Source organism: Isoptericola sp. b515 (assembly GCF_030588125.1).
GTDB lineage: Bacteria > Actinomycetota > Actinomycetes > Actinomycetales > Cellulomonadaceae > Isoptericola > Isoptericola sediminis.
Genome location: NZ_JAUQYR010000004.1, coordinates 57672 through 113118, shown reverse-complemented (window position 1 = coordinate 113118; position 55447 = coordinate 57672). Strand labels below are relative to the sequence as shown.

The 55447-nt window shown below is 73.6% G+C and carries 57 protein-coding genes and 1 tRNA gene (2 of these 58 only partly in view); 16 read left to right on the top strand and 42 right to left on the bottom strand.

Annotated elements, in window-relative coordinates; translation table 11 throughout:
• From Q6350_RS12530 to Q6350_RS12485, 10 genes are all read right to left on the bottom strand, one after another.
• A protein-coding gene (locus Q6350_RS12530; protein WP_305066341.1) for a glycosyl hydrolase family 18 protein crosses the window boundary here: on the bottom strand, positions 1-2348 show its 5' portion. Its footprint begins 247 nt before the window's first position; only the first 2348 of its 2595 coding nucleotides appear in the window; it begins with the start codon at positions 2346-2348; its stop codon lies beyond the left edge, outside the window.
• Positions 2349-2531: 183 nt separating this feature from the next.
• Entirely contained in the window at positions 2532-4175 is a 1644-nt protein-coding gene (locus tag Q6350_RS12525; RefSeq protein WP_305066340.1) for a helix-turn-helix transcriptional regulator, read from the bottom strand.
• 94 nt (positions 4176-4269) lie between these two features.
• Entirely contained in the window at positions 4270-4695 is a 426-nt protein-coding gene (dtd, locus tag Q6350_RS12520) for a D-aminoacyl-tRNA deacylase (RefSeq protein ID WP_305066338.1), read from the bottom strand.
• Positions 4692-5693, bottom strand: a complete 1002-nt coding sequence (locus Q6350_RS12515) for an asparaginase (RefSeq protein WP_305066337.1) — start codon at positions 5691-5693, stop codon at positions 4692-4694. Before Q6350_RS12515 ends, dtd begins: the two co-directional genes overlap by 4 nt.
• Positions 5687-6025 carry a DUF2516 family protein gene (locus Q6350_RS12510; RefSeq protein WP_304604495.1) on the bottom strand — a complete coding sequence of 113 codons (339 nt, stop codon included), beginning with the start codon at positions 6023-6025 and terminating at the stop codon, positions 5687-5689. The genes Q6350_RS12515 and Q6350_RS12510 overlap by 7 nt, the downstream gene beginning before the upstream one ends.
• Before the next feature lie 9 nt (positions 6026-6034).
• On the bottom strand, positions 6035-6457 hold the full coding sequence (locus Q6350_RS12505; RefSeq protein ID WP_304604496.1) for a type II toxin-antitoxin system VapC family toxin: 423 nt from the start codon (positions 6455-6457) through the stop codon (positions 6035-6037).
• A gap of 16 nt (positions 6458-6473) precedes the next feature.
• Positions 6474-6770 carry a type II toxin-antitoxin system Phd/YefM family antitoxin gene (locus Q6350_RS12500; RefSeq protein ID WP_305066335.1) on the bottom strand — a complete coding sequence of 99 codons (297 nt, stop codon included), beginning with the start codon at positions 6768-6770 and terminating at the stop codon, positions 6474-6476.
• 72 nt (positions 6771-6842) lie between these two features.
• On the bottom strand, positions 6843-7979 hold the full coding sequence (locus Q6350_RS12495; RefSeq protein ID WP_304604498.1) for an aromatic acid exporter family protein: 1137 nt from the start codon (positions 7977-7979) through the stop codon (positions 6843-6845).
• Positions 7980-7986: 7 nt separating this feature from the next.
• The gene (locus Q6350_RS12490; RefSeq protein ID WP_305066334.1) at positions 7987-9156 is read right to left on the bottom strand and encodes a folate-binding protein YgfZ; all 1170 of its coding nucleotides are present in this window, start codon (positions 9154-9156) and stop codon (positions 7987-7989) included.
• Complete coding sequence (locus Q6350_RS12485) at positions 9153-9725, bottom strand: FABP family protein (protein WP_304604500.1); 573 nt, start codon at positions 9723-9725, stop codon at positions 9153-9155. The genes Q6350_RS12490 and Q6350_RS12485 overlap by 4 nt, the downstream gene beginning before the upstream one ends.
• Positions 9726-9878: 153 nt before the next feature.
• Here Q6350_RS12485 and Q6350_RS12480 point away from each other — a divergent pair, with 153 nt between their 5' ends.
• Positions 9879-10256 (top strand): DsrE family protein, encoded by a 378-nt coding sequence (locus Q6350_RS12480; protein WP_171245619.1) that lies wholly within the window; start codon positions 9879-9881, stop codon positions 10254-10256.
• A gap of 18 nt (positions 10257-10274) precedes the next feature.
• Here Q6350_RS12480 and Q6350_RS12475 read toward each other — a convergent pair whose 3' ends face one another.
• The 3 genes from Q6350_RS12475 to Q6350_RS12465 all read right to left on the bottom strand — a co-directional run bounded on the left by Q6350_RS12475 (position 10275) and on the right by Q6350_RS12465 (position 12054).
• Positions 10275-10727: a DUF4395 domain-containing protein gene (locus tag Q6350_RS12475; protein WP_304604501.1), complete on the bottom strand. Its 453-nt coding sequence runs from the start codon at positions 10725-10727 to the stop codon at positions 10275-10277.
• Complete coding sequence (locus Q6350_RS12470) at positions 10724-11185, bottom strand: thioredoxin family protein (RefSeq protein ID WP_305066333.1); 462 nt, start codon at positions 11183-11185, stop codon at positions 10724-10726. Before Q6350_RS12470 ends, Q6350_RS12475 begins: the two co-directional genes overlap by 4 nt.
• Positions 11186-11319: 134 nt before the next feature.
• Positions 11320-12054 (bottom strand): hypothetical protein, encoded by a 735-nt coding sequence (locus tag Q6350_RS12465; RefSeq protein WP_171245622.1) that lies wholly within the window; start codon positions 12052-12054, stop codon positions 11320-11322.
• A gap of 86 nt (positions 12055-12140) precedes the next feature.
• On the opposite strand from Q6350_RS12465, the gene Q6350_RS12460 reads away from it, so the two are divergent.
• Together Q6350_RS12460 and Q6350_RS12455 are read left to right on the top strand one after the other, a co-directional pair.
• Positions 12141-12902: a response regulator transcription factor gene (locus Q6350_RS12460; protein ID WP_304604503.1), complete on the top strand. Its 762-nt coding sequence runs from the start codon at positions 12141-12143 to the stop codon at positions 12900-12902.
• A gap of 27 nt (positions 12903-12929) precedes the next feature.
• Positions 12930-13862, top strand: a complete 933-nt coding sequence (locus tag Q6350_RS12455) for an alpha/beta fold hydrolase (RefSeq protein ID WP_304604623.1) — start codon at positions 12930-12932, stop codon at positions 13860-13862.
• A gap of 19 nt (positions 13863-13881) precedes the next feature.
• Here Q6350_RS12455 and nth read toward each other — a convergent pair whose 3' ends face one another.
• Positions 13882-14610: an endonuclease III gene (nth, locus tag Q6350_RS12450; protein WP_305066332.1), complete on the bottom strand. Its 729-nt coding sequence runs from the start codon at positions 14608-14610 to the stop codon at positions 13882-13884.
• Between the two features lie 209 nt (positions 14611-14819).
• Here nth and Q6350_RS12445 point away from each other — a divergent pair, with 209 nt between their 5' ends.
• Entirely contained in the window at positions 14820-15497 is a 678-nt protein-coding gene (locus Q6350_RS12445; RefSeq protein WP_304604505.1) for a Crp/Fnr family transcriptional regulator, read from the top strand.
• A 224-nt stretch (positions 15498-15721) separates the two neighbouring features.
• Here Q6350_RS12445 and Q6350_RS12440 read toward each other — a convergent pair whose 3' ends face one another.
• Complete coding sequence (locus tag Q6350_RS12440; RefSeq protein WP_304604506.1) at positions 15722-16189, bottom strand: RidA family protein; 468 nt, start codon at positions 16187-16189, stop codon at positions 15722-15724.
• Between the two features lie 7 nt (positions 16190-16196).
• Entirely contained in the window at positions 16197-16358 is a 162-nt protein-coding gene (locus Q6350_RS12435) for a DUF4177 domain-containing protein (protein WP_171245625.1), read from the bottom strand.
• 130 nt (positions 16359-16488) lie between these two features.
• On the opposite strand from Q6350_RS12435, the gene Q6350_RS12430 reads away from it, so the two are divergent.
• The 4 genes from Q6350_RS12430 to Q6350_RS12415 all read left to right on the top strand — a co-directional run bounded on the left by Q6350_RS12430 (position 16489) and on the right by Q6350_RS12415 (position 20543).
• The gene (locus Q6350_RS12430) at positions 16489-18828 is read left to right on the top strand and encodes a transglycosylase domain-containing protein (RefSeq protein WP_304604507.1); all 2340 of its coding nucleotides are present in this window, start codon (positions 16489-16491) and stop codon (positions 18826-18828) included.
• Positions 18829-18839: 11 nt separating this feature from the next.
• Positions 18840-19742 (top strand): metallophosphoesterase, encoded by a 903-nt coding sequence (locus tag Q6350_RS12425; protein ID WP_305066330.1) that lies wholly within the window; start codon positions 18840-18842, stop codon positions 19740-19742.
• Between the two features lie 93 nt (positions 19743-19835).
• A tRNA-Pro gene (locus Q6350_RS12420) sits at positions 19836-19912 on the top strand.
• A gap of 100 nt (positions 19913-20012) precedes the next feature.
• Complete coding sequence (locus Q6350_RS12415; RefSeq protein WP_305066328.1) at positions 20013-20543, top strand: hypothetical protein; 531 nt, start codon at positions 20013-20015, stop codon at positions 20541-20543.
• A 25-nt stretch (positions 20544-20568) separates the two neighbouring features.
• Here Q6350_RS12415 and Q6350_RS12410 read toward each other — a convergent pair whose 3' ends face one another.
• From Q6350_RS12410 to Q6350_RS12400, 3 genes are read right to left on the bottom strand one after another with little or no spacing between them, the layout of a single operon-like run.
• Entirely contained in the window at positions 20569-21135 is a 567-nt protein-coding gene (locus Q6350_RS12410) for a GNAT family N-acetyltransferase (RefSeq protein ID WP_305066327.1), read from the bottom strand.
• Positions 21136-21174: 39 nt separating this feature from the next.
• Complete coding sequence (locus Q6350_RS12405) at positions 21175-21531, bottom strand: GntR family transcriptional regulator (protein ID WP_305066326.1); 357 nt, start codon at positions 21529-21531, stop codon at positions 21175-21177.
• A 3-nt stretch (positions 21532-21534) separates the two neighbouring features.
• On the bottom strand, positions 21535-22494 hold the full coding sequence (locus Q6350_RS12400; protein WP_304607485.1) for a hypothetical protein: 960 nt from the start codon (positions 22492-22494) through the stop codon (positions 21535-21537).
• Between the two features lie 89 nt (positions 22495-22583).
• On the opposite strand from Q6350_RS12400, the gene Q6350_RS12395 reads away from it, so the two are divergent.
• Complete coding sequence (locus Q6350_RS12395) at positions 22584-23558, top strand: LacI family DNA-binding transcriptional regulator (RefSeq protein WP_304604513.1); 975 nt, start codon at positions 22584-22586, stop codon at positions 23556-23558.
• A gap of 116 nt (positions 23559-23674) precedes the next feature.
• Here the strand turns inward: Q6350_RS12395 and Q6350_RS12390 are convergent, their stop codons facing one another.
• Positions 23675-25573 carry an adenylyl cyclase gene (locus tag Q6350_RS12390; RefSeq protein ID WP_304604514.1) on the bottom strand — a complete coding sequence of 633 codons (1899 nt, stop codon included), beginning with the start codon at positions 25571-25573 and terminating at the stop codon, positions 23675-23677.
• A 206-nt stretch (positions 25574-25779) separates the two neighbouring features.
• On the opposite strand from Q6350_RS12390, the gene Q6350_RS12385 reads away from it, so the two are divergent.
• The 3 genes from Q6350_RS12385 (at position 25780) to Q6350_RS12375 (ending at position 29275) form a co-directional block, all read left to right on the top strand.
• Entirely contained in the window at positions 25780-26373 is a 594-nt protein-coding gene (locus Q6350_RS12385; RefSeq protein WP_305066324.1) for an HdeD family acid-resistance protein, read from the top strand.
• Positions 26374-26491: 118 nt separating this feature from the next.
• Positions 26492-27694, top strand: a complete 1203-nt coding sequence (locus tag Q6350_RS12380; RefSeq protein ID WP_304607482.1) for an NAD(P)/FAD-dependent oxidoreductase — start codon at positions 26492-26494, stop codon at positions 27692-27694.
• Positions 27695-27739: 45 nt separating this feature from the next.
• Entirely contained in the window at positions 27740-29275 is a 1536-nt protein-coding gene (locus tag Q6350_RS12375) for an FMN-binding glutamate synthase family protein (protein WP_305066323.1), read from the top strand.
• A gap of 134 nt (positions 29276-29409) precedes the next feature.
• On the opposite strand, the gene Q6350_RS12370 is transcribed toward Q6350_RS12375, so the two are convergent.
• A complete protein-coding gene (locus Q6350_RS12370) occupies positions 29410-31320 on the bottom strand; it encodes a cytochrome c biogenesis protein DipZ (RefSeq protein WP_305066322.1) in 1911 nt (636 codons plus the stop codon).
• A 49-nt stretch (positions 31321-31369) separates the two neighbouring features.
• Positions 31370-31978 carry a hypothetical protein gene (locus Q6350_RS12365; protein ID WP_304604519.1) on the bottom strand — a complete coding sequence of 203 codons (609 nt, stop codon included), beginning with the start codon at positions 31976-31978 and terminating at the stop codon, positions 31370-31372.
• A gap of 146 nt (positions 31979-32124) precedes the next feature.
• On the opposite strand from Q6350_RS12365, the gene Q6350_RS12360 reads away from it, so the two are divergent.
• The gene (locus tag Q6350_RS12360) at positions 32125-32829 is read left to right on the top strand and encodes a fasciclin domain-containing protein (RefSeq protein WP_171245634.1); all 705 of its coding nucleotides are present in this window, start codon (positions 32125-32127) and stop codon (positions 32827-32829) included.
• 229 nt (positions 32830-33058) lie between these two features.
• Here Q6350_RS12360 and Q6350_RS12355 read toward each other — a convergent pair whose 3' ends face one another.
• From Q6350_RS12355 to Q6350_RS12345, 3 genes are all read right to left on the bottom strand, one after another.
• Positions 33059-33844, bottom strand: a complete 786-nt coding sequence (locus Q6350_RS12355) for an anti-sigma factor (RefSeq protein WP_305066321.1) — start codon at positions 33842-33844, stop codon at positions 33059-33061.
• A complete protein-coding gene (sigK, locus tag Q6350_RS12350) occupies positions 33837-34403 on the bottom strand; it encodes an ECF RNA polymerase sigma factor SigK (protein ID WP_305066320.1) in 567 nt (188 codons plus the stop codon). The genes Q6350_RS12355 and sigK overlap by 8 nt, the downstream gene beginning before the upstream one ends.
• Positions 34404-34619: 216 nt before the next feature.
• Positions 34620-35831 (bottom strand): S8 family peptidase, encoded by a 1212-nt coding sequence (locus tag Q6350_RS12345; RefSeq protein WP_305066319.1) that lies wholly within the window; start codon positions 35829-35831, stop codon positions 34620-34622.
• A 302-nt stretch (positions 35832-36133) separates the two neighbouring features.
• Between Q6350_RS12345 and Q6350_RS12340 the strand changes: the two genes are divergently transcribed.
• A complete protein-coding gene (locus tag Q6350_RS12340; protein WP_305066318.1) occupies positions 36134-36769 on the top strand; it encodes a sigma-70 family RNA polymerase sigma factor in 636 nt (211 codons plus the stop codon).
• Here Q6350_RS12340 and Q6350_RS12335 read toward each other — a convergent pair.
• The 5 genes from Q6350_RS12335 to Q6350_RS12315 form a co-directional block, all read right to left on the bottom strand.
• Positions 36670-37803 (bottom strand): 3-deoxy-7-phosphoheptulonate synthase, encoded by a 1134-nt coding sequence (locus Q6350_RS12335; RefSeq protein ID WP_246246252.1) that lies wholly within the window; start codon positions 37801-37803, stop codon positions 36670-36672. The genes Q6350_RS12340 and Q6350_RS12335 overlap by 100 nt on opposite strands.
• Positions 37804-38077: 274 nt before the next feature.
• Positions 38078-38578 carry an NUDIX domain-containing protein gene (locus Q6350_RS12330; RefSeq protein WP_305066317.1) on the bottom strand — a complete coding sequence of 167 codons (501 nt, stop codon included), beginning with the start codon at positions 38576-38578 and terminating at the stop codon, positions 38078-38080.
• Between the two features lie 51 nt (positions 38579-38629).
• Positions 38630-39364 carry a glutamine amidotransferase gene (locus tag Q6350_RS12325; RefSeq protein WP_304604525.1) on the bottom strand — a complete coding sequence of 245 codons (735 nt, stop codon included), beginning with the start codon at positions 39362-39364 and terminating at the stop codon, positions 38630-38632.
• Between the two features lie 74 nt (positions 39365-39438).
• Positions 39439-40248: an ABC transporter permease gene (locus tag Q6350_RS12320; protein WP_305066316.1), complete on the bottom strand. Its 810-nt coding sequence runs from the start codon at positions 40246-40248 to the stop codon at positions 39439-39441.
• Positions 40245-41231 (bottom strand): ABC transporter ATP-binding protein, encoded by a 987-nt coding sequence (locus Q6350_RS12315; RefSeq protein ID WP_304604527.1) that lies wholly within the window; start codon positions 41229-41231, stop codon positions 40245-40247. The genes Q6350_RS12320 and Q6350_RS12315 overlap by 4 nt, the downstream gene beginning before the upstream one ends.
• A gap of 152 nt (positions 41232-41383) precedes the next feature.
• On the opposite strand from Q6350_RS12315, the gene Q6350_RS12310 reads away from it, so the two are divergent.
• The gene (locus tag Q6350_RS12310; RefSeq protein WP_304604528.1) at positions 41384-41953 is read left to right on the top strand and encodes a hypothetical protein; all 570 of its coding nucleotides are present in this window, start codon (positions 41384-41386) and stop codon (positions 41951-41953) included.
• Positions 41954-42070: 117 nt separating this feature from the next.
• Here the strand turns inward: Q6350_RS12310 and Q6350_RS12305 are convergent, their stop codons facing one another.
• The 5 genes from Q6350_RS12305 to recR form a co-directional block, all read right to left on the bottom strand.
• Positions 42071-43192, bottom strand: a complete 1122-nt coding sequence (locus tag Q6350_RS12305) for an aspartate-semialdehyde dehydrogenase (protein ID WP_304604624.1) — start codon at positions 43190-43192, stop codon at positions 42071-42073.
• A gap of 5 nt (positions 43193-43197) precedes the next feature.
• The gene (locus tag Q6350_RS12300) at positions 43198-44505 is read right to left on the bottom strand and encodes an aspartate kinase (protein WP_304604529.1); all 1308 of its coding nucleotides are present in this window, start codon (positions 44503-44505) and stop codon (positions 43198-43200) included.
• 146 nt (positions 44506-44651) lie between these two features.
• Entirely contained in the window at positions 44652-45431 is a 780-nt protein-coding gene (locus tag Q6350_RS12295) for a TSUP family transporter (protein ID WP_304604530.1), read from the bottom strand.
• Positions 45432-45488: 57 nt separating this feature from the next.
• The gene (locus Q6350_RS12290; RefSeq protein ID WP_171245646.1) at positions 45489-46067 is read right to left on the bottom strand and encodes a DUF5063 domain-containing protein; all 579 of its coding nucleotides are present in this window, start codon (positions 46065-46067) and stop codon (positions 45489-45491) included.
• 118 nt (positions 46068-46185) lie between these two features.
• Positions 46186-46785 (bottom strand): recombination mediator RecR, encoded by a 600-nt coding sequence (recR, locus tag Q6350_RS12285; protein WP_305066314.1) that lies wholly within the window; start codon positions 46783-46785, stop codon positions 46186-46188.
• A 48-nt stretch (positions 46786-46833) separates the two neighbouring features.
• Between recR and Q6350_RS12280 the strand changes: the two genes are divergently transcribed.
• Entirely contained in the window at positions 46834-47364 is a 531-nt protein-coding gene (locus tag Q6350_RS12280; RefSeq protein ID WP_304607474.1) for an NUDIX hydrolase, read from the top strand.
• Between the two features lie 16 nt (positions 47365-47380).
• On the opposite strand, the gene Q6350_RS12275 is transcribed toward Q6350_RS12280, so the two are convergent.
• The 7 genes from Q6350_RS12275 to Q6350_RS12245 all read right to left on the bottom strand — a co-directional run.
• Positions 47381-48220, bottom strand: a complete 840-nt coding sequence (locus tag Q6350_RS12275; protein ID WP_305066312.1) for a CPBP family intramembrane glutamic endopeptidase — start codon at positions 48218-48220, stop codon at positions 47381-47383.
• A gap of 152 nt (positions 48221-48372) precedes the next feature.
• Positions 48373-49890 carry a serine hydrolase gene (locus Q6350_RS12270; protein WP_305066311.1) on the bottom strand — a complete coding sequence of 506 codons (1518 nt, stop codon included), beginning with the start codon at positions 49888-49890 and terminating at the stop codon, positions 48373-48375.
• Positions 49891-49929: 39 nt separating this feature from the next.
• A complete protein-coding gene (locus Q6350_RS12265) occupies positions 49930-50361 on the bottom strand; it encodes an NUDIX domain-containing protein (RefSeq protein ID WP_304604534.1) in 432 nt (143 codons plus the stop codon).
• The gene (locus tag Q6350_RS12260) at positions 50358-52952 is read right to left on the bottom strand and encodes a DNA polymerase III subunit gamma and tau (protein WP_305066310.1); all 2595 of its coding nucleotides are present in this window, start codon (positions 52950-52952) and stop codon (positions 50358-50360) included. Before Q6350_RS12260 ends, Q6350_RS12265 begins: the two co-directional genes overlap by 4 nt.
• 89 nt (positions 52953-53041) lie before the next feature.
• Positions 53042-53695, bottom strand: a complete 654-nt coding sequence (locus Q6350_RS12255) for a methionine ABC transporter permease (protein WP_304607470.1) — start codon at positions 53693-53695, stop codon at positions 53042-53044.
• Entirely contained in the window at positions 53692-54771 is a 1080-nt protein-coding gene (locus tag Q6350_RS12250; protein ID WP_305066308.1) for a methionine ABC transporter ATP-binding protein, read from the bottom strand. The genes Q6350_RS12255 and Q6350_RS12250 overlap by 4 nt, the downstream gene beginning before the upstream one ends.
• 1 nt (position 54772) lies before the next feature.
• Positions 54773-55447, bottom strand: partial view of a MetQ/NlpA family ABC transporter substrate-binding protein gene (locus tag Q6350_RS12245; protein WP_305066307.1) — the 3' portion only. Its footprint extends 213 nt past the window's final position; 675 of the gene's 888 nt are visible here — the last part of the coding sequence; the start codon falls outside the window, past its right edge; its stop codon occupies positions 54773-54775.

Below are 55447 nucleotides of genomic sequence, written 5' to 3'. Positions count from 1 at the left end.
GTGGTGGCGTAGTCGGTCCCGTCGACGGTGACGACCACGTTGGAGAGCTGCGCGATCGGCAGGGTCCAGGTCAGGTTGTTGGTGATCGACCCGCCGGCGGGGATCCCCCCGGCCGGCACCGTGAACTCCGCGTCGTGGAAGTCCCCGGTCAGCCCGCCGACGTTGTCTCCGGTGTGCCCCTGGCGCGTCGTGGTCGTGCCGAACCCGGACCAGTCGCTCATCTCGCCGAGGTCGCTCGTGCCGTACTGGAACGAGATCGTGGCGCCGGCCGGGACGTCCGTGGCCCCGTGGTTGGTGAGGACGACCTTCGGGGCGATCGGGTAGTTGTTGTCCCCCAGGGCGAACTCGGTGTAGTCGATGCTCAGGTCGAGCGCCCGGTCCGGCATCGGCCGGTCGGCGTTCGCCTTCGTCGCGCCGTACGGGGCGACGCCGGACAGCTTCGCGTGCATCAGGTCGACCAGCGTCGAGCCGATCCCGTACTGCCCGGCCGCCTCGTCGTAGGCGTAGTCGCCGGCGAGCTCCCAGATCATCATGCCGCCGAGCCCGGAGTCGACGACGTGGTCGGCCTTCTCACCGATCGCCCAGGTGGTGTCGCCCGAGAGGTAGGTCCGCGTGGTCTCGTTCCACCACCACTCGTTCTTGGTCACCTCGTCGACGTGCCGGGTGTGGGTGCCCTCGATCGTGGTCGGCACGCCGTAGGAGGCGGCGTAGTCGCCGACGACGCCGTCCTCGAGGTTCAGTGCGTGCCAGATCGGGTTCACGCCGGCCGGGATCGCGTTCCCCTGCGGGTCGGTGTCGTACCAGAGGTTGTCGATACCGTCCGCGCCGTACCCGCAGGAGCCGTTGGTCCCCGCCGGGCAGTCGAAGCCCGCCGGTGCCGGGGCGGTGCCGCCGTCGCCGTAGGTGCCGCCCTGCACGTCCTGGAACCCGCGGGTGTAGAAGCCCACGCCCAGGTTGATGCGGCCGGACTGCATCGCGCCGCGGAAGTAGTGCGCGGCCCAGTCGCCGTTGAGGTAGCCGATGCCGTCGTAGGCGGTGTAGACGCCGCCGGCGGCCAGCTCGGGGTCGTCGCCGCCGTCGAACAGCGGCGAGTTGCCGCCCACGTACTCGTTCCACGCCCCGTGCAGGTCGTAGGACATCAGGTTGACGTAGTCGAGGTACTGGACGACCTGGTGGGCCTCCATGCCGCGCAGCAGCCAGCCGGAGGACGGCGAGGCGGTGGTGAGCAGGTAGTACTCGCCGTCCTCCGCACCGGCGACGTCGAGCTTCTCGCGCACGGTGCGCATCAGGTCGACGTAGCCGGAGAACAGCTCGCCGCGACGCGCGTCGGAGAACGCGAAGTCGTCGGGGTTGCCGGCGTTCGTGTTCGACGTCGGGTACTCGTAGTCGATGTCGATGCCGTCGAACCCGTAGGTGCGGATGAAGTCGACGACGGAGTCGGCGAAGGTGTCGATGCCCTCCTGCGTCTCGGTCATCGTGTAGAAGCCGCCCGAGGCGACCCGGTTGCCGTCACCGTCGAAGTAGCCGCCGGTCTCGGCCCAGCCGCCGACGGCGGGGATCACCTTGACGCCCGGGTTGGCGGCCTTGTACTGCGCGAGCTGGTTGAAGTGCCCCGTGTACGGCAGCGCCGGGTCCATCTCCTGGCCGGGCCAGGTGGCGTCCGTGGCCGGGTTGCCGGGCACGTCCTCGTTGACCGACACCCTGTTGTCCGGGCCGACGTGGGCGAACGCGTAGTTGACGTGCGAGACCTTGCCCCAGGGGATGTCGCTCGCGAAGTAGCTCGGCTGGTCGTTCCCGCCCGTGCGCCAGCTCGTGAAGTAGCCGATGACACGGCGGTCGAGCCCGTTGGGCAGGATCTCGCGGCCGTCGGTGTCGTAGACGTCGCAGTAGGGGGTGTCGACGCCCGCGGTCGGCTTCATGCCGTCGGGGCGGCAGACGTCGTCCGGGTTGGTCGAGATCGGCTCGCCCGGGTCCGCGGTCGGTTCCCCGGTCGGCTCGGGGCTCGGCTCCGCGGTCGGTGTCGGCTCCGGGCCGGGCTCGTCGGTCGGCTCCGGGGTCGGCTCGGGGCCGGGCCCGGTGGCGCCGCAGGCGCCGTCGCTCGTCCAGGGGCCCCACTCAGCGGACCCGGGCTCCTCGCCCTGGGTCCACCAGCCGGCCGTCCAGTTCTCCCCCGCGAACGAGGCGACGTCACCCGCGGTGTAGACGGACTCGGCCGTCCACGACGGCTCGCACGCGACGGCGGCGGTCGCCGCTCCGGTGCTCGTGGCCGCCGCGAGGGTCGTCGCCAGCAGGACGACGGCGGCACCGGCGGCGCCGAGCCGGCGCGGTGCCGGGTGGGTTGCTCGCATGAGAGGTCTCCCTCGTGTCGTCGGGGACGCCACCGCCGGCACCGGCCGGAGGACCCGCCGGGCGGTTCGTCGATGAACGCGTCCCTAAAAAGTAAGGGAACCTACCTTTCGACGGATCAGGGATCCCCACAGACTTGCCCGCCGCGACCGCCGCCCGGGCTACGGGTGATCCCGTACGGGTCGTCAGGCGTCGGGGCGCAGCGCCCGGACCAACAGCTCGGACCGCGAGGAGACGTCGAGCTTGCGGAACACCCGCCCGAGGTGGACCTCGACCGTCCGCACCGAGACGGAGAGCTCGACGGCCACCTGCCGGTTGGTCAGGCCGCGTGCGACGGCCTCGACCACCTCGAGCTCCCGTGCGGTGAGCGTCGTCGACCACGCCGGCGGAAGCCCGGTCCTCCGAGCCGCGTCCGGCGCCCCCGGGCCGGAGGCTCGTGCCGCGGCCGCCGCGAGCAGCGACCCCGACGGCGGTACGACGCCCGGCAGCAGCGCGGCGACCGTCCCCGCCGCCGCGCGCCGGACCGGTCCGATCCGGCGCCACACCTCGACAGGCGGCCCGGCACCCGGGGCCCGCTCGCGGGCGAGACGACCGGCCAGCTCGGCGGCCAGCCCTCCGACCACGTGCGCGGACGGCAGACGAGCCGCGGCGTCCGCCAGCACGTCCACGGCGGCGCGGGCGTCGCCGGTGCACACCAGCACGAGGGACTGGACGACGCGCAGGTGCGCCTCGACCAACGGCGTCAGCGCCCCGGAGGCCACGGGCCAGGGCCCCGGCCGCGGGACCGTCGGCACGGCTCCCACGACCGTCCGGGCGAGGGCGGCGTCGGCCCCGACCGGGTCGTCGTCCAGGAGCCGCAGGGCGTCGACGACCGCAGCCATCGCCGTCCGGTCCGACGTCGTGGGCGCGAGGACGACGAGGGGGTCGACGAGCCGGGCCAGCGCGGCCGCGGGACGGTCGCGGCCGCCGTGGCGGGGCGCCGTCGGGCCGGCCCCCACCGGGGCACCCCGTCGCAGGGTGGCCACGGCGTGGACGAGCCGTGCGGCCTGCCGGGCGACCCCGGCGTCCGGGCCCCCGGCCGCGTCGCGCAGCCACCGGTCGGCGTCGTCGAGGCACCCGCTCCACAGGGCGCAGCGGCCGGACAGCAGGGCGGCGGCCGCCCGCCGGGGCCCCACGGCGTGCGAGACGGCCTCGCGGGCGACGCGGTGGGCGGCCGAGGCGTCGCCCCGCTGCAGCAGCAGGTCCGCCAGCTCCAGCAGTCCGTCGGCGAGCAGCTCGTCGCCGGACGGCGTGCTCACCGCCGTGTGCCACAGGGCGGCGGCCGTCTCACCGACCCGACGGGCGGCACCGGCGAGCGCGGCGTGGAGCGCGACCCGCTCGGACAGATCGGCGGCCGCGTGCAGCGCTGCGCGCACCCCGGGGTCCACCAGGGCGGCCGACCCGTCGCGCACGGTCAGCCGGTCGGCGACCACCGGCCGGGCCAGCACGGCGGCGTCGGCACCGGCGGCGTCCAGCACGACCTCGGCGCGCCCGGACACCGCCAGGGCCGCGCAGAGCAGCACCCGGCGTTCCTCCGGGTCGAGCGCCGCCACCGGGACGCGGGCCCGTAGCGCGGGCACGGCCGGCAGCGGGTCGGGAAGAGCCGATCCGCCGGCGACCTGCGCCGGACGCAGAGCGGCCACGAGCTGCTCGACGGCCTCGGGGTCACCGGCGGCCGCCCGCGCGAGCCACGCCCCCACCCAGGGCGCCACGACGACGCCCCCGGTGCCGGTGCGCCGGGCCGCCGGCGCTGCCGGTGCTGCCGGTGCTGCCGGGTCCAGGGACGTCATCGTCAACCTCCCGGTGATCCGCACGATCGGTGCAGGTCACGAGTTTGTCAGGTTTCCGGATGATATCCCGGGTCACCGGTTGCCGCTCCGGTTGTCAGGTCTCCAGCAGCATCGTGACCGGCCCGTCGTTGACGAGGTCGACGGCCATGTCGGCACCGAACGCCCCGGTCGCGACCTCGAGACCGCGCCCGCGCAGGTCCGCCACGACGGCGTCGACGAGCGGCTCGGCGACGGGACCGGGTGCCGCCGCCTGCCAGGTGGGCCGCCGTCCCTTGCGGGCGTCCCCGTAGAGCGTGAACTGGCTGACCACCAGCACCGGGGCACCCTCGTCCGCGGCGGAGCGCTCGCCCCGCAGGATCCGCAGGTCCGCGATCTTGCGGGCGATCGTCGCGACGTCGGCGGGCCCGTCGTCGTGGGTCACGCCCACGAGCGCCACCAGGCCCGGCCGGTCGATCGTGCCGACGACCTCGCCGTCCACGGTCACGCTGGCCCGGGTCACCCGCTGGACGACGGCCCTCACGAGGCCACCTCCGCCCGGACGGCCACGGTGGAGCGGACCTCGCCGACCGGTGCGCCGCCCCCGAGCACGGGCGTGGCGCCGAGCGCGTCCAGCGCCGCCTCGTCGGCGCCGGGCACGTCGAGGGCCCCGGCGGCGCGCAGGGCGGCGGCCAGCACCGCCGGCCGCGGCCGGGAGGCCCCGTCGAGCACCTTGAACGCCAGCGCCGCCCCACCCGGCAGAGCGGCGGCGTACACCCCGTCGGCACCGTCCTTGGCGAGGAGGCCGGGCACCGCACGCATCGCGCGCGTCGCGTCGCGACCGTCGCCGCCGACCAGCTCCGGGAAGGCGGTCATGGCCGCGACCACCCGCCGCTCGGGACTCCCGGCCGGCGCCTGGACCAGGCGCGAGAAGGACCGCGCGAGACCGGCCGGCGTGGTGGAGAACAGGGGTGCCCCGCACCCGTCGACCGTGACGCGCCGGGCGGCGTCCGGGCCGGCGAGCTCGACCACCGCGGCCCGTACCGCCTGCTGGAGAGGGTGGTCCACGGCCAGGTACCCCTCGAGGGGCCAGCCGGCGACCCGGCAGGTGGCCAGCATCGCGGCGTGCTTGCCGGAGCAGTTCTGCGTGAGGCGGTCGGGCCCGTGCCCGGCCCCCTGCCACGCCACCGCGGCCTGCGGGTCGTACGGCAGGTCGGGGGTGTTCGCCAGCGACTCCTCGGTCAGCCCCGCCCCGGCCAGGATCTGCCGGGCCACCCCGACGTGCCGGGGGGTCCCGTCGTGGCTGGCGGCGGCGAGCGCGAGCTGGTCGGCCGGGAGCTCCAGCCCGGCGCGCAGCATGGCCACGGCCTGGACGGGCTTGAGGGAGGAGCGCGGCCAGATCTCGACGTCCGGGTCCCCGGCCGCGAGCACCACCGTGCCGTCCGGGTCCAGCACGACCAGGTGACCCAGGTGCACGGATTCCACCAGGCCGCCCCGGACGACCTCCGCCAGCGGGACGGCTCCCTGCGCGACGCTCACCATCCGTTCGACCCCTGCGACCGGCCCTTGCCCCGTCCGGTGCCGTACGGCTTGAGCCGCGGGCGGACGTCGACGAGGTAGATGATGGCGGCGACCACCGCGACGATGCTGAGGAACCCGAGGGAGCTGATCGCCCCGCCCGAGGTGGGCAGCGCGAGGAAGCCGAGCGCCGTGGCGACACCCAGGATGACCAGCCAGATCGGCTTGGACAGCTTGCCCTCGGCGGTGAACCCGTGGGCCGGACGTCGCACGGCGTCGACGAGGGCGAACACCTCGATGACGAAGATGACGATCGCCAGGATGACGAAGACGTAGAACTGCAGGCTCGCGATCACGGGCCCAGGCTACGGCAGCACCCGCAGTCCGTGGCTCCGCGCGGCGGTCGCCACCCGCTCGTCCCAGGCCGCGAGGATCCCGCCGTCGCGCATGACGGCGATCGCTCCGGCCACGTGCACCGCGTCGGCGCCCCGCAGCGGGTCCGTCCCCGCGGCCAGCGCGGCGGCCTGGTCGGCGAGCTCCGCGGTGACCTCCACCCGGTGCAGGGCCGGCCACAGCTCCTCCCACCGGGCGACGGCCCGGTCGTGCTCCGCGGCGTCCAGGACGCCGGCCCGCAGCCCCGCCGCCAGCGCCGCTCGCAGCTCGACGTCCGCGAGCCGCGAGGTCACCACGAGGTCGGCGCGGTTCCACAGGGCGCTGGCGAGCTCGGACCCCGGCTCCGGGACGCAGAGCTTCACCAGGGCGCTGGCGTCGAAGTAGACGAGAGCCATCGCTGTCCCGCCCCGGTCAGCGCCGGATGCGGCGCACGAGACCGGACAGGGCGGAGCCGGACGTCGAGCGGTGCGTGCCGTGGCCGGGGCCGGTCGGCTCCGGGGCCGACGGCACCTCGTGCACGGGCCGCGACCCGTCGGCCGGGGAGACCAGGCCGTCGCGCACCAGCTGGGCGACGAGGTCGGCGCTCTGGACGCCGGTGAGGCGGGCGACCGGGACCCCGCGCTCGGTGATGACGACCTCCTCGCCCGCGCGGGCCCGCTCGATCCACGACTTGAGCTCGGCACGCAGCGTGCTCACCGGGACGTCCATGGTCGACGACGCTACCGCAGTCGGTCCGTCGCAGGTAGGCCCCGTGGCGGGTTCGCGGCCCGAGAGACCAGGTCAGAGCTCCGGCAGCGCGGCGCGGGCGTCCCCGGCCCCCAGGCCGGCGGCCTCCAGGGTGTCCACCACGGGCGCGCGCAGCAGCACCACGAGCGAGGCGACGCCCAGGTCGTCACCCCCCACCTCGCGCGGGTCGGCCTCCGCGGCGACCTCGAGCAGCAGCGCCCGCGCCCCCTCGAGCGACGAGCCGTCCTCGAGCGCCGTCGACAGCAGCCGCACCCCGCCGGCGAAGCGGTCCACGAGGTCGGCGGCGGCGGCCACGTCCGGCCAGGTGCCGTCCGGGGCGACGACGGTGGGGGCACGCCGGGCGAGCACCCGCACGCTGCGCATCGCGCGGTCGAGCAGCACCGCCTGCTCGGCCAGACGGCTGAACTCCGCCCAGTGCCCCCGGTTGACGCTCACCTGCGCGATGTCGGCAGACTTGCGTGCCGCGTCGCGCCAGTCCGCCAGCACGGGTTCGCTGGCCCGGCCGCGCACCAGCGCGGCGGCCAGCTCGTCCGCGTCGTGGTTCCGCAGCCCCCGCGCGACCGACTCGAGTGTCTCGGCCAGCTCGGAGGTGCCCCCGGCCGCCTGGGCCCGCAGCCGGCGGCGCGGGTCCCCCGGGGTCAGCACGGTCACCACCAGGGCCACCAGACCGCCGATGGCGGCGTCGGTCCAGCGGCCGAACGCGCCGTCGACGACCATCGCGAAGGGCAGCCCGACGACCACGATGGCCTGCACACCCGCCTGCGTGACCAGCAGGGGGCCGCGGTCGAGGAACCGCGCCAGCAGCGCGGAGACCAGCAGCACGACCGTGAGCTGCCACCACCCGGAGCCGATGACCTCCACGACGAGCTCGCCCATGCCGACCCCGACGGCCACGCCGGCGGCGACCTCGGCCACCCGGCGCAGCTCCCGGTCGAAGGAGAACCCGAGGCACACCCAGGCGGCCACCGCCGCGAAGAAGGGCTGGGCGTGCCCCAGCAGGGTGTGCGCGATCCCGTAGGCGGCACCGGCGGCGAGGGAGGCCTGCACGATCGGCCAGAAGCTGCTGCGGACACGGGCCCAGCCCTGGCGCAGCCGGATCCGACGGACCAGGGACCGCACGGCCGTGTTGGCGGCGTCACGCGCCCGGCGCGGGTCCGGCCCGGTCCTCACCGTTCGATCACAGCAGGCTCTGAGACCCGTCGCCACCGCGTGAGGTCAGGCCCCGCATCGTCTCGCCGCGCGCGGCGGGCCGGTCGGCCGAGACGCCCTCGCCGGGCACGACGACCTCCTGCGAGGCCGCCACGGCGATCTGCTCGGCGTCGTCCCCGGCACCGACCGGGCCGACGACAGCGAGCTCGGCGTCGACGGGGACGTTCCGCTTCACCACGGCCAGGGCCACGGGGCCGAGCTCGTGGTGGCGGGCCACGGTCGTGACCCGTCCGACCACCTTGCCGTCCGGTCCGTCGCGACGGACCTCGGCGCCGGCCTCCGGCACGACGTGCTGGGAGCCGTCGAGGTGCAGCATGACCAGGCGCCGGGGCGGCCGGCCGAGGTTGTGCACGCGCGCGATCGTCTCTTGCCCGCGGTAGCAGCCCTTGTGCAGGTGGACGGCGGTGCGCAGCCAGTCGAGCTCGTGCGGGACGGTGCGGTCGTCGACCTCGCGGGCGAGCCGCGGCCGCCACGCCTCGACGCGCAGGGCCTCGGTGGCCCACGTCCCGGCGAGCCGCCACCCGGCCACCTCCCGCGCGGCCACGGCGTCGACGAGGGTCTCCCGCGGGACGAGCACGAGACGCCAGTCGCGGTCGGCCCCGGGGTGCTCCGCGGCAGGCGGACCGTAGCGGGTGCCGCCGCCGACCACCTCGGGCCAGCTGTCGCGCCAGGTGACGGGTTCGTCCTCGGTGCCCTCGGCGTCGACGGCCTCACCGATCGCGGCGTAGGAGTCGGTCACGTCGTCGATCTCGACGCGCATCATGAACTTCATGCGCTCGAGCCACGCCACGAGCGGTGCGACGTGGTCCCGCTCGGTGACGAACCAGGTGGAGGTGCCGTCGTCGACGACCGCGAGCGCGTGCTCGGTCCGTCCTTGCGGGGAGAGCACGAACAGCTCGGTCGAGGTGCGCGGGGCGAGGTGCTCGACGTCCTGGGACGTGATCGAGTGCAACCAGCCCAGGCGGTCCGGGCCTGTCAGGCGCACCACGCCGAGGTGCGACTGGTCGACGACGGCCGCACCGCGCACGAGCGCGCGCTGCTCGGCCACCGGGTCGCCGTAGTGCCAGGCGACCCCGGCGTCCGGGCCGGTCGCCGCGACGGCGTCCGGGCGGTCCAGCAGGGGGCTGCGGTAAGTCATGATTCGTCGGTGACCCGGTCGAGCTCTCCCGACGCGTACGTGCCCATCGGGTGGCCGAAGGCGGCGAGCTCCTCGACCCAGAGCAGCCGGCCGTCGACGTTGCCGTACAGCCGCTTGGCGGCCGTCACCTCGGCGGCGGTGGCGGTGCGGGCCACGAAGTCGGTGGCCAGGTCCACCCGGCCGTCGCCGACCACGCCCAGGAAGAGCGCGACCCGACCCGAGGCGTCCGTGAGCAGCACCTCGAGCGGGTGCTGGCTCTCGGAGAGGCCCTCCGGCCGCTCGGAGGCGACGCGCCAGTAGCCCGTCTCGGTGGACCAGACGGTGTCGAAGGCGGCGTCGTCGCCGACCTCACCGTCGGTGACCGCGCCGTCGGAGGCGCCGGACCGCACGGACAGCGTGGACTCGAACCGCAGGTAGGGACCGCCGTCGTGGTCGAAGACGAGCTCCTGGCGGAACTCGGTCTCCTCGATGCCCTCGTACTTGATGACACCGCCCCCGGTCCACCGCCCGACCAGCCAGGCCAGCGGGTACACCTCGGGAGCGAGTCCCTCGGGGAAGGTGAACGGCATCAGCGCTGACCGTGGAAGAGCTTGTAGACGACGTAGGCGGCGAACCAGGTGATCACTCCCACGGTGACCACCAGGAGGCTGGTGAAGAAGATCTCGAGCGCGTGGATCGACATGCCTCGATGGTACCCATCGCCGTGGGGCTAGGGTCGACCTATGACCGAGACCACAGACCGGCGATCCCTCGTCGTCAAGACGACGTCGGGCACGGACCGGCCGGAGGCCGCGAACCAGGCGCTGACGGTGGCCGCGTCGGCGGTCGCCGCCGGGGTGGACGTCTCCCTCTGGCTGACCGGGGACGCGGCGTGGTTCGGGGTGCCCGGTCGTGCCGACGAGCTGGCGCTGGAGCACGCCGCGCCGGCCGCCGAGCTGCTCGAGGCGGTGCTGGCGGCCGGGACGGTCACGGTGTGCTCCCAGTGCGCGGCGCGCCGGGAGATCGGCCCCGAGGACGTGCTCGACGGGGTGCGGATCGCCGGCGCCCCGGTGTTCGTCGAGGAGTCGCTGCGCCCGGGGGCCCAGGCCCTGGTCTACTGACCGGCTGCGCCCCGCGCCCTACCGCGCGGACGGACGCAGCCGGCGTCCCAGCAGGTACAGCTCGCAGCCGAGGCACAGCCCCACGGTGGCGTTGAGCGCCGCCGCGACGAAGGCGAGCCCGGCGGCCCACGGCACGACCGCGAGCACCCCGGCCCAGCCGGCGACGACGCCCGCACCGGTCACGACGAGCCCCACGGTCTGCGCGAAGCGCGGCGGACGGACGTCCTCCAGCTCCGGCGGCGGGGCGAGCCTCGGCCGGACCAGGGTGCGGAAGAGCCAGCCCTGCCAGGTGGCCTGCGGGCCGCGCACCGCACCCGGCACGAAGCTCAGCGCGACGACGGTGAGCAGCACCAGCGCGGGCGTGGTCGGACCGATGAGGACGACGACGGCCAGCAGCAAGGCGGTGATGCCGGCCCCGACACGGGGGCCGCGGGGGTCGATGCGGGGCGGGTCGGTGGTCTCCACGGTCATGCGGTCCTCCCCGCCACGGGTGCCGACGGCACCGTCGCGAGCGCGTCCCGGGCGCGGGCCGGAGTCATCCCGCCGGACGCGCGCGCCACCTCGGTGCCGGCGGCGTCCAGCACCAGCACGGTGGGCGTGCGGCGCACCCGGGCGCGCTCCACGAGGTCGGGACGGTGGTCCACGTCGACCTCGACGTGCGTGACGCCGGGTTCCTCGGCGGCCAGCGCACCCAGGGTCCGGGCGGTGGACCGGCAGGCCGAGCAGACCTCCGCCGACAGCTGCAGGAACGTCGCGCGGTCGCCCGGGGTCACACCCTGGGCGACGAGCTCGTCCGTCCAGCCGGTCGCGGCGGCGTCCACGGCGCCCGGTGCGGTCGTGCGCACGCGGCCCTGGGCCGAGCGCCACGTCAGCGCGAGCACCGCCGTCACCACGAGCAACGCGGCGAGCGCGGTCCACTGTGCGGTCATGCGATGGCCTCCTTCAGATCACCACCCACCGGCAACAGATCGTTTCGCATGGATGTTCCCGGCCGTCGCCACCGGAGAATACGCGCCCCGCCCGGTCCGCGCCGGACCGTCCACCTGCGGGTCCGACCCCCGGGCTACAGGAGCATGCGGCCGACGACGAACACGAGCATCCCCGTGATCGTCACCGGGACCGCGGCCGCCGCCGCGGCGGCACGACGTCTCTCGAGGGCGGGCTGGCGTTCGAAGAGCAGACGGAGCGCGGCCGAGACGAGACCGGCGACCAGCCCGACGACGAGGCCGTGCACGGGTTCGACCTCGGGCAGGGCCGACGCGGTGCCGGCCCCCGCGGCTCCACCGAGCACGACGCCCAGCAGCGACCCGATCCACCCCCCGGCGACCGGGAGCGCCGCCACCGCCGACGCCACGGCCAGGCCGACGGCGCTGGTGACCACGAGCCCGGCACCGGCGTCCGTCGACGCGGTGGCCAGCCATCCGGCGGCGGAGACCGTGACCACGACGCCGGCAGTCATCCCGCTGACGGACTCGACCAGACGAGGGCGCCCGCCACGGCGCAGCATCTGCGCCACGAAGGCCAGCACGAGCGACAGCGCGATGACGAGGGGCAGGTTGCGCAGGATCGGCTCGCCCTCGGTGAACCAGGTGACGGCGAGCCCGCCGGCACCCGCCAGCAGCACCACCACCGAGGTCGCCCCCTCGGCCGGCAGGCGGAGCAGCGGCGCCCAGCCGGCCGTCAGCAGCAGGATCAGGAGCCCGCACGCGCCGAGCGTCCACCAGGGCCCCAGGTAGGCGGCGGTCGCCACGAGCGTGGCGAGCACCGCCGTCGTCACGGCACGGGAGGTCACGGTCACGCGGACGAGTCTCCCATGCCAAGACGTTGTGACCTTCGGGGCGCGGCAGGGTACCTTGACGATCACCCGCAGCGGGAGGAGTGCACGTGGCGGAACTGTTGATCCTGACGCCCGCGACCGGCGGTTCGGTCGAGGTGCTGCCCGCGCTGGGTCTGCTCTCGCACAAGGTGCGCGTGCTCCCCATGGAGCCCTCGGCGCTCGTGGACGCCCCCGACTCGGACGTCGTCCTGCTGGACGCCCGCCGGGACCTCGTCGCCGCCCGCACCACGTGCCGCCTGCTGCACGCCACCGGGCTCACGGTCCCCCTCGTGCTGATCCTCACCGAGGGCGGCCTGACCGTCGTCAACCACGAGTGGGGCGCGGACGACCTCCTGCTCGAGTCCGCCTCCCCGGCGGAGGTCGAGGCACGGCTGCGCCTCGTCGTCGAGCGGTCGGCGCACGGCACCCGCGAGGACTCGCCGCAGGAGATCTCCGCCGGCGAGCTCGCGATCGACGCGGGCGGGTACACCGCCCGCCTGCGCGGCCGCCCGATCGACCTCACCTACAAGGAGTTCGAGCTCCTCAAGTACCTGGTGCAGCACCCGGGCCGCGTCTTCACCCGTGCCCAGCTCCTGCAGGAGGTGTGGGGCTACGACTACTACGGCGGCACCCGCACCGTCGACGTGCACGTGCGCCGGCTGCGCGCCAAGCTCGGCCCGGAGCACGAGCAGCTCATCGGCACCGTGCGGAACGTCGGCTACCGGTTCGACCCGCCCAAGGAACCCCGCGACGACACGTCCGCCCCGGGGACGGGGCCGGGCCCCGACCGCGACGCCCCCGGCTCCGCCCACGTGTCCTCCGGCGGCTGACCGGGTAGGTTGCGGCCCGTGACCGCCATGTCCGACGCCGCCGACTACTCCTGCGCACTGGTCGACGGACCGTGGCGGCACGAGTTCGTCGCCGCCAACGGTTCCCGCTTCCACGTCGCCGTCGCCGGCCCGCGCCCCACGAACGGCGACCGGGACCCGCTCGTGGTGCTGCTCCACGGCTTCCCGCAGTTCTGGTGGGCCTGGCGTCACCAGATCGCCGCCCTGGCGGACGCCGGGATGCAGGTCGCCGCGCTCGACGTCCGCGGGGTCGCCGCGTCCGACAAACCGCCGTCGGGCCGCGACGTGCCGACCCGCACCCGCGACGTGGCCGGGGTGATCCGCTCCCTCGGACACGACCGTGCCGTCGTCGTCGGTGCGGGCACCGGCGGCGCCCTCGCGTGGGCCATGTCGGCGCTCCAGCCGGCCGTCACCGCGGCCGTCGCCGCGGTGAGCGCACCGCACCCGGGCCGCCTGCACGTCCCGGGGAGGGGCATCCTCACCCCCGCGGCCCGGCGCCTGTTCGCCGCCGCGCAGCTGCCCGGCGTCCTCGAACGCCGCCTGCAGGACGCCGACGGCGTGGCCGGCATCCTGGACGCCGGCTCCGACCGCCCCCTGGACCCGGAGGCGGTCGCGCGCTACCGGGAGGCGCTGCGCGTCCCGTTCGCCGCGCACAGCGCGGTGGACGCGCTGCGCTGGTTGTCCCGCACGTCGAGCCACCCGGCCGGACGCCGGTACCTCGCGGCCCTCAAGCGCCCGATCGACGTGCCGGTCCTGCAGCTCCACGGCGCCGCCGACGGGTTCCTGCGGCGCGAGACCGCCGACCTGGACGGGGCGGCGCTCGCGCGCGACTTCCGGTTCGAGGTCGTCGAGGGGGCGGGCCACTTCCTGCCGGAGGAGGCCCCCGACGCCGTGACCGGGCTGCTGCTCGACTGGCTGCGGCGCCCGGGCGTGCTGCGCTGACCGACGGGCGCGACGGCGGTCAGCCCCGCGGCCCCGGCCGGAGCAGCTTCGCGGCAGCGACCGGGTCGGACTCCCCCAGACCGTTCGACGGGCACCACCGCGCGACCGGGCAGGCGCCGCACGCCGGACGCCGCGCATGGCAGACCCGGCGGCCGTGCCAGACCAGGTGGTGGCTCAGCATCACCCAGTCCTTGCGGGGGAAGAGCTCGCCGACGGCGTGCTCGACCTTGACCGGGTCCTCCTCCTCGGTGAACCCGAGGCGCCGGGCGAGCCGGCCGAAGTGGGTGTCCACGGTGATGCCGGGGATGCCGAACGCGTTGCCGAGCACGACGTTCGCCGTCTTGCGCCCGACGCCGGGCAACGCCACCAGGTCCGGCAGACGGCGCGGCACCTCGCCGCCGTGCCGTTCCACGAGAGCCTGGGCCAGGCCGATCGCCGACCGCGTCTTGGCCCGGTAGAAGCCGAGCGGGCGCAGGATCTCCTCGACGTCAGCCGGTTCGGCCGCGGCGAGCGAGGTGGCGTCGGGGTACCGGGCGAACAGCGTCGGCGTCGTCGCGTTGACCCGCACGTCGGTGGTCTGGGCCGAGAGCACCGTGGCGACCAGCAGCTCGAAGGGCGTGGTGAAGTCCAGCTCCGCACGCGCGTCCGGGTAGGTCTCGGCGAGCACGCGGTCGATGCGCCGGGCCCGTCGGACCAGGGCCAGACGGGACTCGCCGGTAGGGGTAGGCTGCTCCGACGTCTCGACCATGCGGGCAGCGTAACCCCGGACTCCGACCGCAGGACGGACGCCAGGTCGCGGAACTCGAGGACCCCGCCGGTCGTTCGCCCGGACGTCACCCCGCGGCGGTGCGTCCAGGCACGACGCCCTGGTGTGAGGCAGACTGAGACCTGGAACACATTTTGACAGACGCGCGCCTCGCCCCGCCCGGGCAGAGGCCCGAGAACGTGAGGATTGCTGTGGACGACACCGTCGTGCTCTCCGCCCCCTTGTTCGCCGACATGGACACCGAGGAGTCCAAGGCGCTCATCGAGTCCATGATCCCGGTCGAGCTGGGCCGCGGGGACGTCCTGTTCCGCGAGGGGGAGCCGGGCGACCGGCTCTACGTGATCGCGCAGGGCAAGATCAAGCTGGGACGCCGTTCCAGCGACGGTCGGGAGAACCTGCTGTCGATCCTCGGACCCGGCGAGATGTTCGGCGAGCTCTCGCTCTTCGACCCGGGCCCCCGGACCGCGACCGCGTCGTCGGTGTCCGACGCGCTGTGCTACGAGCTGCGCCACCAGGCGCTCGTCCAGTGGGTCGCCGCCCACCCCAACGTCGCCACGACGCTGCTCGGCGCGCTCGCCCGACGGCTGCGCCGCACGAACGAGACCCTGGCCGACCTCGTGTTCTCCGACGTGCCCGGGCGGGTCGCGAAGGCGCTGCTCGACCTGTCGCAGCGCTTCGGCGAGCCGAACGACGAGGGCGTCCGCGTCGCGCACGACCTGACGCAGGAGGAGCTCGCCCAGCTCGTCGGCGCGTCCCGCGAGACCGTCAACAAGGCGCTGGCCGACTTCGCCACGCGTGGCTGGGTCCGTCGCGAGGGCCGTGCCGTCGTGCTGCTCGACATGGACCGGCTGGAGCGCCGCGCCCGCTGAGTCCTGCTCGTCCGCGGACGTCGAAGGCCCCCGGACACCGTCACGTTCACGGCCGCTGGGCGGCCTCCACTTCGGGGTGGATGACGGTGTCCGGGGGCCTTCGACGTCCGCTGTGTGCGCTGTACCGCGGCGTCCCGCGCCGTCGGCAGTTCCTGCGTCGATCGGCAGCTTGAGGTGCCGATCGACGCAGGAACTGCCGAGCTCGTGCTGTGACGGGGGACCCGTCAGTCGGCGAGCTCGACGATCAGCTCGACCTCGACCGGGGCGTCCAGCGGCAGGACCGCGACGCCGACGGCGGACCGGGCGTGCGTGCCGGCGTCCCCGAAGATCTTGCCCAGCAGCTCGCTGGCACCGTTGAGGACGGCGGGTTGGCCGGTGAAGGACGGGTCGCTGGCCACGAAACCGGTGACCTTGACGATGCGCACACCCTCCAGCGCGCCGGCGAGGCTGTGCACGGCGGCCAGCGCGTTGAGGGCGCAGATGCCGGCGAGCTCGGTGGCGTCCGCCGGGTCCACGAGCCCGTCGCCGGCGCCGACCTTGCCGGTGGTCGGCAGGGCACCGTCCACGAAGGGCAGCTGCCCCGCGGTGTAGACGTACCGTCCCGACCGGACGGCGGGCTGGTACGCCGCCACCGGTGCGGCGACGTCGGGCAGGGTCAGGCCCAGCTCTGCCAGGCGGGACTCGATGCTCACGCCGGCCTCACTCACCCGAGGGTCGCTTGAGGTAGGCGACGAGGTTCGCGCTGTCCGGACCCGGCACGACCTGCACCAGCTCCCAGCCGTCGGCGCCCCACTGGTCGAGGATCGCCTTCGTGTTGTGGATCAGGAGGGGGATGGTCGCGTACTCCCACGTGGTAGCCATGCGGCGATGGTAGCCCGACCATGTTTCGTCGGGGCATCGGCACGAGTCCGGGACCACGACTCCACAGGACCTGCACACCCGTGCCGGTCCTCCTGTGCGGCGGCGCGGACCGAACCTCTAGGCTGGGCACATGGCGCCTCCTGAGTCTCGTCGCATCACGCGCACGATCCCGGCCACGCAGATGGTCGCGCTGCTGCTTGCCTTCCTGCTGGCCGCCGGCGCCGGCGGCGTGCTGGCCGCGGGGTTCGTCATCCCGGCCGTCGCGGGGGTCAACGCGGTGGCGGACAGCACCGTGGAGATCTACGACGAGTTCCCGGCCGAGCTCGAGCCGCGGCCGCTGTCCCAGCAGTCCCGGATCTACGCCTCGAACGGCAAGCTGCTGGCGACGTTCTACTACCAGAACCGCATCGTGAAGCCGCTCGACGAGATCTCCGAGAACGTGCAGCACGCGGCGATCGCCATCGAGGACGAGCGGTTCTACGAGCACCACGGCGTGGACGCCCAAGGCATCACCCGTGCCGTCGTCAACAACCTCACGAACGACGCCACGCAGGGCGCTTCGACGCTGACCCAGCAGTACGTCAAGAACATGCTCATCGAGTCGGCCCTGCAGGACGGCGACCAGTTCGCCGTGATCGCCGCCCACGAGTCCACCATCGACCGCAAGCTCCGCGAGGCCAAGATGGCCATCGCCCTCGAGGAGCGCATGTCCAAGGACGAGATCCTCCAGGGCTACCTGAACGTCGCACAGTTCGGGCACAAGCAGATCTACGGCGTGGAGGCGGCAGCCCGCTACTACTTCAACACGACGGCCGCGGACCTCACCGTCGTCCAGGCCGCCACGATCGCCGGGATCACGAAGGCACCGAGCAAGTTCGACCCGACGCGGAACCCCGAGCTGGCCCAGGAGCGGCGCGACCTGGTCATCAAGAACATGTACAGCCTCGGGTACATCTCGCTGGACGAGCGTGACGAGGCGCTCGACCAGCCGATCGAGGAGACGCTGAACGTCAACCCGACGCCGGCCGGCTGCCAGATGGCGAACAACTCGGCGTTCTTCTGCGACTACGTCATCAAGGAGCTGCTGCTGGACCCGGCGTTCGGGGAGACGCGCGCGGACCGCCAGAACCTGCTCTACCGGGGCGGTCTCGACATCCACACGACGCTGGACATGAAGAAGCAGAAGTCCGCGTTCAAGACCATCAAGACGTCGGTGCCCGAGGACGACAGCAGCGAGGGGCTCGAGGCCTCGATCGTCTCCGTCGAGCCCGGGACCGGCAAGATCCTCGCGATGGCCCAGAACGTCCCCTACACCGGCACGAAGGCCGCGGAGAAGGCGAGCCGGGACACGACCGTCAGCTACAACGCCGACTACCTGCACGGCGCCTCGGGCGGCTTCTCCCCGGGGTCGAACTTCAAGCCGGTGGTCCTCGCCGAGTGGCTCAAGAGCGGGCACACGCTCAACGACGTCGTGAACGCCAACGAACGGACCCTCATCCCGGCGAACTTCAACACGCCGTGCGTGGGCAACCTCACGTCCGCGCCCTGGTCGGTCGGCAACGCCGAGGGCGGCTCCGCCGGGCCGATGAGCGTGATGAAGGCCACCTACCTGTCCGTGAACGCGGCCTACGCCGACATGGGCAGCCGGCTCAACCTGTGCGACCTGCGCAGCACCGCCTACCAGATGGGTTTCCGCCCCACCAGCACGAGCATCAAGACGGACACCCGGGACAAGGGGCCGCTGAAGACCACGCAGGTCAAGGAGAGCGACATCAACATCTTCGCGCCGATGCTGCTCGGCACGCAGGAGTCCTCCCCGCTGAACATGGCCGCGATGTACGCGACCATCGCCTCGGGCGGCACCTATTGCGCGCCGCGGGCGATCACGGGTGTCACCGGGCCCCAGGGTGAGGAGTACGAGGTCCCCGAGGCCGACTGCGACAAGAACGCGCTGCCGACGAACGTCGCCAACACCATGATTCACGCCATGGAGAACGTCTTCACCCGCGGAACGGCCTACTACGTCGGCGGTCTCGAGGACGGCCGCCCGGTGGCCGGCAAGACGGGCACGTCCCAGCTGTCGGCCCAGACGTGGTTCTCGGGATTCGTCCCGCAGCTCGCCACGACCGTCTGGGTCGGTTCGGTCGACAACCCCGTCGAGGACCACACCGGTCCGGGCACCGTCGCGGGCAACTCCTACGACATCCTCTACGGCTCGACCGTCGCGGCCCCGACCTGGAAGACCTACATGGACCAGGCGGTCAAGGGCATGCCGGTCGAGGACTTCGGCGCCCCTGACCCGCGGCTGATCGGCTCGGCCCCGGCCCCCACCTCTGCGCCCACCACGTCCGACGACAGCTCGTCGTTCAGCACGGGGTCCGACTCCTCGGGCGCGAGCGACGGCCCGGGGAACAGCGGCGGCAACGGAAACGGCAACGGGAACGGTCAGAACGACGGGAGCGACGGCTGAGACCCCTCACCGTGCTGGGCGGGGTCGCCGCCCTGGGCGTCGCCGGCCTGGCGTACGCACACCTCGAGACGAAGCTGTTCACGTTGCGCCGGGTGACCGTGCCCGTGCTGGCCCCGGGCGAGCGCGACCTGCGGGTCCTGCACGTCTCGGACCTGCACCTGACCCCGGACCAGCAGCGCAAGATCGACTGGGTCCGGTCGCTGGCCGCGCTGGAGCCTGACCTGGTGATCGACACCGGCGACAACATCGCGCACCACGACGCCGTCGACCCGCTGCTGCACGCGCTCCAGCCGCTGCTCGCCGCCCCGGGGGCGTTCGTCATGGGCTCCAACGACTACTACTCCCCCACCTTCAAGAATCCGGCGCGCTACCTGCTCCCGGACGCCCGCGGACCGATGCGCCGCACGCCCGACCTGCCGTGGGACCGCATGGCCGCGGCGATGCGCGACGCCGGATGGGCCGACCTGACCAACCGGCGCGACGCCGTCGACGTCGGGGGGCGGCGCGTCGCCCTGGCCGGTGTGGACGACCCGCACCTGGACCGGGACGAGTTCCCGGAGACGACCGACGACGAGCCGGCGCTGCTGCGCCTCGGGGTCGCGCACGCGCCGTACCAGCGGGTGCTGGACCGGATGCACGCCGACGGAGCGGACGCGATCATCGCCGGGCACACGCACGGCGGCCAGCTGTGCCTGCCGTTCTACGGGTCGCTGGTCACCAACTGCGACATCGACCGCGGACGTGCCAAGGGTCTGCACGGCTGGCCCGGCCCGCGGCCCGACGAACCGGGCGGCGAGGACTCCACCTGGCTGCACGTCTCGGCCGGCGCCGGGACCTCGCCGTACGCCCCGGTGCGGTTCGCCTGCCGCCCGGAAGCGACCTTGATCACGTTCACGGCGCGGGACCGGATCTGAGTTTTCGTTCCGGGGCGATCGTCGGCTATTCTGAGCAGGCTTCCGCACGAGGGATCCGGTTCGCCGGTGTTCGAGCGTGCGGGCGCAGTCCCTCGGGGTGTGGCGCAGCTTGGTAGCGCGCTTCGTTCGGGACGAAGAGGTCGCAGGTTCAAATCCTGTCACCCCGACCAGTCGAGAGGCCCTCTGGCCAGCGGAAACGCTGGTGGGAGGGCCTCTTGTCCTTCCTTGACGGGTCTCTGCGTCTGTTCCCGCCGTGGCCATTCTTCGGTCATGCGCAGCGACGACGGAGGCACGCGCTCGCCGCGCACGTACCGGTCCGTGGCCGAGGACTCTCCCCTGGGTCTCGTCCTGCGACTGCTCTGCCGGCCGAGCAAGGGTCAGTTCGAGATGGCGTTCGGTGCCAGCCCACGGTCGGAGCAGCGCGTCGGCATGGTCAGGAAGGCCCACTTCGCTGCTGGTGCCGGCCTCGTCGGAGGGACGATCATCGGCGTCCTGGTGGCGTTCCACCGCGGGCGCAGGTTCCCCGGACCTGCGTGGACGGAGGCCGACTCGCAGATCGCATCGATCGCCGTCGGCGCGACCCTCACCTACGTCGCTCTGCTGCTCCCCCTCTTCGTGACGATCGGGTTCCGCCGTCGCGTCGCGGAACGCGACCACGAGACCTGGCTCGTCCGGTCCAGGCATCGACGTGGCGGACGATTCGTCCCGGATCCACGGTCTCAGCCGCAGCCCGTCGATCTCGGCGCCGCCGTCACCATCTGCCTGATCACCGCGGCGCCGATCTGGGCGCTCGTCCTGTAGACAGCCGAGGCCGCCCCGTGGTGGGTCAGCCCCGCCACTCCTCGGCCAGCAGCCCGTAGTCCATGCCGTCCAGCCACTCGCCCGACCGGTGCAGACCGGTCTTGCGGCTGTGCTCCTCCCGGCGCATCCCGAGGCGCTCCATCAGCCGCCACGAGGCCTCGTTCGCCGCGAAGCATCCGGCGTGCACGCGACGCAGCCCGAGCTGCTCGAAAGCCATCCCGATCGCTCCGCGCACCGCCTCGGTCGCGTAGCCCTGGCCACCGAACGCCGGGTCGAGGGTCCAGCCGATCTCGGCCTGCACGGCGCGGCCCTGGTCGGCCACCTCGGCCTGCGCCCACCCGTCCTCGACCTTCACCATGAGGTCGCCGATCGGCTCGCCGTCGAGCTCGACCACGAGCGTCAGAGCCAGACGGGTGGGGTCGACGAACCGCTCTCGGTAGGTCGCGTAGTCGGTCGGCGCGCTGGTGATCCACTCCCCGACCTCGGGCAGCCGCCGCCACCGCCAGGTCGCCGCGGCGTCGTCGGGCGTCGCACGGCGGATCGCCAGGCGTTCGGTCAGCACGGGCCAGGTGACGGCGTCGAGGGGGTCCACGGCCTCAGCGTAGGCGGCCATGTCGGCCCGACGTCGGCGTCAGTCGCCCCAGACGGCGCGCAGCACACGGACGGCCTCGTCGACGTCGACCCCCGCCTCCCGGCCGGCACGGGCCAGACCCTGCGCACTCTCGACGACGGCGTGCGGCGCGGCACCTGCGGTCGTGCTGACGCGGGTCCCGGAACCGATGCGGCTGGCCAGGACCCCGTCGGCCTCGAGGGACCGGTACGCCTTGGCCACGGTGCCGGCCGCCACCCCGAGGTCGGCGGAGAGCTGGCGGACCGAGGGCAGCCGCTCGCCGGCGCCGAGCCGGCCTGTGGTGACCAGGCCCCGGATCTGGTCACGGATCTGGTCCGCCGGTGGCGTGCTGCCGGTCAGCGCGATGCGCAGCGGCACCGCTCAGCCCTCCGTCGCGAGGGCGGGTTCCGCGTCGCGCGCCCGTTCGGCACGGCGGGCCGTCAGCGCGGCGAGCAGCAGGAAGAACCACACGAACCAGCCGCCGGCCTGCACGACGTCCCCGACCAGATGCAGGGGTTCCGCGAGCGGGGCGAACGCGCTGCTCAGCACCCCGGTCCCGGACGAGGAGCCGCGCACCATCAGGGCGCCCTGCAGCGAGTAGACGACGGCGGACAGGTGCAGCAGCAGCGCGCCGACGACGACGCCGACGACGGCACGCGAGCGCCAGGTCCGCTGGGCCAGGTCCGACTCGTGGTCGCCGACCACCGCCGGGCGCGCGATCAGCACGAGGTCGAGGAACGCCAGGAGCAGCAGCCCGGCGATCAGGACAAGGCACGGCACGGAGTAGTACCAGCCGTAGACGGAGGCCCCGACGGCGGTCTCCCCGGCCTCGATGAGGAACATCCGGTAGTGCCCCTCGTCGTCAGGCCGCGAGACCAGGCCCAGCGCGACCGTGAGGACGACGACGCCCGTCAGCACCAGGGACACCGCGACGAACCACCACGGACGGACGAAGGTCAGAGGCGTCCGCCGGGCCAGGACCGCGGAGCGACCGGTCGGGCGGCGACGGACCGGGAGGAGGAACACGGCCAGGGCGATCAGGCCGGCGATCAGGGGCCCGGTGTAGAGGGTGGCGCCGTACAGCCCGCCCAGGAGCTCGGGTCCGCCCACGACGGGCCCGATACCGCTCCACCGTCGCGCGGCCAGGAAGGCCAGGGCGAGCGCCAGGCCGGAGAGCACCACCGCGCGGACGCCCGTCGTGACCGGCAGTGCGCCGGCGGACCGCCGACGGGCCACGACGAGCACGAGGGCCGCCAGCAGCCCGACCGCCTCCTGCCAGAACGTCAGGAACAGGAACAGCGCCACGGCGAGGACCTCCGTCGGTTCGGTCGGCGGGACCATGTGTACCAGCCAGTTGATACACCCGTCCAGCACGCCCACCGCGACGGCGCGCCGCGTAGAGTTCGACCCACACCGTCGTGGAGGATCCCTTGCCCGTCACCAGTGCCGACGTCGCGCGCGCCGCCGGCGTGTCCCGCACCACCGTCAGCTACGTCCTCAACGACACCCCGGGCACGAACATCTCGACCGCGACCCGCGACCTCGTCCTGGCCACCGCCGCACAGCTCGGGTACGCGCCGTCGGCCGCGGCACGCGCCCTGCGCCGCGGGCAGAGCGACCTGGTCGTGTGCGTCCTGCCCGACTGGCCCACCGGCCCCGTCGTGGACACGGTCCTGGACCTGCTCACCGACAACCTCGCCGAACGCGGCCTCTTCCTCCTGGTGCACCACCACCGCTCGACCCGGCCGCTGCGCGAGCTGTGGCGGGCCGTCACGCCCCGCGTCGTCGTCGGTCTCACGCACTTCCCGGCCGAGGACCTGCGGGCGCTGCGCCAGGCGGGCATCGAGGTGGTCGGTGCCGGGTCCGTGGACGACGGCGCCCACCCCGGCATCGACGCGGAGAACCAGCGAGGACTGGGCGAGCTCCAGGTCGAGCACCTGCTCGAGCGTGGGTACCGACACCTCGGCATCGCCACCACCCCGGACGAGCGGCTGCGCGAGTTCGCCGACCTGCGCACGGACGGTGTGCGGCGCGCCTGCGCCCGGGCGGACGTCCCCGTGCCGCCGGTCGCCGTCGTCACCCCGGTCGCCCCCGCGACCGAGGCGGTGCGCGGGTGGGTGGCCGACGGCGTCGACGCGGTCGCCTGCTACAACGACGAGGTCGCCCTGGCGGTCCTGGCCGGGGCCCGCGAGGCCGGTGTCGAGGTGCCCGGCCGTCTCGCCGTCATCGGTCTCGACGACGTCCCGGCCGCCTCGCTCGCCGACCCGCCCCTGACGACCATCTCGCAGCCGAGCGCCGCGCAGGCCCGTCACCTGGCGGCGAGCGTCGAGGCGGTGCTGGACGGCCGGCCGCTGCCGCCCGGGCCGGACGAGCCGAGCCGCGTCGTCCCGCGCGCCTCGACCTGACCGACCCCCTCCGCGCACGGCGCCCCGCCCCGGACGCAGGAGAGCCCCGCCCCGGGGACGGACCGGACGGGCCGTCCCCGGGGCGGGGTCTGCATCTCCTGCTCAGGAGGGAGGGGTCAGGGTGCGGGGTACTCCACGAGGTACTCCGGCACACCGACCGTCGACGGCGGCACCGCGTCGCCCACGCCGTTGACGACGTGGTTGATGGTCCCGGCCGACAGGTTGACCGTCATGATGTGGTGCAGCTTCACGCCCGGGGCGTCGGGCACCTCGAACCCGTTCTCGGTGACGATGTCCGGGTTGTTCTGGTTGAAGACGTACACCCCGCCACCGTGCAGCGTGTGCTCGGTGACGTCGTCGGCCACCTTGTACCCGGCGTACCCGAGGGTGCCGTCCGGACGGGTCCAGTCGGCCTGGGTCGGCGGGTCGTAGGGCAGCTCGTTCTGGTAGAGCACGGTGGTGCCGCGCTCGCCGTTCCAGACGGTGTTGAACTCCTGGAAGTGCTCGACGAACAGACCGGTCGCGGTCACGTCGTCACCGTTGATGCGCACACCGGTGCGGCCGATGTTGGTGTTCCACCGCACGGTGTCACCGTTCACGCCGTTCTCCCCACCCGTGGGGAAGCCCTCGACGCCGTGGTCCCCGCGCCACACCCAGGTGTGGTCGATGAGCACGTTGTCGGAGTTCACCTCGAGCGCGGTGTCCGTGGACCCGACGTGGGGGCCGCCGACGCGGAAGTACACGTCGGACAGCGTGGTCGGGTTCGCGGGGTCGGTCCGGTTCTCGTGGTCGCCGTTCTCCTTGCCGACCTGCAGCAGCAGCTCGGACTCCGTCTCGCCGGCGTCGATCGTGACACCCGCGACGACGGCGCCGGGGACGTCCGCGACGCGCATCGGCGTCGCGCCGTCGACGGCGGTCAGGGTGGCGTGCCCCATGCCGAGCACGACGGTGTCGGGACGCTTGACCTCGATGGTCTCCGCGACGTCGTAGACGCCCGGCGTCAGCAGCAGGTGCTTGCCACGGGCCAGGTTGGTGTTGATCTCGCGGACCGAGTCACCCGGCTGGGCGACGAAGAAGTCCTCGATGCCGATGGTGCGCCCCTCGGTCATGCCGTCGGCCCAGCTCACGCCGCGCGTGCCGGTCTGCGCCGCGGGCACGCGGACGTTCCAGCGCCCGTCGTCGTCGACGAAGAGGTACGGCTTCTCCCGGCTCACGGGCGTCTCGTCGAGCGTCGTGTACGGCGGGGAGGGGAATTCCGAGTCGTCGGGGGCACCGACGACGCCGGAGAACACCTGGTTCCACACGGCGTTCGACCAGGCGGGCATCTCGCTGTTGCGGGTCAGCCACTGCTGCTGCGACCCGTTCAGCGGCGGCGTGTCGAACCGCGAGTCGGCGATGAAGCCCCCGGAGGCGTAGTGCGGCCCGTCGGTGCAGTAGTCCATCAGGGACAGGAAGCCGTCGACGTCGAGACGTCGCATCGAGACCGCCTGGGAGACCGCCCAGAAGTTGGCCGACGCCCGGCACCCGTCCTGACCGGAGCTGTCGATCGTCAGGTGGAGGTTCGACAGCGTGCGCCAGAAGTTGACGAGCGCGATGCAGTTCGAGCTGCCCGGAATGTTGTTCAGGCAGCGGTTGTAGACCTCGATCGCGCCGCGGACGTCGACGTCGCCCGGGGACGCCCCGAGGCCGGCGACCTCCGTGTAGTAGCCGACGCGCGCCTGCAGCGGGTCCTCGGCCGAGCCGTAGCTGCCCGGCTTGAACAGCACGCTGTAGCGGTCCGTCGACATCTCGGCGTCGGTCTGCTGCTCGGCGAGCTCGTCGAGCGCCGTCTCGATCTCCGCCTGCGGGGTCGAGGGGTCGAAGACCATGACGTTCGGGCCGAGGTCCGGGTCGAACGGGTCGACCTGGTCGGGCGGCGACGCCTGCGCGGCGCCGACGCCGGTCAGCAGGACGGCCGCGGCTGCTCCCAGGGCCAGTGCGCGGCGGGGCCTGCCGCGCGAGGACGGGACTGACATGCGAGTTCCTCTCCGTCGAGACTCGAGGGGGCAGTAGTGACTCGTGTCACCACGCATGGCCGACCTTAGAGGTCCGCGACATCGGAGCGCAAGGGTGATCCTGCGACGTCTTGCCGGAACCGTGACCGTCCCCGCACGTCAGACGGCGAGGACCACGCGCTGCTCGTAGCATCACCAGCACGGGACGACGCCGGGAGGAGCCGGGCATGGCCGACGACGCGGTGACACCACTCTCGCGACGGACCGCGGGGACGGCGCGGAGGTTGTGGCGACTCGTCTACGTCCGTGCCGTCGCCTACCTCGTCGCCGGTGCCGTCCTCCTCGTCAACCCCGACGAGGGCCTGTCCTGGCTGCGCTGGGTGATCGGCCTGGCCATCCTCGCCCAGGGAGCGCTGCTCGCGGTCGAGAACGTCCCCGGGCAACGGGCCGACCAGGGCGACCTGAGCTGGCGGTTCGTCGCCGGGCTGCTCAGCGTCGCCGCCGGCCTGCTCGTGGTGCTCTGGCCCTCGATGACTGCTCCCCTGCTCTTCCTCGTCGTCGGCGTGTGGGCCTGCGCCGCGGGCGTGGCCGGAGTCGTCGCCGGGCTGCGGGGGCGCGCCGTACGCGCGAAGGCCTGGGACTGGCAGCTCGTCAACGCGGTGCTGTGGATCGTGCTCGGCGTCGTGATCCTCGCCCGACCCACCGACGACGCACCGACGATCGCCCTCCTGCTGTCGACGTACCTCCTGCTCGCCGGGGCGGTGCTGCTCGTCGCGGGTCTCTCCACCGGAACCCGGCAGAAGGACCGCGACACCGCCTGACGACACCGGGGCCTGGCGCCCACCGCCCGCCGCCGCGCACCTGCGGCCCTCCACGGCACGATCCGGGCAGACGTGACACTCTGTGAGGCGGACTGCAGGACAGCGCCAAGGAGGACCGATGGATCCGATCGTCGTCGTCGGGGGTGGGCTCGCCGCAGCCCGCGCCACGGAGACCTTGCGCGACCAGGGCTACGACGGGCCGCTCGTGGTGGTGGCCGGCGAACCCATGCCGCCGTACGAGCGTCCTCCGCTGTCCAAGGAGTACCTGCGCGGCGAGGCGGGACGTGCCGACCTGCGCCCCCTGGACGCGGACTGGTACAGCGACCACAACGTCGACCTGCGGACCGGGACCAGCGTCACCGCGCTCGACGTCGGCGCCCGCTCGGTCACCACCGCTCCCGGCGGGTCCCAGCGGTACTCCCGGCTGGTGCTCGCCACGGGATCCCGGGTCCGGCGGATCGACGTGCCCGGGGCCGAGCTCGACGGCGTCCACTACCTGCGCTCCGTGCGCGACGCCGACCGGCTCTCCACCGCACTCTCCGAGGACGGACCCGTCGTCGTGGTCGGCGACGGGTGGATCGGTATGGAGGTCGCCGCCTCCGCCCGGCAGCTCGGCCGGGACGTGACCGTCGTCGGCCGCGGCCCGCACCCGCTCGCGTCGCTCGGCGCCGAGGTGGCCCGCGTCTTCACCGGCGTGCACGAGGACAACGGCGTGCGGCTGCTCCACGGCCGCTCCGTCGTCGCGATCGAGGGCGACGGCACCCGGGCGAGCAGCGTGCACCTCGACGACGGCACGTCCCTCGCGGCACGCACCGTCGTCGTCGGGATCGGCGTCACCCCGGAGGTCGGGCTCGCCGCGGAGGCGGGGCTCGACCTGGTCGCGGACCGCGACGGCGGCGGCGTCGCCGTCGACGGGACCCTGCGCACCTCCGCACCGGAGGTCTGGGCCGTCGGCGACATCGCCGCGGTACCGTCCGCACGCTTCGACCGGCTGCTGCGCATCGAGCACTGGGCCGTGGCCGACGAGACCGGCAAGCATGCCGCGCGGGCCGTGATGGGCTCCGAGGAGCCGTACGACGTGCTGCCGTACTTCTTCTCCGACCAGTTCGACCTCGGCATGGAGGCCAAGGGACTCACCGAGGGCGACGTCGTGATCTCCGGCTCCGCCGAGGACCGCGAGTGCGTCGCGTTCTGGGTCGACGGCGGCCGGGTCAACGGGGCCATGGCCGTCAACGTCTGGGAGCGGATGGACGAGGCCGAGGAGCTGATCCGGCACGACGGGACCGTCGACCGGGCGACGCTGGAGTCTTTCGCCGGCTGACCCCTGGCCGCCCCGACGGAGCACGAGTCCAGGACGGAGGACGAGGTGGGACGACGGAGAACCTGGCAAGGCGTAGGAGCCCTCGGCGCGGGGATCGCCTCCCTGGCGACCTGGGACCTGCTGCAGCGCAAGCACACGATCCTGCGCCGGTACCCCGTGATCGGCCATCTGCGCTACCTCCTCGAGATCGTCCGGCCCGAGCTGCAGCAGTACTTCATCGAGCGCGACTGGGACGGCCGCCCGTACGACCGCGACACCCGCTCGCTCGTGTACGAGCGGGCGAAGGGCGTCAACGAGGAGAAGCCGTTCGGCACCGAGCTCGACGTCAACCGGGTCGGGCACGAGCACCTCGTGCACACGACGACCCCGCTGGAGACCCCCGACGAGCCGGCGCGGGTCCAGGTCGGCGGACCCGACTGCACCCGCCCGTACTCCATGGCCCTGCTCAACGTCTCGGCCATGAGCTTCGGCTCCCTGTCGGCCAACGCGATCCGCGCCCTGAACAAGGGTGCCGCCCTCGGCGGGTTCGCCCACGACACCGGCGAGGGCGGCCTCTCGCCGTACCACGAGGAGCACGGCGGCGACCTGGTCTGGGAGATCGGGACCGGCTACTTCGGCGCGCGGACCGCGGACGGCGACTTCGACCCCGCGACGTTCCGCGCCACCGCCGCGAAAGACCAGGTCAAGATGGTGTCCCTCAAGCTGAGCCAGGGCGCGAAGCCGGGGGTCGGCGGGGTACTGCCCGCCTCGAAGGTGACCGCCGAGATCGCCCGGACACGCCAGGTCCCCGCGGGCGAGAAGTGCGTCAGCCCTTCCGCCCACCGGGTGTTCTCGACCCCGACCGAGCTCGTCGAGTTCGTCGCACGGATGCGTGAGCTCGCCGGTGGGAAGCCCGCCGGCATCAAGCTCTGCGTGGGCTCACGGGTGGACGTGCTCGCCGTCTGCAAGGCCGTGCTGGAGGTCGGAACCGCCCCCGACTTCATCATCGTGGACGGCGCCGAGGGCGGCACCGGTGCTGCACCCCTGGAGTTCGAGGACCACGTCGGCATGCCGCTCACCCAGGGACTGATGACGGTCCACAACGCCCTCGTGGGCACGGGACTGCGCGACCGTGTCCGCGTCGGCGCGAGCGGGAAGATCGCCGGAGGCAGCGACATCGTCAAACGGCTCGCCCAGGGGGCCGACTACACCAACGCCGCCCGGGCCATGATGATGGCCGCGGGCTGCATCCAGGCGCAGCGGTGCCACACCGACCGCTGCCCGAGCGGCGTCGCCACGCAGAACCCCTGGCGGGCCCGAGCCCTCGACGTCGCGGACAAGAGCGAACGCGTCCACCGCTACCAGCGCTCCACCGTCGACGAGGCGATGCGACTCATGGCCGCCATGGGCGTCTCCGGACCCGAGGAGCTGACCCCCGCGCACCTCCGGCGCACCGTGTCCCCCACGGACAGCCGCTCGTACGCGGAGCTGTACGAGTGGCTCGCCCCGGGTGAGCTGCTCGACGACGCACCGCAGGGCTGGGCCGCCGACTGGCGGCTCGCGTCGGCCGACCGCTTCGGTCCGCTCGCCGCCGGGTCCTGACCCCCCGACGAGATCGCCGTGCCACCCGAGCCCACAGTCGCCCAGGGCTGGGGGTTCGCCGTCGCGGAGTCCACCGAGATCCCGAGGGCCGCTGACGGCTGCCCTGCCCGACGCGTCGACGCCGTCCGCGGCGGTCAGCCGAACGTGAAGGTGTACACGGTCACGCCGGCGGGCACCTCCAGCTCCACCGTCCCCTCGGTCGCGCCGTCACCGCGCAGCACGTCATGGAGCGTGGGGTTGGCCGCCACGTCGATCTCCCGCTCCGCGCGCAGGGTGCCGTCGTCGGCCAGGACCCGTGCCGTCACGGTGCCCTCGCCCCCGAGCACCGAGTACACGTCGGTGGACCGGTAGGCCAGCCGCAGGATCGCGTCGTCGGACACCGCGGTCGCACCCTGGAAGTCGACGTCCCACCGACCGTCCAGGGAGAAGGTGTCCTCGGGCTGCTCGGTGGGTGCGGTGAACCGCCGCTCGCCGCTGCCGTAGTCGGTCGGCCCCGCGTAGTTGAAGACCTTGTTGAGCGCGAGGTACGTCTCCGGCGTCGTGTCGGCCTGCGGGGTGGTGTCCTCGGTGTCCGTGGGCGCGGGGAGCGTGACGTCCGAGTCGGCCTCCCGCAGCAGGTCGCGGATGTGCTGCTCCGTCGTGGCGTAGTCACCCTCGCCGAACTTCAGGTAGCGCACGGTCCCGTCGGCGTCGATCAGGTACTCGGCCGGCCAGTACCGGTTCCGGTAGCCGGTCCACGTCGAGTAGGCGTTGTCCTGCGCGATCGGGTGGTCGACACCGAGGTCCTCGGCCCCCGCGACGACGTTGCGCGTCTCGCGCTCGAAGGCGAACTCCGGGGTGTGCACGCCGATCACCTCCAGACCGGCGTCGCGGTAGGCGTCGTACCAGGCGTTGACGTGCGGCAGCGCCCGCTGGCAGTTGATGCAGGAGTAGGTCCAGAAGTCGACGAGCACCACCTGGCCGCGCAGGTCCGCGAGCTCGACGGGTGCGCCGTCGGGGGTGTTGAGCCAGGTCGTGATGCCGGTCAGGGGCGGCGCCGTCCCGCACTCGGCGAGCTCGGCGTCCCCGCTCGTGCAGTTCGACAGCTCGCGGTTGGCGTCCGTGACGATCCCGCCGAGCTCGAGGGCGTCCTGGACGGTCTCGCTGGAGTCGAGCTGCTGCTGGAGGGTGCCGATGTAGTCCGGCAGGGCCCGCTGGAGCTGGGCCGGCAGGTTCAGCGCGAGGGCGCCCGCGAGCGCGATCATGACGAGCCCTCCGGCGGTGCGGATGCCGCGCTGGTGGCGCTGGAACCCCCGCACCCGCTCGGCCACGCGCCGTCCGGCCAGGGCGAAGACGAGCAGCGGGACCGCGGCACCGACGGCGAAGCTCACCGTCAGGGCGACCGTGCCCGGTCCGACGTCGCCGGTCGCGCCGGCGACGGTGATCGCGGCCAGCACCGGCCCGGCGCACGGCACGTAGAGCACGCCCAGGCCGAGGCCCAGCAGGAACGCCCCGCGGTCCGGGCGCGGGGACCGCCGCGACCCGAGGGCCGCGATCCGCCGGAAGGGCCGCTCGAGCACCTCCTCGAACCGGGGCACGATCATGCCCGCGCCGATCGCGGCCAGCAGGGCGATGCCGAGCCAGCGCAGCAGGTCCTGCGGCAGCCCGAGCGCGGTGAGCAGGAGCGACCCGAGCAGCGTGAAGAGGCTGAAGCTGACGACCAGTCCGGCGATGACCAGGTAGGGGCGCCAGGACCGGGGCGTCCGCCGCCGGCGGTGGCGCGCCTCGGTGCCGTCCCGGTCCCCCCGCGACGGGCCGCTGGAGACCCTGCCGACGCGGTCGACCCGGATGGCCGTCGGCGCCCCGGCGAAGAGCGCCTGGTCGACGCGGGCACGTGCCGGGTCCTCACCGAAGTTCGCGGGTGCGTCACCCGTCGCGGCCCGGGTCCGCGCCCGCGCTCCCTCGACACCGCCGGCGAAGAAGATGACGGGCAGCATCGGCAGGATGCACGGCGAGATGCCGGTGACCAGACCACCGAGCAGACCGACCAGCACGAGCGTCTCCATGCCCGGGGTTCGGAGCGCGGAGCGGCGCGGATGGGTCGGAGCCCGACGCTCAGCCCCGCACCGTCGTCGTCACCCGGGTCAGGCTGGGACGCCGCGGCGTGGAGCCGAACCCGAACCGGACCGGCGGGTCGACGTCCGCGAGCGCCCCGAGGTCCGTGCCCTCCCAGGTGGCACTGACGGCGTCGACCCGGTGCACGTCCGTGGCGCCGTACGTCTCGTGCCGGCCGTTGCCGGCGCTGCCCCGCGTCCGGACGCCGTCGAGCACGAGCCGGGCGACAGGGTCGGTGAGCACGGTGAACCACGGCGCGGAGGCGAGCCGGCCCGGCAGCAGCCGCAGCAGCCGGCCCAGTCCCGTGCGGCGCCCGACGGCGGCGTGCAGGTGGAGCGGACCGGCCTCGGCGGTGAGCGACCCGGGAGCGCCGTCCTCGAGCCGCACACGGACCGGCGACTCCACGACGTCGTCGAAGCCGTAGGTCGTGGCCACGAACTCGGCGACGTGGGCCGGCGCCACGAGCCGACGACGGCCGGAGCCGTCCTCGACCATCGCGTCGGCGAAGGCACCGAACGGCGAGCGGTCCCAGACCCCCAGCACCACCCGCGTCCCGGACGTCGTCCCGACGCCGAGGATGCGACCGTCGAATCGCCACATGTCGCTCATCCACCGATGATGCGGGCCCGTCGGCGAGCGCGCGAGATCACAGATCGACAAAGTTTTCGCCCTGACCCATCCGGACGGCGCCCTCGTTCCGAACACCCTCGTGAAGCGCCCCGGGGACGTCGGGGCGACGAGGCAAGGAGAGAACGATGAAGGCTCGCACTCGCACCCGCACCGCCGCCGCCGGCTTCGCGACCCTGGCCCTTCTGGCCCTGGGCGCCTGTTCCACCGACGACGGGGACACGGCCGGCTCGGAGGAGACGATGACCGAGGAGTCCCCCATGGAGGAGGAGTCCATGGCCGAGGAGGACATGGAGTCCGAGGACGACATGGCCGAGGAGGACATGGAGATGGACCCGGCCGCCAACCTCGTCGGCCCCGGGTGCGAGGACTACGCCTCGCAGGTGCCCGACGGTGCCGGCTCGATCGAGGGCATGTCCACCGAGCCCGTGGCCGTCGCGGCGTCGAACAACCCGTTGCTGACCACGCTGACCGCCGCCGTCAGCGGCGAGCTCAACCCGGACGTGAACCTGGTCGACACCCTCAACGGGGGCGAGTTCACGGTGTTCGCCCCGGTGGACGAGGCCTTCGAGGCCGTCGACGCCGAGACCATCGACGCCCTGTCCACCGACGCCGACCTGCTGACCTCGGTGCTGACCTACCACGTGGTGGAGGGCCAGGCACTGCCCGAGGACGTCGTCGGCGAGCACACCACGGTCCAGGGCGAGACCGTCGAGGTCACCGGCGAGGGCGACGAGCTCACGGTCAACGACGCCGGCGTCATCTGCGGTGGCGTCATGACGCAGAACGCGACCGTCTACCTCATCGACGGGGTCCTCATGCCGACGATGTGACCGGCTCCCTGGTCCCGGCCGCGCAGGGGGCGGGCGGGACCAGGGCACCAGCTCCGCACCGGCCCGCGCCGTCCTCGGACGGGGTGGGCCGGTGTCGTGCTGCGGCGGATCGCTCCGGGTCAGCCCTCAGAACTCGCGGTCGGGCCGCCCCTGCACTCGCACGCTCGCTCCGGGTCAGCCCTCAGAACTCGTGGTCGGGCCGCCCCTGCACTCGCACGCTCGCTCCGGGTCAGCCCTCGGCGAGCACGACGACCGGGTCGGTGGTCGGCTGCTGCGAGCCGCCCTCCGGCTCGACCGACACGGCCAGGCCGACGCCGTCCACACCCTGCAGCAGCCGCTCGACGGCACCGTCCTCGGGGTCGAGCAGACCCGCGGACGTCACACCGCCCTCGGCGCCGACCAGCCAGAGCTGGTAGGTCGAGCCCGCGCCGACGTCCGGCAGGTCGCTCGCGCTGAACAGCAGGTCCTCGCCGGCGACCAGCACCGAGGCCTGGCCACCCCCGGCGACCTCGCTGCGCAGCAGGGTCGCCGACGGGTCGGCCATCATCTGCGCGACCGTGTCGACCTGCTGCTGGAGCTGGTTCTGCTCGACGGTCGCCCGGATCGCGACGGTGGTGGGCACGGCCACGGCGACGACGGCGGCGGCCGCTGCGGCGACGAGGCCCCACCGGCGACGGCGCCGGGCCAACGGCACGACGTTCTCGTCGCCCGCGGAACGGGCGCTCCGGGTCTCGCCGTCGGATCCGGACCACGCGCCGTCGTCGACCCCGGAGCGCTCGGCGGGTGTCGCCGTCGACCCCTGCGCGATGCGGGACATCACGGCATCGCGGAGCTCGGCCGGCGGCGTCGAGTCCACCGTGAACGCCGCGACCACCTCGCGGTACTCGTCGAGGGCGCGGCGGGCCGCCGGGTCGGCGGCGAGGAGGCGTTCGACCGCACGGCGTTCCAGGTCGTCGACCGCGTCGAGCGCGTAGGCCGGCAGGAGGTCCCAGGCGTCGTGCGTGCTGTCAGCCATGGTTCACCCCCAGGCAGTCGCGCAGCCGGATCAGTCCGTCGCGGATCCGGGACTTGACGGTCGGCAGGGCGGCACCGAGCCGCTCGGCCACCTCACGGTAGGTCCGACCGCCGTAGTAGGCGTCCACCACCGCCTCGCGCTGCGTCCCCGTGAGCGAGTCCAGGCAGCGCCGCACGGCTGCGCCCTCGAGGCGCTGCTCGACGTCCTCGGCGACGACGTCGTGGCCCGAGGGAGCGACGTTCGTGTCCAGGTCGCGCTGGTCCCGGTCGCGCCGCGCCTGCTCGGCACGGACACGGTCGATCGCGCGTCGACGGGCGAGGGTGACGACCCAGGTACGCGCCGACGCGCGGGCCGGGTCGTACGTCGCGGCTGTCTGCCACACCTCGACCATCACCTCCTGGGTCACCTCGGCGGCGTGGTCCGGGTCGCGGAGCACCCTGAGCGCCGTGCCGTACGCGGCGGGAGCCAGGGCGTCGTACACCGGCCCGAACGCGTCCGGCGTCCCGCCGGCGCACGCCGCCAGGGCGTCGTCGACCGGCGTCGTCTCGGGTGGTGGCACCCGCACAGTGTGCCCCACCGGGCACACCAGGTCGATCGACATGCCGCTCCCGTCGTGCGGTCCCGGACCTCCCGGGACACCAGTGGTTCGACGCCGAGCGGCTTCCGGATGGGTCCGGCCCGGGGTGGCGCGACCGTCCGAGGCGCACCCGGGCGCAGCAGCGGCCGGCACGCGCGAGGCGTGCCGGCCGCTGTCAGCCGGGTGTTCGTGGAGCGATCAGAAGCCGGCCACGTTCAGCAGCTTCTCCTTCGTGCCGTCGGGGTCGTCGACGTCGTTCCAGTCGGTGGTGCCGGCCGACTGCAGGGCCGACTTCACCTGGGCCGGGGAGGCCGACGGGTGGGTGGCCTGGTACAGCGCCGCGCCGCCGGCGACGTGCGGGGAGGCCATCGACGTGCCGGAGATGGTGTCGTAGCCACCGCCCTTCCAGGTCGACGTGATGCAGACGCCGGGGGCGATGAGGTCGACGTCGGCGCCGTAGTTGGAGAAGCCGGCGAAGGTGTCGTCGACGTCGGTGCGGCACGTCGGTGCGGCGCCGCCACCGGGCAGCCCGTTGAAGTCGGCCAGCGCGCTGACGGTGATGACCTCGTCGTACGCCGCGGGGAGGTGGTTCGCGGAGTCGTCGGACTCGTTGCCCGCCGCCACCACGAAGGTGACCCCGGCGTCGACCGCGGCACAGATCGCCTCGTGCATGGCGTCGGTGTTGCTGCCGCAGGCGTTGTCGGTCCCGGTGCCGCCGAGGCTCATGTTGGCGACCTCGATCTGGTCGGCGTTGGCCGCGACGAAGTCGATGCCGCAGATCACGTCGGACCACTGCCCGCTGCCCGCGTTGTTGAGCACGCGCACCGGCCAGATCCGGGCGCCGGGCGCCACACCGACGACCCCGGCGCTGTCGTCGAGCGCGCCGATGGTGCCGGCGACGTGGGTGCCGTGGCCGTTGCCGTCGTTGGCGGAGCGGCCCGTGGAGCAGTTCATGGCCCCGGGCTCGTAGACGTTGATGTCCGGGTGGTCGAGGTCGACGCCGGAGTCGATGACGGCCACGTCGACGTCGACACGGGTGTCGGCGCCGTCGATGGCGGCGGTCGAGCTCAGCTCGGCGTCGACGCGGTCGATGCCGGTGGGCGTGGTCTGCGCCGTGGTCGTCACGACGCCGTCGGGCTGGACCAGCAGCACGCGGGGGTCGTCGGCCAGGCGAGCGGCGGCGGTCGCGCTCATGGTGGCGGAGTAGCCCCGGATGGCGCTGGTGTAGACGTGGGCGACGGCGACGTCCGCGGCGCGGGAGTGCTGGGCGGCCACCGAGGCGGTGTTGGCGGACGGGCTGAGCATCACGATGTAGCCGTTGGTCTCGGGCGGGGCGGCGCTGGCGGGGACGGCGACGCTCGCGGCGGCGAGCGCGGCCGTGCCCCACACGGCCAGGAGTTTCTTGTGCACAGCAGGTCCTTTCGTCGGGTCTTCCGATCGAGCGGGCCGGTGGTCCACCGGGTGCCAGGACAGTGGCACGTCGGTATCCTCGAGCACCAGTACAGACCAGACGTTGTTATACAGATTTTACATAAAACGTAAATCAGGGCATAAAGAACGGACGCGGCAGTCGGCACCCTGCAGAACAACCCGTTGCCGAAGATGTCGCTCCGGGGCGTGGATGTGTTACAGGTCACATCGCCAGGTCGGCGAGGTCCTGTCGGAGCGTGGGGGGATGGTGCGGCACCGTGGTCGAGACACCCTCGGATCTCGTGGCGCGCGCGGTAGCCGGTGACGAACAGGCGCTCGCCCAGGTCATGGACACGGTGCGACGCACGGTCGTGCCCTACTGCCGCGCGCGACTGGGGTCGGGAGCCGGGCGCCACACCAGTGCCGACGACGTGGCGCAGGACGTGTGCGAGGCGGTGCTGGTCGCGTTGCCGCGTGCCCGGGGCCCGCTGCTGCCGTTCGTCTACGGCATCGCCGCCCACAAGGTCGCGGACGCGGTGCGGGCGGCCGCGCGGTCACGTCACCTGGTCGAGCTCGACGGAGTGCCGGAACCGGTCGTCGACGGCACGCCGGAGGACAGCGCGATGGCGGCCGACACGTCGGCGCGCCTGCGGGGGATGCTCGACCGCCTGCCCGCCGTGCAGCGGCAGGTCGTGGTGCTGCGGGTCCTGGTCGGCCTGTCCGCGGCACAGGTCGGCAGGAGGCTGGGCATGTCGGCCGGCGCGGTCCGGGTGGCGCAGCACCGCGGGCTGCGCCGGCTGCGGGACCTGGCGGTCGAGCATCCCCCGGACAGGAGGCTTCAGCCCTCGCGACGCGTGCGGATCGCCTCCGCCAGGACCGAGAGCAGCTCCGCCGTCGTGCCCCAGTCCATGCACTTGTCGGTGACCGACCGGCCGTAGACGAGCTGGTCGAGCGGTGCCGGCTGCTGGGCACCCGCCTCCAGGAAGCTCTCCAGCATGAGCCCGCTGATCCCCTGCTCGCCGTCGGCCAGACGCGCCGCGATCTCCCGCACCACCTCGGCCTGGCGCACGTGGTCCTTGCCGGAGTTCCCGTGCGAGGCGTCCACGATCACGCCGTGCTCCACGGGGCCGCCCAGCCCGGAGGTCCGGGCGACGGCCAGCGCGTCGGCGATGTCGGACGCGCCGTAGTTCGGCCCGCCCCGGCCACCGCGGAGGATGACGTGGCAGTCCGGGTTCCCGGCGGTCTCGACGGCGGCCGCACGGCCCTCCGCGTCCGCGCCGAAGAACGTGTGCTCGCTCGCGGCCGTGATGCAGCCGTCCACGGCGATCTGCACGTCCCCGTCCGTGGCGTTCTTGAACCCGACCGGCATCGACAGCCCGGAGGCGAGCTGGCGGTGGACCTGCGACTCCGCGTTGCGCGCGCCGATCGCGCCCCAGGTGACGGCGTCGGCGATGTACTGCGGAGAGGTCGGCTCGAGGAACTCGCAAGCGGCCGGGACACCGGCGTCGAGCACACCCAGGAGCACCTCGCGGGCGAGCCGCAACCCGTGGTGGACGTCGTGCGAACCGTCCAGGTGCGGGTCGTTGATGAGCCCCTTCCACCCGACCGTGGTGCGCGGCTTCTCGAAGTAGACCCGCATGACGACGACCAGCTCGTCGGACAGCTCGCGGGCCAGCGGTGCGAGCCGGCGGGCGTAGTCGAGCGCGGCCGCCGGGTCGTGCACCGAGCACGGGCCCACGATGACCACCAGGCGGTCGTCCTCGCCGCGCAGCACGTCCCGCACCTCGCGCCGGGACGTGGTCACGAGGTCGCTGCGCGCGGTGCCCAGCGGGAGGCGGGCACGCATCGACCGCGGTGCGGGCAGGGGGTCCAGCGCGCGGACGCGGAGGTCGGAGGTCTCGGCCATCAGCTCAGTATCTCGCTCGGCGTCGGCGGTGCGCGCGGCGGGGGTGTCGGAGGTCGTGGTGCTCATGATCGCGGGGCTCCTGGTGGTGCGGTCGGTGTCGGCGGGGCGGCGGTGTCGCCGCACGCGTTCCGATCCCGACCGGAGGCCCGTCCGACGACGAAGGGCCCGGACGCGGTGCGCGTCCCAGGCCCTGTGCTGGCTCCGGTGGAAGGTGTCGGTCAGGCGCGAGCCCGCCGAGCTCCCAGCGGAGCCGGCGTAAAGCGCCAATACCAACGGATGTCCACGGCCACGACAGTACGCGCGCCGTCCCGCCGCGTCCAGCGCCGTCCACGATCCGGGCTCAGGGGCGGACGAACAGCGCCGCGTCGTCCGGCGCCGCGAGGAACTCCCGCTCGTGCTCGAGCCGTTCGCGGGTGGAGTCCGCCAGGTCGGCGGGCAGCTCGTGGCCGGCGAACCACCCGACCTCCAGGGACTCGTCGTCCGCGACCCGGGCGGCCCGGGCGGCCTCGGGCGACACCGGCCGGGCGCGGAACAGGGTGTCCAGGTACGCGGAGCGGTCACCGTTCGGGTACGTCACCACCGGCGTGCTGAACACACCCACGATCCCGACGACCTCGATCACCACGGCGGTCTCCTCGAGGACCTCGCGCACGATCCCGGCGGCGGGCTGCTCGCCCGGGTCGAGGATCCCGCTGGGGATCGCCCACCGCGCCGTGTCGGCGCGGCGGCCCAGCAGGAGCCGGTGGTCGCCGTCGCGCACGACGGCGCTGACCCCGGGCAGCCACAGCAGGTCGGTACCGACGCGGGCCCGCAGGGCGGCGACATGATCGGGGATCGGCATGCGCCGACCCTATCCCCGCGCGGCTCCGCGAGGCGGCGACGTCGGAGGCCGTCAGTCGCGCGCGTACCGGGTCACGAAGTTGCGCAGGATGCGCATCGGCTCGGTGACCGGTCGTGCCGAGGCCCGCGCGATCACTGCGCCCGCCTCCTCCGGGTCGAAGTAGCCGTGGTGGCGGTACACCCGCACCCGGTCGGTGAGGCCGGCCAGGTCCAGCTCGGGGTGGAACTGCGTGGCGTAGAGGTTCTCGCGCAGCCGGAACATCTGCACCGGTGCCCACGGGGAGAACGCCAGACGCACCGCTCCGGGCGGCAGCTCGCGCATCGCCTCCTTGTGCCCGGCGAACGCCGCGAACGCCGGCGGCACCCCCTCCAGCAGGGGATCCTCGGCGCCCTCGCGGGTGAGCTCGACGGTGACGATGCCGACGTCCTCGCCGTAGTGCCGGTCCACCACTCCCCCGGCGAACGTGCCCAGGGTGCCGACCCCGTAGCACGCCCCCAGGAACGGGAAGTCGCGGTCCACGACCTCCTCGAGCAGGTCGGCCATCTCGCGCTCGACGCGGTGCTGGACCTCGGACTTCTGGTCGTCCGGGTCGGAGGAGTTGAACGGTCCGCCCCCGACGATGATCCCCGAGTAGGCGTCCAGGTCGACGGACGGCATCGGCCCGGCCTCGAGCCGCACCCGGTGGAGCTGCGCCGGGTGGAGCCTGCCGTACCGGCACATCGCCGCGTACTCGCCGTCGGCGGCGACGTCCTCGGCCCGCGTCGCCAGCAGCAGGAACGGCTTCATGACCCGAGGCTATGCCGCGTGCGGGCCGACCGCTCGCGGGCCCGGGGGCCCGTCCGCGAGGCGGCCGGGACGGCTCACGTCCAGCGGAAGAGGCGGACGGCGAGCGGCAGCAGCAGCGCCGTCCACACCACCATGACGACCACCTGCAACGTCGGGAAGCCGTCGCCGAACCACCCGGCGGACAACGCCTGCGAGGCCGCACCGAGCGGGCTGAACTGCCCGATCTCCTGGATCAGGTCGGGCATCGCCGGCCCCGGCGTCCACACCCCGGCGAGCAGCAGCATCGGGAAGTAGATGGACATCGCGATGCCGTTGGCCGCGGACGCCCGGGGGGCGAGCGCCGCGACCACCATGCCCAGGGACAGCATCACGGCCAGGCCCAGCACGAACGCGAGCACGAGGACCGCCGGCTGCGTGGGCGCCGGCACGTCGAAGGCCACGGCCGCGACGACGAGGGCGAGCACGACGCCGACGGAGGTCGTGACCGCGTTGATCACCAGGTGCGCCGCGACGATGCCCTGCGGGCGCATCGGTGTGGTCGAGAGCCGCCGCAGCACCCCCTTCTCGCGGTACGTGGCGAGGGTGACCGGCATGACGGTGAGCGCCGCGGTGCCGACCGCCATCGCCAGGATCGTCGGCACGTAGGTGGCGATGGGCGTGACCTGGTACCAGACGGACCCCGGCGGGGCGCCCTGGATCGGGTCCCGCATGCCCGGGATGAGGAACCCGACGCCGACCAGCACCACCGTCGGGAACACCACCCCGAAGAACGGGGACGCGAGGTCGCGGAACCACACGAGGAACTCGGTCTGCAGCAGACGCCCGAACCCGCGCCACCCGGACGTCCCGGTCAGCCGGCGTCGCTCGGTCGCGGTGGCGGTCATGACCGGTCCCCCTCCGTGGCGAGCGCGGGTTCGTCCTCGTCGTCCTGCTCGGCGTACGTCCGCCCGGTGACGGCGAGGAACACGTCCTCGAGGGTCCTGGTCACGGTGCGGATGTCGTCCGGCACGAGGTCCGCCTCGGCGAGCGCCGGCATGACGGCGAACAGCACCCGTCGCGAGCCGGTGACGGCGACCTCGCCGTCGCTCCCGGGCGCGACGCCGTGGACGTCGGGGTGGGTCTCGGTGAGTCGGTCGAGGACCGCCCGGGCGGGGGCGGCGGTGCCCTCGGCGAAGCGGACGACGACGGTGCGGTCGGCCTGGAGGCCGTCGATGAGCCCGCGCGGGGTCCCCTCGGCCACGACCCGTCCCGCGTCGATGACGACCAGGCGGTCGCAGAGCCGCTCGGCCTCGTCCATGAAGTGGGTGACGAGCAGGATCGTCACGCCCGTCGCCCGGACCCGGTCGACGAGGTCCCACGTGGACCGCCGGGCCTGCGGGTCGAGGCCCGTGGTCAGCTCGTCGAGGATGGCCACCTCCGGGTTGCCCACCAGCGCGAGGGCGATCGACAACCGCTGCTTCTGCCCCCCGGACAGGTTGCGGAACTGCTTGTCCGCGTGCTCGGTCAGGTCGAGCAGCGCGAGCAGGTCGGCCGGGTCGGCGGGACGCGGGTAGAACGCGGCGAAGAGCCGGACGGCCTCGCCGACGGTGATGCGGTCGTGGAGGGTCGCCTCCTGGAGCTGGATGCCGAGCCTGTCCCGCACCGCACCGGGGTCGCGCTGGGTGTCGTGGCCGAGCACCCGGGTGGTGCCGCCGTCGGCCCGCCGCATCCCGGCGATGGTCTCGACGGCGGTGGTCTTGCCGGCACCGTTGGGCCCGAGGATGCCGAAGATCTCCCCGGGGCGGACCGAGAACGACACGTCGTCCACCGCGACCTTGTCGCCGTAGGTCTTCCGGAGGTGGCTCACCTCCACGACGGGGCCGTCCATGGCCCCTCCCTTCGCCAGGCGGGACGTCACTCCGATGGTGCCACGCGCGCTCTCGTGGCGCAGGTGTCCGCGACGGTTCTCACCCGGCCGGGGTGGAGGTCCGGCAGGCCTCCCCGTGAGCGGAGAGGTTCCCGGGGGGCGAGGCTGGTGGCATGGACGCGGCGAACACGTGGTCGAGCCTGGCCTTCGTCGCCGCGGGCCTGTGGATCGTGGCCCGACGGCGCCGGCCGGGCGACGGTGCGGAGGCGCCGTCCGCCGCGCGCACCCGAGTCGCCCTCGGGATCCTCGCCGTCGGTATCGGGCTGGGTTCCGTGGTCCAGCACGGTCCGGCTCCCGCCTGGAACCCGGTCGTCCACGACCCCCCGCTGCTGGGCGCCTACGCCCTCGTGGCCGCGGACGCCGTCGCGGACCTGACCGGTCGACGGCTGCGCACGTGGTGGTGGCTGGTCCCGACGCTCGCCGACGCGGTCCTGGCCGCCGTGTCACCGGCGGCGTCCATCGTCGCGCAGGGGACGGCGTCGGTCGTCGCGGTCGTGGCGATCCTGCTGCGTGCCGTCGCCCGCCCGGTGCTGCGACCCCGGCTGCTCACCGCCCTCGTCGTGCTCGGCGTCGGAGCGCTGATCGGCTTCGTCGAACCGTGGGGCCACGTGGCCTGGCACGTGCTCGCCGCGGCGGCGATCGTGGTCGTGGCTCCCGCCGTCGGGCGCCGTGCGCCGGGCTGACACGACGAGGGGCCCGGGGGGAGCGTCTCGCTCTCCCCGGGCCCCTTCGTGCACGACCTCGGCAGCCTGACTCGCGGCCAGACCTCCTGACTCGCGATCAGGTGCCCTGACCGGCGGTCAGGCGTCGGCGGCCACCGACTCCGCGGCCTCCGCCGCGTCGTACGTCGCCAGCTCGGCGATGTCGGCCGCGACGAGCTCGCCGATCTGGATCGCGTTGAGCGCCGCACCCTTGCGCAGGTTGTCGTTCGCGACGAACAGCACCAGCCCGCGACCGTCCGGGACGGACTGGTCGGTGCGGATGCGGCCGACGAACGACGGGTCGGCACCCGCCGCGCCGAGCGGCGTCGGGACCTCGGTGAGCTCCACGCCCGGGGCGTCGGCCAGCAGCTCGCGCGCCCGGTCGGGGGTGATGGCCGAGCCGAACTCGGCGTGGATCGCCAGCGAGTGACCCGTGAAGACCGGCACGCGCACGCAGGTCCCCGCGACGGCGAGGTCCGGCAGGCCGAGGATCTTGCGGGACTCGTTGCGGAGCTTCTGCTCCTCGTCCGTCTCCTCGGAGCCGTCGTCGACGATCGCACCGGCCATCGCCACCACGTCGAAGGCGATCGGCGCGACGTACTTCTCCGGCGTCGGGAACTCGACGGCGCCGCCGTCGTGCGTCAGGCCCTCGAGGTCACCGGCGGTCGCGGCGCGCGCCTGGTCGGCGAGCTCCTTCACGCCGCCCAGCCCGGACCCGGACACCGCCTGGTACGTGGCGACGCGCAGACGCTCCAGCCCGGCCTCGGCCGTCAGCGGCTTCAGCACCGGCATCGCGGCCATCGTGGTGCAGTTCGGGTTGGCGATGATGCCCTTCGAGGCCTCGCTGATCGCCTCGGGGTTGACCTCGGAGACCACCAGCGGGACCTCGGGGTCGAGCCGCCAGGCGGACGAGTTGTCGATGACCACGGCCCCCGCCTCGGCGAAGCGCGGGGCGTGCTCGCGGGAGGTGCCGCCGCCCGCGGAGAACAGGGCGATGTCGATGTCGGCGAGGTCGTCGGTGGCCGTGGCCGCCGTGTCCTCGACGGTGACGTCGACGCCCTCGTAGGTGATCGTCGACCCGGCCGACCGCGCCGAGGCGAACAGCCGCAGCTCCTTGATCGGGAAGGCCCGCTCGGCGAGCAGCTTGCGCATCACGGCGCCGACCTGACCGGTCGCACCGACGACGGCGACGTTGACTCCGGTGGAGTTGATCTGTGCCACGTGGCTCACCGCCCCGTCCCGGCGTAGACGACGGCCTCGCCCTCGTCGGAGTCCAGCTCGAACGCGGTGTGGATGGCGCGCACGGCGTCGTCGAGGCTGTCCGCGCGGGTGACGACCGAGATGCGGATCTCGGAGGTGGAGATCATCTCGATGTTGATGCCGGCGTCGCGCAGCGCCCCGAACAGGCGCGCGGAGATGCCGGGGTGCGACTTCATGCCGGCGCCCACGAGCGAGACCTTGCCGATCTCGTCGTCGATCTGCAGGTCGATGAACTTCAGCTCGGACTTCACGGCGTTGAGCGCCGCCGTCGTCGAGCGGACGTCGGCGTGCGGGAGCGTGAAGGAGATGTCGGTCCGGCCGGTGTCGGCGGCGGAGACGTTCTGCACGATCATGTCGATGTTCGTGCCGGCCGCGGCCACGACCTCGAAGATGCGGGCCGCCTGGCCCAGGGTGTCGGGCACGCCGACGATGGTGATCTTGGCCTCGCTGCGGTCGTGCGCGACGCCGGAGATGATCGGGTCTTCCATGGGGGCTTCCTCCTGCTCCTCGGAGCTGGCGTTCGGGTCGATGAGGTCTCCGTGGGTGCCCTTGACGAGGGTGCCGGGCTTGCCCGAGAACGAGCTGCGCACGTGCACCGGCACGCCGTAGCGGCGGGCGTACTCGACGGCGCGCAGCGCCAGCACCTTGGCGCCGGAGGCGGCGAGCTCGAGCATCTCTTCGTAGGTGACCTTGTCGATCTTGCGAGCGCCCGGCGCGATGCGGGGGTCCGCGGTGAAGATGCCGTCGACGTCGGTGTAGATCTCGCAGACGTCGGCGTCGAGACCGGCGGCCAGTGCGACCGCCGTCGTGTCGGAACCGCCACGACCCAGGGTGGTGACGTCGTTGTTGCCGCGGTTGACGCCCTGGAACCCCGCGACGATCGCGACCTGGCCCTTCTCGAGGGTCTGGCGGATGCGGTGCGGGACGACGTCGACGATGCGGGCCTTGCCGTGGACCGCGTCGGTGAGGAGACCGGCCTGCTGGCCGGTGAAGGACTTCGCCTTGACCCCGAGCTTGTCGATCGCCATGGCGAGGAGCGACATCGAGATCCGCTCACCGGCGGTGAGCAGGATGTCCATCTCGCGCTGCGGCGGTCGGGGACTGATGTCGGCGGCGAGATCGAGGAGCTCGTCGGTGGTGTCGCCCATGGCGCTCACCACGACGACCACGTCGTTGCCGGCGCGCCTGGCCTCGGCGATGCGCTTGGCCACGCGCTTGATCGAGCGGGCGTCCGAGACGGACGACCCGCCGTACTTCTGCACGACCAGTGCCATGCATACAACCTTTCTGTCGCCGGCCTCCGTCTCTCTCAACGGTCCGCCGGTCCCTTGTGTGTGCGCGGTCCATCGTAGCGACCCCACGTGAGGAGCGGTGTGCCAGGTGTCACATCCGGGCGGATCGGGGCCCGTCCCGGGCGTCCCTACGCCGCGGCGGTGACGACGTCGTACCCGAGCGTGCAGATGAGCGCGCCGACCACGACGACGAACACCGCACGGACGAACCTGCTGCCCTTCGACACCGCCATCCGGGCCCCGACGTACCCGCCGACGAGGTTCGCGACGCCGATCGCCAGCCCCAGGCTCCACACGACGGCCCCGGCGGGCACGAAGAAGATCAGGGCACCCAGGTTGGTGGCGAAGTTCACGATCTTCGCGAGCGCCGAGGCCGGCAGGAACGCGTACCCGAGGATGCTCACCAGGGAGATGACCAGGAAGGTGCCGGTGCCCGGACCGAGCAGCCCGTCGTACGCGCCGATGACGAGGCCGATGCCGGCGGCGGTCCAGCGGTGCCGGTTGCCCTCCCAGCGCAGGTTGTCGTACCGGCCGAGCTGTGGCCGGGCGAGGGTGAAGACCGCCACACCGATCAGGACCACCAGGATGATCGGCGTGAACAGCTCGGCGGGGATCTGCGTGGCCAGCGCGGCTCCCCCGACGGCGCCGGCCAGCGCGGCCGCGGCCATCGGCCCGGCCGTGGTCAGGTCCGGCCCCACACGCCGGTAGTAGGTGATCGAGCTGACCGAGGTGCCCATGATCGAGCCGAGCTTGTTGGTCGCCAGCGCCTGCACCGGCGACATCCCCGGCACGAGCAGCAGCGCCGGGAGCTGGATGAGTCCCCCGCCGCCGACGACGGCGTCGACCCAGCCGGCGGTCAGTCCGGCCAGGACGAGCAGGGCGACGGTGGTGGGGTCGAGGTCGGGCACGTCCGGAATCCTCGCACGCGGCGACCGCTCGCGACGCGCGGTCCGGGCCGCGCGCGATCAGGAGTGCAGGGCGTCGTACTCCGCCTCGGCGGCCACGTCGGCCTCCACGTCGAGGCGCAGGTGCGCCAGCACCGACTGCAGCAGACGCAGCGCCGACGAGGCGCGCTCACCCCAGCTGGACAGGTAGGAGAACTGCCACCACCACAGGCCCTCGAGCTCATGCCCGTCGTCGAAGTGCTGCAGCCCCTTGGCGATCTCCTCGGCGACGCACGCCAGGTCGCCGGACAGCGACGCCGGGCCGAGCTCCCGGCCCAGCACCGGGTCGACGACCTCGACGTAGTCGTCGAACCCGTCGAACATCTGGCCCAGGGCCGTGCGGAGGGGGTCGACGTCGGTCTCGCGGCCCGCGTCGGGCTCGAACCGCTGCGGCGGCACGACGTCGACGATGGCGGCCAGGCGGGCGCCCGCGGCCAGCAGGTCGGAGGTGGCCAGGATCAGCAGGGACAGCTCGGCCCCCGGGAACCCGCCGGAGGCGACCTGCGACGCCGTGGACAGGAACGTCCGCGCCTGCGTCGACATCTGGTCGGCGACCTCGCGGAGCTCGGAGTCTGCAGCGATCTCTGACACGGTGCTCATCCGTCCTGTGGTGCCTGCCGCCGGCCGGTCGGGCCGACGGACCGTCGTGCTCCGTCCCAGTCTCCACCGACAGGCCGCCCGGGCGCCAGACGTGCCCGCGAGGTCGACGGGCCCCGGTTCAGCCGCCGACGACGCGCCGTCCCTCGAACGCACGGCCGAGGGTGACCTCGTCGGCGTACTCCAGGTCCCCGCCGACCGGCAGCCCGGAAGCGAGCCGGGACACCGTCACCCCCATCGGCCCGATGAGGCGGGAGAGGTAGGTCGCGGTGGCCTCGCCCTCGACGTTCGGGTCGGTCGCGATGATGACCTCGGTGACGGTGCCGTCGGCCAGTCGCGCCATGAGCTCGCTGATCCGCAGGTCGTCCGGTCCGACGTTCTCCAGCGGATTGATGGCGCCGCCGAGCACGTGGTACTTGCCGCGGAACTCCCGCGTGCGCTCGATCGCCACGACGTCCTTCGGCTCCTCGACGACGCAGATCACCTCGTCGCTGCGCCGCGGGTCCGCGCACACCCGGCAGGTCGCCGACTCCGCGACGTTCCCGCAGGTCTCGCAGAACTGCACCCGCGCCTTGACCTCCGTCAGGGCGTCCACCAGCCGCCGCACGTTCGCGGCGTCGGTGGCGAGCAGATGGAACGCGATGCGCTGCGCGCTCTTGGGCCCGACACCGGGAAGCCGGCCGAGCTCGTCGATCAGGTCCTGGACCGCACCTTCGTACACGCGCCCAGCCTACGGCGCGGCGGGGACTTCTCCGGCATGATGCGAGGGATGAGCGAGGACACGAGGGACGAGCTCGTCGCCCTCTTCGATGACACCGGTGCACCGTGCGGCACCGCGTCGCGTCGTCGCGTGCGGGCCGAGAACCTGCGCCACGCGGCGACGGCCGTCGTCGTCCGCAACGCCGCCGGCGAGGTCTACGTGCACCGCCGCACGGACACCAAGGACGTCTACCCCGGCCGCTACGACTTCTGCGCCGGCGGGGTGCTGCGGGCCGGCGAGTCCCCGTTGCAGTCCGCACGCCGCGAGGTCGCCGAGGAGCTCGGCGTCCAGGGGGTCCCCCTGCTGCGGCTCGGCGAGCGGGACTACGCCGACGCGCACACGCGATACCGCGCGTTCCTGTTCACCTGCACCTACGACGGCCCCGTGCGGTGGCAGCCGGAGGAGGTGGCCTGGGGCCGGTGGGTCTCCCCCCGGCGCCTGGTCGAGATGGTGGACGAGCTCGCGTTCGTGCCCGACTCGGTGGCCGTCCTGGACCGCTGGCTCGACGCCCTGCGGGCCTCCGGCCACGGGAGCGACTGAGGGGCGGGCCGGCCGCTCAGGCTGCCCGGTGGGCGCGGTTCCGCGCCGCGTCGAACCCGAGGCGACCCCTGGTCACGAGGACGAGCACGACCGCGGCGGTCACGAGGGTGGCCCCGATGGCGACGTCCACCGCGAGGTTGTCCGCGCGGAGCACGAGGTGGTCGAGCGCCGGGGTGAAGCTCCCGTGCAGCAGGATGCACAGCAGGACGCTGCCGGTGCGGTTGTAGAGCCAGGTGTAGAAGAACGCGAACACCATCGGACCGACGAACCCGAGCCCGTACAACGGGAGGTGCCAGACTCCCCAGACCACCGCGAGGAGGCAGGTGGCGGCCAGCGGGGCGAAGCGGTCCTGGAGCCGGGGCAGGGCGAACCCTCGCCAGCCGGGCTCCTCGAACCCACCGCCGACGGTGGCCACGAGCAGGAACGTCCCGAGGTAGGCGGGCAGCCGCTCGCCGAGCAGCGCGAGGTCGATCTCCTGACCGACCAGGGCGAGCTCGACGTTCACGATCGCGAGGAGCAGCGGCGGCAGGCCGAGCGCGTAGAGGTAGTACCGCAGCGGGACGCGCCACCGGACGATCTGCCGCGCCCACGGACGGACGGGCGCCCCGGTGCCGCGGAGCACGATCAGCGCGGAGGCCGCCGGCCCGAGCCCTCCCACGAGCAGCAGGGCCTGGGCCGCGGGTCCGCCGAGGCCGGCGACCAGGGGCACCCACAGGGTCCACGAGATCCCGTAGGCGAGCACGACGAAGGCGGCCAGCGGATGCGCCGCCACCCAGCGGCGCAGGGCCCGTGGACGGTGGTCGGCGGTGCCGGGGGGCCGCGGGGTTCGCGGGGGTCCGGCGTCCGGTGTCGTCATGGTGCGCCCCCGGGGCGGTCACGTGGTCACTGAGCCCTGCTGCGACCAGCCAACCCCGCCCGCCGTCGGGACGGTAGGGACCAACGGCCCGACCGCACGGGACTCCTCGCCCCGTCCGCCGGACCCGCTCGCGCCGGACGCGCCGCCCGCCGTCACACCTGGCGCGGCGGCTCCCGTCGCGCTCCGACCCCCGTCGCACGCAGCAGAGCGGTCCGGCCGAACGACACCGGCTGGTCGGCGGCCACCTCGACCCGGTGCCCTGCGGCGTCACCCCCGAACGAGAGCCGGACCTCGAGGGTGAAGGGCGTGCCGCACCGGATCATGCGGAGGGTCAGCTCGTGACCCCCCGTCCAGGCGGCGGCCCCGGCGACGGCGACCCGCTCACCGTGGTCCAGCTCGGCACGGCCGGTGACCCACCGCCCGAGACCGCACCGCACCGTGTGCTCGGCGCCGCCCGGCGCACCGACCCACCGGAACGCCAGGTCACCGTCGACGCGGTCCACCGAGATCGCGTGCCAGGGCAACGGGGTGTCGGACGGCGCGGCCTCCGCGTCGTCCTCCGGGTCCAGCACGAACCAGCAGCCGCGCACCACGTCCTCGAGCACGCCGTGCTCCCAGCCTGACGGCGTGAGGACCGCCAGGTCGTCCGGGGCGAACGACGTGGCATCCGCGGGCTGCGGGGAGCCGAGCTCCGGCACCCGGTCGAAGGCGCGGCCGAGCGTGTCCCAGATCGCGTCCAGCTCGGCCGCGGTCTCGGTGGTCCCGCTGGTCAGCACCACCACGGCGTCGTGCTCCGGCCAGACGACGACGAACTGGCCGAACGCGCCGTCGGCCCGGTACGCACCGTGCCGGCACCGCCAGAACTGGTACCCGTAGCCCTGCTCCCAGTCGGGCTTCTCGTCCGGGCCGTTGTCCACCTGCGCGGCGGTCATCTCGTCGACCCAGGACGCCGGGACGAGCTGCCGGCCGCCCCAGCGGCCCCGCCGGAGCCAGAGCTGCCCGAGCGCCGCGAGGTCCTCCGTGGTGACGGCGAGCCCGTACCCGCCGACGTCGATCCCCTGCGGGCTCTGCTCCCAGGTCGCGCCGGCGATGCCCAGCGGCTCGAACAGGCGGGGGGTCAGCCAGTCGAGCAGCCGCTGCCCGGTGAGCCGGTGCAGGATCGCGGACAGCAGGTACGTGGCCCCCGTGTCGTACACGAACCGGGTCCCCGGCGCGTGGACCATCGGGGAGGCCAGGATGTCCCGTGCCCAGCCCGACCCGGGTCGGTGCGGGTTCCGCAGGGTGAAGTTCATGGTGTCGGTGCCGTGACCGCTAGTCATGGTCAGCAGGTCGCGCACGGTCATCGCCGCCAGATGCTCCGGCGGGTCCGCGGGGGCGTCCTCCGGCAGCAGGTCGACCACCCGGTCACCGGTGCCGAGCAGCCCCTCGTGCACGGCCATCCCGACCGCCGTGGCGGTGACCGACTTGGAGACCGAGAACGTCCGGTGCGGATCGCCCGGGGCGAAGGGATCCCACCACGCCTCGGCGACCACGTGACCGTGCCGCAGCACCATCAGGCTGTGGACGTCACGGACCTGGTCGAGAGCCGCGACGAGGCGCCGCAGGGACTCGGGGTCGACCCCCTGGGACACGGGGGTCGCGCGGGGCAGCAGGTGGTGCGTCGTCGTCACGGAACCACTGTCGCAGGTCGAGGCCGAGGCTCCGGCGGGCTACCCCGGCGTCGTCCGGGGCCGCCCGGCACCGAACCGGGACATCAGCTCCTGCGACAGCGGGGCGACGGGGAACGGGGTGACGGGGTCGTGCGGGTCGACCCAGCGCAGCTCGGCGAGCTCCGCGAGCGCCCGGGGCTCGAAACCCGTCGGCAGCTCGACCTCGAAGACGTGCGCGTCGACGACGTGGTCGGGCTCGTTCGCGGCCGTGGCATGGTGCTGCCCGAGGGCCCGCACGCGCGGCGGGGCGGCGTCCAGGCCGATCTCCTCGGCGCACTCGCGCAGGAGCGCGTCGCGCGGGGACTCGCCGGCCTCGATCTTGCCGCCCACCTGGATGAACGTCCCGGTGCGCTGCTTGCGCACGAGGAGCCACCGGCCGTGGCGGACGATGACGGCCGCCACGATGTGCAGGGTGGTGGCCGCCGCGGTCACGCCTCGTCCGCCGTCTCGTCGATGATCTTGCCGTCCAGCATCTTGACGACGAGCGGCACGCCGACGAGACCGGAGGAGACCAGCTCGGCGTCCGTGTCGGAGGTGTCGTCCTCGTCCGGCGCCGTGGCCGGCGTCGCCGGGGACCGCTCGGGTGCCGGCGCGGCCGTCGCGGCGGCGGAGCGCATCCGGTGCGGCCACGGGTCCGCCGACGGCCCGACCGGTGCCGGCGTCCCGGTGGACGCGGAGGTGTCGTGCGACCACGACACCGTCGGGGCTGCGGCGACGGCCTCGTCCGGATCCGGCCGGGCCGGCGCACCGCCGGACGGCGCGGCCGACGCGGCCGACGCCGCGCTCTGCGACGTCGCGGCGGACGCCCCGGCGAGCCAGGCGTCGTCCGCGGCCCGGGCGGCGTCCGCCGCCGCGTCGTCGGCGCGGTCGTGCGCGGGTCCGTCGGGGTGCGGCGCGCTGTCGACCGGATCGGCCACCCGTTCGGCGACGGCGACCCCGGTGCGGCCCGTCGTGGCCGCCGAGACCTGGGACGGGGCCGACGGCGCACCGCCGTCGGCTCCCTGGGGGGCGGGCCCGTCCGACTCCGGGGCCTCCTGCGACCGCGACGGTCCGGACTCCACCGCGGGCTGTTCGCCCGGCGCCGACGCGGGTCCGGGCGCCCCGACGGTGACGTCGATCTGCGCACGCAGGCCCAGGGTCTGGTAGACGGCTTCGGCGAACGCCTCCAGGTGCCGCGGCTGGGAGAAGTTCCGGGCCAGTCCCTCGGTCTGGAAGCTGAGCCGGAGCCGGTCACCCGCCAGCGAGCCGATCTGCGCGTTCTGCTCGACCAGCGCCCGGGTCACCGGGCTGGCGAGGTTGGCGACGATCTCCTCCCACCGGCGCCGCAGGTCCTCGGCCGTCGTCCCCGTCGGCTCCGCGGACGGTGCCGGCGCGGCGGGCTGTTCCTGCGGGCGGGCGGCGGGCGGTGCGGTGGTCGCGCGCTCCTCGGTGGCGGAGACCCCGACGGGCGGCTCCGCCGCGTCCACCCGGTCCGTCACCGGGGCTTCGGGCTCCGTGGTGGATCCGGGCTCGGACGGCTCCGTACCGACCGGCTCGGCCGGTGCGGGCGGCTCGGTCGCCACCGGCTCGGTGGTCTCGCGCGCCTCCGTGGGCGCGTCGTCCGCCCCGGGCGTCGCCTCGACCGGCGCCGGTGCGGGAACCTGAGCAGGCGCCGCCTCCCGCGGCGACGGCTCGGTCGGTTCCGGGACGGGCTCGGGGGCGCTGACCTCCGCCACGGTGCGGCGGCTCCGGGCCAGCGCGGCGCGGGCGGCGGCTGCACCGGACAGCCCCGCAGGCGCGGTCGGCTCCTCCGCCGGCTCGGCCGCCACGGCCGGTGGCGTCGTCGTGCCGGGCACCGCACCGACCGGTCCCGCGGCCACCGCACCCCGCTCGAGACGGTCCAGACGAGCCGCGAGCCCCTCCGTACCGTCGTCGGCGCCCGGCCGTAGCAGACGGGCGCACAGCAGCTCGAGGTGCAGCCGGGGCGAGGTCGCCCCGGTCATCTCGGTCAGGGCGGTGTTGACGAGGTCGGCGGCGCGGGAGAGCTCCGAGAAGCCGAGGTTGGCGGCCTGGTGGCGCATCCGCTCGAGCTGGTCGGCGGGCAGGTCGCGCAGCACGGCGTCGGCGGCCTCGCCGGAGACCGCGATGACGATGAGGTCGCGCAGGCGTTCGAGGACGTCCTCCACGAAGCGGCGGGGCTCGTGACCGGTGGCGATGACGTGGTCGATGACGCGGAAGATCGAGGCCCCGTCGCGGGCGGCGATGGCGTCGACGACGTCGTCGAGCAGGGTGCCGTGGGTGAACCCGAGCAGGCTGACCGCGAGGTCGTACTCCACGGTGCCGGACGAGCCGGCGATGAGCTGGTCCAGCACGGAAAGCGTGTCACGCACCGATCCTCCGCCGGCGCGGGTGACCAGCGGGACCACACCGGCACCGAGCTCGATCCCCTCGGCGGCGCAGAGCTGCTCGAGGTAGGGACCGAGCACGTCCGGCGGGACCAGCCGGAACGGGTAGTGGTGGGTGCGCGAGCGGATCGTGCCGATGACCTTGTCCGGCTCCGTCGTCGCGAAGACGAACTTGATGTGCTCCGGCGGCTCCTCGACGATCTTGAGCAGCGCGTTGAAGCCGTGCGAGGTCACCATGTGCGCCTCGTCCAGCACGAAGATCTTGTACCGGTCGCGGGCCGGGGCGAAGGTGGCGCGCTCGCGCAGGTCGCGGGCGTCGTCGACGCCGTTGTGGCTGGCGGCGTCGATCTCGACGACGTCCAGCGAGCCGGGACCGCCACGGGCCAGCTCGACGCACGAGGGGCACTCGCCGCACGGGGTGTCCAGCGGCTTCTCGGGGGTGTTCCGGTGGCAGTTGAGCGTGCGCGCGAGGATACGGGCCGACGTCGTCTTGCCGCAGCCGCGCGGTCCCGAGAACAGGTAGGCGTGGTTGGCACGACCGGTCCGCAGCGCCTGCCGCAGGGGCGCGGTGACGTGGTCCTGGCCGATGACCTCGGCAAAGGTCTCGGGCCGGTAGCGGCGGTACAGAGCGGTCGTCACGCCAGCCACTGTAGACGTCGGGGGCGACACGAACATCCCGCCCGGCACCCGTCCGTCCGGCGCCGCCCCGGGGCGCACCTCGACCCGCCTCAGCGCCGCAGCGCGCGCCGCGCCAGGGAGTTCCCCAGCCACTGCACGAGCTGGACGATGACGATGATGATCACCACGACCAGGGCCGTCAGCGCCCAGTCGTACTGCCGGTAGCCGTACACGATGGCGAAGTCGCCCAGCCCGCCCGCGCCGAGGTAGCCGGCGATGGCCGACATGTCGAGCACCCCGACGAACAGGAAGGTGTAGCCGAGGATCAGCGGGGACAGCGCCTCGGGCACGACGACGGTGCGCACGATCCGCAGCGGCGAGGCGCCCATGGCCCGGGCCGCCTCGATGACGCCGGGGTCGATCGAGACGAGGTTCTGCTCCACGAGCCGGGCGAACACGAACGACGCCATGACGCACATCGCGAAGGTGAACGCCCCGGTCCCGATCGTCGTCCCGACCACGGCGCGGGTCACGGGGCCGAGCGCCACGAGGAAGATGATGAACGGGATCGGTCGCACGACGTTGACGGCGACGTTCAGCACGGCGAACAGGCCGCGGTGCTCCAACAGGTTGCCGGGGCGGGTCAGGTACAGCCCCAGGCCGAGCGCCAGGCCGCAGACGCCGCCCACGGCCAGGGTGATCAGCACCATGAAGACGGTCTCGCCGAACGCCTGCCCCAGCAGGGGCACGAGGTCCGGGCTCATCGGTCGCTCCCCTCGGCCGCGGGTCGGGCGGCGGTGCCGTGGTCGACGACGGTCGTAGCGGCACGCAGCCCGTCCAGCGCGGCGTGCACCGCGGTGTCGTGGCCGACGAGCTCGAGCGTGAGCGAGCCGTAGGGACGCTCGGCGACCTCGGTGATGCCGCCGTAGATGACCGTGCCGTCCACGCCGTGCTCGGCCAGGACGCGGGTGACCTGCGCGGACGCCCCTGCCACCTCGTCGATCCGGACGGTGACGACCCGTCCCGGGTGCCGTTCCCGCAGCCGGTCCAGCACGGCCGGTGACGGCACGTCCCGCAGGGCCGAGGCGACGAACCGCCGCGTGACCGGGTGCTGCGGTGCGCTGAACACCCGGTAGGCGTCGCCCAGCTCGACCACGCGACCGGCCTCCATGACGGCGACCCGGTGGCAGATCGAGCGCACGACCTCCATCTCGTGGGTGATGACCACGACCGTGATGCCGAGCTCGCGGTTGACGCGCTGCAGCAGGGCGAGCACGTCCGCCGTCGTCTCCGGGTCGAGCGCGCTGGTGGCCTCGTCGGCGAGCAGGAGCCGGGGGCTGGTGGCCAGCGCCCGCGCGATGCCGACGCGCTGCTTCTGCCCGCCGGACAGCCGCGCCGGGTGGACGTCGGCCTTGTCGCCGATGCCCACGAAGTCGAGCAGCTCGCGCACCCGCGCGTCCCGGTCGGCGCGCGGCCACCCGGCGACCTCCAGGGGGTAGGCGACGTTCCCGGCGACGGTCCGGGAGGCCAGCAGGTTGAACTGCTGGAAGATCATGCCGATCCCGGCCCGGACCGGCCGCAGCTGCGCCTCCGACAGACCTGTCAGGTCGGTGCCGTCGACGACGACGGATCCCGCCGTCGTCGTCTCCAGGGCGTTGACGAGCCGCACGAGGGTGGACTTGCCGGCCCCGGAGTAGCCGATGACGCCGAAGATCTCGCCGGCGTCGATGTCGAGGGTGACGCCGTCCACGGCACGGACCGGTGCGTCGCGGCGGCGTCCCCGGCCGCGGGCGGGGAACTCCTTGACCACGTCGTGGAAGCTGAGGAGGGGGTGGCTCATGTCAGCGGCCGGCGAGGTCGGTCTCGATGCCGTCGAGGATCGCCTGCAGGTCGGCGGCGTCGTTGTCCTTGACGACGCCGGTCCCGCCGGAGGCCTCCAGCACGCCGGCCTCGACCTCGGGCGAGTGGTAGATGTCCACGAGCTGCTGCAGCGTCTCGTCCTCGGCGTCGGCGGAGCGCGCCACCCAGACGTTGATGTACGGCGCGGCCGCGGCGGAGTCCGGGTCGTCGGTGAAGATCGCGTCGTCCTCGGTCAGACCCGCGTCGCCCACGAAGTCGTTGTTGATGATCGAGGCGTCGACGTCGGCCAGCGCGATCGCGGTCTGCGCGGCGTCGACCGGCGTGACGGTCACCCGGGACTCCTCCGCGATGACGTCCGCCGGGGTGGAGAACGAGCTCCCGCCGTCGCGCAGGGTGACCAGACCGGCGTCCTGCAGCACGAGCAGCGCGCGGGCCTGGTTGGTCTCGTCGTTGGGGATGGCGACCTGGCCGCCCGCGGGGATCTCCTCGAGGCTCGCGTGGGCGGTCGAGTAGAGCCCCAGCGGGTAGACGGCGGTCGCCCCGATCGGCGTGAGGTCCTCGCCGCGGGCGGCGTTGTAGCCGGCGAGGAACTGCAGGTGCTGGAACTGGTTGAGGTCCAGGTCGCCGTCCGACAGCCCCTGGTTGGGCAGCTGGTA

Excerpts from the sequence above, each read along its gene's own strand:
- Q6350_RS12525 (WP_305066340.1), bottom strand. The coding sequence starts at position 4,175 with ATGACGTCCCTGGACCCGGCAGCACCGGCAGCACCGGCAGCGCCGGCG.
- Q6350_RS12515 (WP_305066337.1), bottom strand. The coding sequence starts at position 5,693 with ATGGTGAGCGTCGCGCAGGGAGCCGTCCCGCTGGCGGAGGTCGTCCGG.
- Q6350_RS12505 (WP_304604496.1), bottom strand. The coding sequence starts at position 6,457 with ATGGCTCTCGTCTACTTCGACGCCAGCGCCCTGGTGAAGCTCTGCGTC.
- Q6350_RS12500 (WP_305066335.1), bottom strand. The coding sequence starts at position 6,770 with ATGGACGTCCCGGTGAGCACGCTGCGTGCCGAGCTCAAGTCGTGGATC.
- Q6350_RS12490 (WP_305066334.1), bottom strand. The coding sequence starts at position 9,156 with ATGACTTACCGCAGCCCCCTGCTGGACCGCCCGGACGCCGTCGCGGCG.
- Q6350_RS12485 (WP_304604500.1), bottom strand. The coding sequence starts at position 9,725 with ATGCCGTTCACCTTCCCCGAGGGACTCGCTCCCGAGGTGTACCCGCTG.
- Q6350_RS12480 (WP_171245619.1), top strand. The coding sequence starts at position 9,879 with ATGACCGAGACCACAGACCGGCGATCCCTCGTCGTCAAGACGACGTCG.
- Q6350_RS12475 (WP_304604501.1), bottom strand. The coding sequence starts at position 10,727 with ATGACCGTGGAGACCACCGACCCGCCCCGCATCGACCCCCGCGGCCCC.
- Q6350_RS12470 (WP_305066333.1), bottom strand. The coding sequence starts at position 11,185 with ATGACCGCACAGTGGACCGCGCTCGCCGCGTTGCTCGTGGTGACGGCG.
- Q6350_RS12455 (WP_304604623.1), top strand. The coding sequence starts at position 12,930 with ATGTCCGACGCCGCCGACTACTCCTGCGCACTGGTCGACGGACCGTGG.
- nth (WP_305066332.1), bottom strand. The coding sequence starts at position 14,610 with ATGGTCGAGACGTCGGAGCAGCCTACCCCTACCGGCGAGTCCCGTCTG.
- Q6350_RS12435 (WP_171245625.1), bottom strand. The coding sequence starts at position 16,358 with ATGGCTACCACGTGGGAGTACGCGACCATCCCCCTCCTGATCCACAAC.
- Q6350_RS12430 (WP_304604507.1), top strand. The coding sequence starts at position 16,489 with ATGGCGCCTCCTGAGTCTCGTCGCATCACGCGCACGATCCCGGCCACG.
- Q6350_RS12415 (WP_305066328.1), top strand. The coding sequence starts at position 20,013 with ATGCGCAGCGACGACGGAGGCACGCGCTCGCCGCGCACGTACCGGTCC.
- Q6350_RS12400 (WP_304607485.1), bottom strand. The coding sequence starts at position 22,494 with ATGGTCCCGCCGACCGAACCGACGGAGGTCCTCGCCGTGGCGCTGTTC.
- Q6350_RS12390 (WP_304604514.1), bottom strand. The coding sequence starts at position 25,573 with ATGTCAGTCCCGTCCTCGCGCGGCAGGCCCCGCCGCGCACTGGCCCTG.
- Q6350_RS12385 (WP_305066324.1), top strand. The coding sequence starts at position 25,780 with ATGGCCGACGACGCGGTGACACCACTCTCGCGACGGACCGCGGGGACG.
- Q6350_RS12380 (WP_304607482.1), top strand. The coding sequence starts at position 26,492 with ATGGATCCGATCGTCGTCGTCGGGGGTGGGCTCGCCGCAGCCCGCGCC.
- Q6350_RS12370 (WP_305066322.1), bottom strand. The coding sequence starts at position 31,320 with ATGGAGACGCTCGTGCTGGTCGGTCTGCTCGGTGGTCTGGTCACCGGC.
- Q6350_RS12365 (WP_304604519.1), bottom strand. The coding sequence starts at position 31,978 with ATGAGCGACATGTGGCGATTCGACGGTCGCATCCTCGGCGTCGGGACG.
- Q6350_RS12360 (WP_171245634.1), top strand. The coding sequence starts at position 32,125 with ATGAAGGCTCGCACTCGCACCCGCACCGCCGCCGCCGGCTTCGCGACC.
- Q6350_RS12355 (WP_305066321.1), bottom strand. The coding sequence starts at position 33,844 with ATGGCTGACAGCACGCACGACGCCTGGGACCTCCTGCCGGCCTACGCG.
- Q6350_RS12335 (WP_246246252.1), bottom strand. The coding sequence starts at position 37,803 with ATGAGCACCACGACCTCCGACACCCCCGCCGCGCGCACCGCCGACGCC.
- Q6350_RS12330 (WP_305066317.1), bottom strand. The coding sequence starts at position 38,578 with ATGCCGATCCCCGATCATGTCGCCGCCCTGCGGGCCCGCGTCGGTACC.
- Q6350_RS12325 (WP_304604525.1), bottom strand. The coding sequence starts at position 39,364 with ATGAAGCCGTTCCTGCTGCTGGCGACGCGGGCCGAGGACGTCGCCGCC.
- Q6350_RS12320 (WP_305066316.1), bottom strand. The coding sequence starts at position 40,248 with ATGACCGCCACCGCGACCGAGCGACGCCGGCTGACCGGGACGTCCGGG.
- Q6350_RS12315 (WP_304604527.1), bottom strand. The coding sequence starts at position 41,231 with ATGGACGGCCCCGTCGTGGAGGTGAGCCACCTCCGGAAGACCTACGGC.
- Q6350_RS12310 (WP_304604528.1), top strand. The coding sequence starts at position 41,384 with ATGGACGCGGCGAACACGTGGTCGAGCCTGGCCTTCGTCGCCGCGGGC.
- Q6350_RS12300 (WP_304604529.1), bottom strand. The coding sequence starts at position 44,505 with ATGGCACTGGTCGTGCAGAAGTACGGCGGGTCGTCCGTCTCGGACGCC.
- Q6350_RS12290 (WP_171245646.1), bottom strand. The coding sequence starts at position 46,067 with ATGAGCACCGTGTCAGAGATCGCTGCAGACTCCGAGCTCCGCGAGGTC.
- Q6350_RS12280 (WP_304607474.1), top strand. The coding sequence starts at position 46,834 with ATGAGCGAGGACACGAGGGACGAGCTCGTCGCCCTCTTCGATGACACC.
- Q6350_RS12275 (WP_305066312.1), bottom strand. The coding sequence starts at position 48,220 with ATGACGACACCGGACGCCGGACCCCCGCGAACCCCGCGGCCCCCCGGC.
- Q6350_RS12255 (WP_304607470.1), bottom strand. The coding sequence starts at position 53,695 with ATGAGCCCGGACCTCGTGCCCCTGCTGGGGCAGGCGTTCGGCGAGACC.
- Q6350_RS12250 (WP_305066308.1), bottom strand. The coding sequence starts at position 54,771 with ATGAGCCACCCCCTCCTCAGCTTCCACGACGTGGTCAAGGAGTTCCCC.